The 57,671-nt window shown below is 49.5% G+C and carries 40 protein-coding genes and 1 pseudogene; 23 read left to right on the forward strand and 18 right to left on the reverse strand.

What is annotated here, in order from left to right; translation table 11 throughout:
* Positions 1–601: 601 nt before the first annotated feature.
* From RGU75_RS06435 to RGU75_RS06445, 3 genes are all read left to right on the forward strand, one after another.
* Entirely contained in the window at positions 602–2,797 is a 2,196-nt protein-coding gene (locus tag RGU75_RS06435) for a hypothetical protein (protein ID WP_322234085.1), read from the forward strand.
* Positions 2,798–3,494: 697 nt separating this feature from the next.
* Entirely contained in the window at positions 3,495–5,435 is a 1,941-nt protein-coding gene (locus RGU75_RS06440; protein ID WP_322234088.1) for a hypothetical protein, read from the forward strand.
* Positions 5,436–6,406: 971 nt separating this feature from the next.
* A complete protein-coding gene (locus tag RGU75_RS06445) occupies positions 6,407–8,593 on the forward strand; it encodes a hypothetical protein (protein ID WP_322234092.1) in 2,187 nt (728 codons plus the stop codon).
* Positions 8,594–9,223: 630 nt separating this feature from the next.
* Here the strand turns inward: RGU75_RS06445 and RGU75_RS06450 are convergent.
* The 4 genes from RGU75_RS06450 to RGU75_RS06465 all read right to left on the reverse strand — a co-directional run bounded on the left by RGU75_RS06450 (position 9,224) and on the right by RGU75_RS06465 (position 13,883).
* Entirely contained in the window at positions 9,224–10,000 is a 777-nt protein-coding gene (locus RGU75_RS06450; RefSeq protein WP_322234095.1) for a hypothetical protein, read from the reverse strand.
* A 107-nt stretch (positions 10,001–10,107) separates the two neighbouring features.
* Entirely contained in the window at positions 10,108–10,698 is a 591-nt protein-coding gene (locus tag RGU75_RS06455) for a hypothetical protein (protein ID WP_322234098.1), read from the reverse strand.
* A 1-nt stretch (position 10,699) separates the two neighbouring features.
* Positions 10,700–13,150, reverse strand: a complete 2,451-nt coding sequence (locus RGU75_RS06460; protein WP_322234101.1) for a fimbria/pilus outer membrane usher protein — start codon at positions 13,148–13,150, stop codon at positions 10,700–10,702.
* 13 nt (positions 13,151–13,163) lie between these two features.
* The gene (locus RGU75_RS06465) at positions 13,164–13,883 is read right to left on the reverse strand and encodes a fimbria/pilus periplasmic chaperone (protein ID WP_322234103.1); all 720 of its coding nucleotides are present in this window, start codon (positions 13,881–13,883) and stop codon (positions 13,164–13,166) included.
* A gap of 446 nt (positions 13,884–14,329) precedes the next feature.
* Here RGU75_RS06465 and RGU75_RS06470 point away from each other — a divergent pair, with 446 nt between their 5' ends.
* A complete protein-coding gene (locus tag RGU75_RS06470) occupies positions 14,330–14,794 on the forward strand; it encodes an RDD family protein (protein WP_322234105.1) in 465 nt (154 codons plus the stop codon).
* A gap of 211 nt (positions 14,795–15,005) precedes the next feature.
* On the opposite strand, the gene RGU75_RS06475 is transcribed toward RGU75_RS06470, so the two are convergent.
* Both RGU75_RS06475 and RGU75_RS06480 read right to left on the reverse strand, forming a co-directional pair.
* Positions 15,006–15,374, reverse strand: a complete 369-nt coding sequence (locus RGU75_RS06475; protein ID WP_322234108.1) for a PXPV repeat protein — start codon at positions 15,372–15,374, stop codon at positions 15,006–15,008.
* 186 nt (positions 15,375–15,560) lie between these two features.
* Positions 15,561–15,902, reverse strand: coding sequence for a hypothetical protein (locus RGU75_RS06480; protein ID WP_322234110.1), 342 nt, complete (start codon positions 15,900–15,902; stop codon positions 15,561–15,563).
* Between the two features lie 346 nt (positions 15,903–16,248).
* Here RGU75_RS06480 and RGU75_RS06485 point away from each other — a divergent pair, with 346 nt between their 5' ends.
* Positions 16,249–17,346, forward strand: a complete 1,098-nt coding sequence (locus tag RGU75_RS06485) for a tartrate dehydrogenase (RefSeq protein ID WP_322234113.1) — start codon at positions 16,249–16,251, stop codon at positions 17,344–17,346.
* A 98-nt stretch (positions 17,347–17,444) separates the two neighbouring features.
* On the opposite strand, the gene RGU75_RS06490 is transcribed toward RGU75_RS06485, so the two are convergent.
* Positions 17,445–20,081, reverse strand: a complete 2,637-nt coding sequence (locus RGU75_RS06490) for an EAL domain-containing protein (RefSeq protein WP_322234116.1) — start codon at positions 20,079–20,081, stop codon at positions 17,445–17,447.
* A gap of 590 nt (positions 20,082–20,671) precedes the next feature.
* Between RGU75_RS06490 and RGU75_RS06495 the strand changes: the two genes are divergently transcribed.
* The 4 genes from RGU75_RS06495 (at position 20,672) to RGU75_RS06510 (ending at position 26,848) form a co-directional block, all read left to right on the forward strand.
* Positions 20,672–21,151, forward strand: coding sequence for a DUF2946 domain-containing protein (locus tag RGU75_RS06495; RefSeq protein WP_322234118.1), 480 nt, complete (start codon positions 20,672–20,674; stop codon positions 21,149–21,151).
* Between the two features lie 122 nt (positions 21,152–21,273).
* Positions 21,274–23,670: a TonB-dependent receptor gene (locus tag RGU75_RS06500; protein ID WP_322234122.1), complete on the forward strand. Its 2,397-nt coding sequence runs from the start codon at positions 21,274–21,276 to the stop codon at positions 23,668–23,670.
* 178 nt (positions 23,671–23,848) lie between these two features.
* On the forward strand, positions 23,849–25,288 hold the full coding sequence (locus tag RGU75_RS06505) for a PepSY domain-containing protein (RefSeq protein ID WP_322234125.1): 1,440 nt from the start codon (positions 23,849–23,851) through the stop codon (positions 25,286–25,288).
* Positions 25,289–25,486: 198 nt separating this feature from the next.
* Complete coding sequence (locus tag RGU75_RS06510; RefSeq protein ID WP_322234127.1) at positions 25,487–26,848, forward strand: carbohydrate porin; 1,362 nt, start codon at positions 25,487–25,489, stop codon at positions 26,846–26,848.
* Between the two features lie 352 nt (positions 26,849–27,200).
* Here RGU75_RS06510 and RGU75_RS06515 read toward each other — a convergent pair whose 3' ends face one another.
* The 5 genes from RGU75_RS06515 to RGU75_RS06535 form a co-directional block, all read right to left on the reverse strand.
* The gene (locus RGU75_RS06515) at positions 27,201–32,234 is read right to left on the reverse strand and encodes a calcium-binding protein (RefSeq protein ID WP_322234130.1); all 5,034 of its coding nucleotides are present in this window, start codon (positions 32,232–32,234) and stop codon (positions 27,201–27,203) included.
* A 17-nt stretch (positions 32,235–32,251) separates the two neighbouring features.
* The gene (locus RGU75_RS06520; RefSeq protein WP_322234133.1) at positions 32,252–32,722 is read right to left on the reverse strand and encodes a hypothetical protein; all 471 of its coding nucleotides are present in this window, start codon (positions 32,720–32,722) and stop codon (positions 32,252–32,254) included.
* A gap of 46 nt (positions 32,723–32,768) precedes the next feature.
* Positions 32,769–34,652 (reverse strand): hypothetical protein, encoded by a 1,884-nt coding sequence (locus RGU75_RS06525; RefSeq protein WP_322234136.1) that lies wholly within the window; start codon positions 34,650–34,652, stop codon positions 32,769–32,771.
* A 3-nt stretch (positions 34,653–34,655) separates the two neighbouring features.
* Positions 34,656–35,297 (reverse strand): hypothetical protein, encoded by a 642-nt coding sequence (locus RGU75_RS06530; protein ID WP_322234138.1) that lies wholly within the window; start codon positions 35,295–35,297, stop codon positions 34,656–34,658.
* A 188-nt stretch (positions 35,298–35,485) separates the two neighbouring features.
* The gene (locus RGU75_RS06535; RefSeq protein WP_322234140.1) at positions 35,486–36,031 is read right to left on the reverse strand and encodes a hypothetical protein; all 546 of its coding nucleotides are present in this window, start codon (positions 36,029–36,031) and stop codon (positions 35,486–35,488) included.
* 848 nt (positions 36,032–36,879) lie between these two features.
* Between RGU75_RS06535 and RGU75_RS06540 the strand changes: the two genes are divergently transcribed.
* Positions 36,880–37,125: a hypothetical protein gene (locus tag RGU75_RS06540; RefSeq protein ID WP_322234141.1), complete on the forward strand. Its 246-nt coding sequence runs from the start codon at positions 36,880–36,882 to the stop codon at positions 37,123–37,125.
* A gap of 139 nt (positions 37,126–37,264) precedes the next feature.
* On the opposite strand, the gene RGU75_RS06545 is transcribed toward RGU75_RS06540, so the two are convergent.
* Positions 37,265–37,588: a hypothetical protein gene (locus RGU75_RS06545; RefSeq protein WP_322234143.1), complete on the reverse strand. Its 324-nt coding sequence runs from the start codon at positions 37,586–37,588 to the stop codon at positions 37,265–37,267.
* Between the two features lie 137 nt (positions 37,589–37,725).
* Here RGU75_RS06545 and msrB point away from each other — a divergent pair, with 137 nt between their 5' ends.
* The 7 genes from msrB (at position 37,726) to RGU75_RS06580 (ending at position 45,197) form a co-directional block, all read left to right on the forward strand.
* Positions 37,726–38,328: a peptide-methionine (R)-S-oxide reductase MsrB gene (gene msrB, locus RGU75_RS06550; RefSeq protein WP_322234144.1), complete on the forward strand. Its 603-nt coding sequence runs from the start codon at positions 37,726–37,728 to the stop codon at positions 38,326–38,328.
* A gap of 41 nt (positions 38,329–38,369) precedes the next feature.
* The gene (gene msrA / locus RGU75_RS06555; protein WP_416186789.1) at positions 38,370–39,095 is read left to right on the forward strand and encodes a peptide-methionine (S)-S-oxide reductase MsrA; all 726 of its coding nucleotides are present in this window, start codon (positions 38,370–38,372) and stop codon (positions 39,093–39,095) included.
* A gap of 215 nt (positions 39,096–39,310) precedes the next feature.
* Positions 39,311–39,724 carry a VOC family protein gene (locus RGU75_RS06560; RefSeq protein ID WP_322234145.1) on the forward strand — a complete coding sequence of 138 codons (414 nt, stop codon included), beginning with the start codon at positions 39,311–39,313 and terminating at the stop codon, positions 39,722–39,724.
* 413 nt (positions 39,725–40,137) lie between these two features.
* Entirely contained in the window at positions 40,138–41,445 is a 1,308-nt protein-coding gene (locus tag RGU75_RS06565; protein ID WP_322234147.1) for a DEAD/DEAH box helicase, read from the forward strand.
* Positions 41,446–41,533: 88 nt separating this feature from the next.
* Positions 41,534–42,553, forward strand: a complete 1,020-nt coding sequence (locus RGU75_RS06570) for a polysaccharide deacetylase family protein (RefSeq protein WP_322234150.1) — start codon at positions 41,534–41,536, stop codon at positions 42,551–42,553.
* A 410-nt stretch (positions 42,554–42,963) separates the two neighbouring features.
* Positions 42,964–44,625 carry a gamma-glutamyltransferase gene (ggt, locus tag RGU75_RS06575; RefSeq protein ID WP_322240301.1) on the forward strand — a complete coding sequence of 554 codons (1,662 nt, stop codon included), beginning with the start codon at positions 42,964–42,966 and terminating at the stop codon, positions 44,623–44,625.
* Between the two features lie 245 nt (positions 44,626–44,870).
* The gene (locus RGU75_RS06580; RefSeq protein WP_322234152.1) at positions 44,871–45,197 is read left to right on the forward strand and encodes a barstar family protein; all 327 of its coding nucleotides are present in this window, start codon (positions 44,871–44,873) and stop codon (positions 45,195–45,197) included.
* A 127-nt stretch (positions 45,198–45,324) separates the two neighbouring features.
* On the opposite strand, the gene RGU75_RS06585 is transcribed toward RGU75_RS06580, so the two are convergent.
* The gene (locus tag RGU75_RS06585; protein ID WP_322234154.1) at positions 45,325–46,578 is read right to left on the reverse strand and encodes a 6-phosphofructokinase; all 1,254 of its coding nucleotides are present in this window, start codon (positions 46,576–46,578) and stop codon (positions 45,325–45,327) included.
* 225 nt (positions 46,579–46,803) lie between these two features.
* Entirely contained in the window at positions 46,804–48,009 is a 1,206-nt protein-coding gene (locus RGU75_RS06590; RefSeq protein WP_322234157.1) for a glycerophosphodiester phosphodiesterase family protein, read from the reverse strand.
* Between the two features lie 410 nt (positions 48,010–48,419).
* Between RGU75_RS06590 and tnpA the strand changes: the two genes are divergently transcribed.
* The 3 genes and pseudogenes from tnpA to tnpC all read left to right on the forward strand — a co-directional run bounded on the left by tnpA (position 48,420) and on the right by tnpC (position 50,752).
* Positions 48,420–48,812, forward strand: a complete 393-nt coding sequence (tnpA, locus tag RGU75_RS23945; protein WP_416186790.1) for an IS66-like element accessory protein TnpA — start codon at positions 48,420–48,422, stop codon at positions 48,810–48,812.
* Positions 48,809–49,228, forward strand: a complete 420-nt coding sequence (tnpB, locus tag RGU75_RS06600) for an IS66 family insertion sequence element accessory protein TnpB (protein ID WP_416186791.1) — start codon at positions 48,809–48,811, stop codon at positions 49,226–49,228. The genes tnpA and tnpB overlap by 4 nt, the downstream gene beginning before the upstream one ends.
* Positions 49,186–50,752, forward strand: a pseudogene (gene tnpC / locus RGU75_RS06605) (IS66 family transposase). The gene tnpB and the pseudogene tnpC overlap by 43 nt, the downstream one beginning before the upstream one ends.
* A 366-nt stretch (positions 50,753–51,118) precedes the next feature.
* Here tnpC and RGU75_RS06610 read toward each other — a convergent pair.
* Both RGU75_RS06610 and RGU75_RS06615 read right to left on the reverse strand, forming a co-directional pair.
* Positions 51,119–53,104 carry an eCIS core domain-containing protein gene (locus RGU75_RS06610; RefSeq protein ID WP_322234159.1) on the reverse strand — a complete coding sequence of 662 codons (1,986 nt, stop codon included), beginning with the start codon at positions 53,102–53,104 and terminating at the stop codon, positions 51,119–51,121.
* A gap of 233 nt (positions 53,105–53,337) precedes the next feature.
* Complete coding sequence (locus RGU75_RS06615) at positions 53,338–54,165, reverse strand: AraC family transcriptional regulator (protein WP_322234162.1); 828 nt, start codon at positions 54,163–54,165, stop codon at positions 53,338–53,340.
* A gap of 120 nt (positions 54,166–54,285) precedes the next feature.
* Between RGU75_RS06615 and trxA the strand changes: the two genes are divergently transcribed.
* From trxA to gorA, 3 genes are all read left to right on the forward strand, one after another.
* Positions 54,286–54,633, forward strand: coding sequence for a thioredoxin (gene trxA / locus RGU75_RS06620; protein ID WP_322234164.1), 348 nt, complete (start codon positions 54,286–54,288; stop codon positions 54,631–54,633).
* Positions 54,634–54,822: 189 nt separating this feature from the next.
* Complete coding sequence (locus RGU75_RS06625) at positions 54,823–55,224, forward strand: DUF4148 domain-containing protein (protein WP_322234167.1); 402 nt, start codon at positions 54,823–54,825, stop codon at positions 55,222–55,224.
* 264 nt (positions 55,225–55,488) lie between these two features.
* Entirely contained in the window at positions 55,489–56,850 is a 1,362-nt protein-coding gene (gorA, locus tag RGU75_RS06630; protein ID WP_322234169.1) for a glutathione-disulfide reductase, read from the forward strand.
* A 234-nt stretch (positions 56,851–57,084) separates the two neighbouring features.
* Here gorA and RGU75_RS06635 read toward each other — a convergent pair whose 3' ends face one another.
* The gene (locus RGU75_RS06635; RefSeq protein WP_322234172.1) at positions 57,085–57,603 is read right to left on the reverse strand and encodes a hypothetical protein; all 519 of its coding nucleotides are present in this window, start codon (positions 57,601–57,603) and stop codon (positions 57,085–57,087) included.
* Between the last annotated feature and the right edge of the window lie 68 nt (positions 57,604–57,671).

Here is a 57,671-nt window from a genome sequence, read left to right on the forward strand (position 1 = left end):
TCGTAGTTGTTGAAATAACTATCAAACACTTCAGACCCTGATAGCGCTAGCCTGGGTCATCGATTTTCTACGCATTGCGTTAGACGACAAAATAAACCTATTTCTTCAAGTCACTCATAGCCGGTCATGTTAAGACGATGGCTTAACGTTACATATCCCCGTGCAGAATGCGGAAGGTAAAGGAATTTTATGTCAATTACAGAATACTCTTACCTAGAAAGAGATAGTTCCCATATTAATCCTTCCGTGTAATTTGTAAAATTCGGCTGCGTATTTGATGTGAGCCAGTGCAAATATTTCCTGCATAAGGTCTTGAGTAATACCAACTGAAATACGCCTTATTAATCAGGGGCTGTTGACCTATGTTTTGGGAAATTTCATTAAAACCAAAATGAACTACCAGCGTCACATGCCATTGTTGCAGCTCCTTGCCGGTGCAATACGACGCCGCTCCAATCTGCATCGACATGCAACGCCTGCCGCGTGGGAAAACACAAATAATATGTCAAGAGGCCTTATCGACAGGTTTAATTACAGAAGGTACTTTTACCTTCGCGACTTGATGCCAAATATTTAGCTATAAATGAAGAGAAAGAAAACAATGCAACAAACAAAGTGGTTAAAGAAAATGTCCTATACAGTGGCTGCGTTTGGGTTACTGACTATTGCACAAACGGCTGTTTCCAGCCCAGCTCTTTATGATGCAAGAGGTCAATCCAAGGCTGGTCAGAACACGGATGCAGAAAAAGTAACGCCAAACAGAAAACTAAAATCTAATCATACCAAGTCGACGCAGGACTACCTGGACGGGATGAAACTAGATTTCACTCAGGTTAAGTTGGCGGACGGTAGCATACGCGTAACCGCTAATGCCAACAATCCAAAAATGCCAATTCCACCGACGCAAATCGAATATTACTGGTCGGCACCCTCTAATTCAGTTGATCATTATCCTGCATCAGACTCAGAACAGGGCGAGTCCTCGACGCTTACATTTACAATGCCCCCAACACAGCTTGAACAATACGAATTTGGTATGACGGGCTACGAAAAGGCGAACCAAAGCGTCTACGCTATTATCAATACTGTCATTGTTCCCATCGAATCCACGCAAGCTTACGTGAACGGGCTAGAAACTAATATCACGCAAACGAAGTTAGCAAATGGCGCAATACAGGTTGTCGCCAAAACCACCAATCCAACTGTTCAAATATCGCCAAAACCGGTGGAATTCTATTGGCAGGGGCCGCCTGATTCAGTTGATCATCATCCCGCTACTGAGTCCGAGCGAAGCAAGTCTTCAACGGCTACGTTCACCATGCCAGCGACACAAACCGAAAAATACGATTTCCACATAGAGGCAGCTGAAAAAGGAAACGCTAAAGTTTTTGCCATTGTCAGTACTCCCATTGTCCCTATTGGGTCGACGCAAGCCTACCTGAACGGACTAAAGCTTAATGTTACACAATCAAAATTGCCGAATGGCGCAATAGAAGTCGTCGCAAAAGTCAGCAACCCTGATATACAAACCTCGCCAACGCCAGTAGAATATTTTTGGGAAGAACCATCGGGTTCAACTGATTATCGTCCTGAATCAGAAGCTGAACGGAGCGAATCTTCGACAGTAACATTTACGATGCCTGCTGCACAAACTGAAAAATACGATTTTAATGTAATCGGTACCGACAAGAAAAACTATAACGTTTACACCTACATTAATGCCCCAATTACGCCTCTTAGGTCGCATCAGTCGTTTCTAAACGTCTTTCAGGCGCGCGATGCGCGATCTACATTGAAAAGCAGCGACACAGGAGCATCGACTCAGTCGATTCAAGATTTCGTAGCTGGCTTAAAGCTTGATGTCACACAAGATAAATTAGCCAATGGCGAAACTAAAGTGGTTGTCAAAGCCATTAATCCTGATGTCCCAACTCCGCCAACACCATTGAGCTACTTCTGGCTAGGACCCAAAGGTGCAACCGAACATAATCCGATACGGGGCGAGAGGACTGAGTTGTCTACGTTTTCCTATATGATGCCGGCGGCACAAACTGAAACCTATCAGTTCATGATCTCAGCATATGACAAGAACACTGACAAATTCATCGATTTTGTAAAGACGAAAATTACACCAGCGGAGTCGACGCAAGCCTTTCTGAACGGATTGACGCTTGATACTACCCAAACCAAGTTAGAAAACGGTGCAACCCGAGTAGTAGTGAAGACTAACAACCTGCATACCCCTACATCGCCGACACCAGTCGACTATTTCTGGAGAGGGCCAAAGGGTTCTACCGATCATCACCCAGTCAGTGGTGAACGCACTGAGCTTTCAACATTTGAATTTACGATGCCTGCGGAACAAAATGAAAAATATAATTTCTATGTCACAGGGTATGAAGAGGGCAATAATAATGTAAGCGCTATGCATACGACTTCTATTGTTCCAATCGGGTCGACGCAAGCCTTTCTGAATGGCTTGACGCTTCATACCACACAAACCAAGTTAGAAAGTGGCGCAACCAGAGTCGTTGTTTATGCCAGCAATCCGCATGAGGCGACCCCTCCAATGCCAGTAGACTACTTCTGGAGGGCCCCAACGGGCTCAACAGAACATTATCCAGTCAGTGGAAAGCGCACTAAGCTTTCAACATTTGAATTTACGATGCCAGCGGAAAAAATTGAAAAATACAATTTTTATGTCACAGGATACGAAGAGGGGAATGATAAAGTTAGCGCTATGCATACAACTTCCATTGTCCCGGTCGGGTCGACGCAAGCCCCTTCAAAGAATTGATGATTGAACGCACGCAAACCATGTTAGAAAGTGACTCGACCAAAGCACTGCTAATAGTGCGGTAATAATTTAGTCAAAATCTTCTTTACAATCCTCGCTTTGCGCTCTCTATGATAGCAAAGCGAGGAACCTTAATTTGACAATTCTAAGATTGGTGTAGGACTGACCCTCGCAGTTTCCACATCCGTCACCCCCTTCAAGCCACGCAAGAATCGCTCAGCGCCTTGCCACCAACATTTCCTCTGCCGATGGCTTCTTTTTATTGAGTTAGACGGCACAAAAGGATAACGGCATCAGGTCACTTATCACTGCTCCGTTTATGCTTTTATAGAACGCCACACAAGACTGTTCGACATTAAGCAACTACAGAAATCTTACCGAAATTATAGAATTTTCTTGCTACGTTAGAGATTGCTCTCATATCTATCTTTCTGTGTAATTTGTAAAATTGGATTGCGTATTTAATGTGGTCAGAGAAATATTTTATGGATGCGGTATCTATTAGTGAAAACTGAAATAAGTCTGTTTAATCAGAGCCTGTTGACATACGATTTAAGAACTACGTTCAATACCTACACGCATCTAGGGCAAAGTGGTGCGTGGCACAGTTGCAACCGCTTCCTGCCTTCCTATCTTATCGCGACACCTTCGCACCCATAAAATCATATATCAACAAGCCTTATCAATAGGATTAATTATGGAGGCGTTTTTCACCTTCGTGAATTGCTACAAAAAATCTTACAATCAATCCAGAGAAAGAAAGAAAGAAATGAAACAAACAAAGTGGCTAAAGAAGATGTCCTATACTGTTGCCGCGTTCGGACTGCTGAGTGTTGCTCAAACCGCCGTTTCCGCCCCGGTTCTTTATGATAAGACAGGTAAAGTGAAGGCAAGTCAAAGCGCGGGTATAGCAGAAGTGGCACCAGACAATAAACTGAAGTCTCATGTCAGCACCGCCGAGTCGACGCAAACCTACCTTGACGGGATGAAGCTAGACTTAAGCCAGGTTAAATTAGCAGATGGTAGAATCCGCGTGACCGCTCATGCCAGCAATCCGAAAACGCCAATTCCGCCGAAGCAAATCGAATACTACTGGTCGGCTCCCTCTAATTCAGTTGATCATTATCCGGCATCAGAATCAGAACAAGGCGAGTCCTCGACGTTCACATTTACGATGCCCGCAACACAGATTGAAAAATACAAATTTGGTATGATGGGTTCCGAAAAGACAAACGATGGCGTCTACGCGATTATCAATACTTTCATTGTCCCCATTGAATCGACGCAAGCTTATCTGAACGGACTAGAACTTAATGTCACGCAAACCAAGTTAGCAAATGGCGCAATACAAGTAATCGCCAACGCCAGCAATCCGGATATGCAAACTTCACCAACACCAGTGGGATACTTCTGGAAGGCCCCATCGAATTCAACTGATCATCATCCTGAATCTGAATCAGAAGAAAACGAATCTTCGACGTTCACATTTACTATGCCCGTAGCACAGACTGAAAATTACAGACTTAATCTGCTAGGCTACGAAAAAGAGAACACCAAGAATGACACTTATCTTAATGCATCAATTACGCCTCTTAAGGCCCAGCAAGCGCTTCTGAACAGCTTGCAACCTCGCGATGCGCAAGCTACATTAAAAGGCAGTGTCACCGAGGCATCGATTCAGTCGATCGAAGATTACGTAGACGGGTTAGAGTTTGATGTCACGCAAGATAAATTAGCCAGTGGCGAGACGAAAGTGGTCGTCAAAGCCATTAATGCGGATATGCCAACCCAGCCAACATCGTTGAGCTACTTTTGGAGAGGCCCCAAAGGTGCGTCCAACCATGATCCGATAGCGGGCGAGACTACGTCGTCTACATTCACATTTACGATGCCGGCTGCACAAACTGAAACCTACCAGTTCATGATGACAGCATATGATGCAAACAATGAAGGTTACAGCGGCATTGTAAAGACACTGATCACCCCCGCAGAGTCAACGCAAGCCTTCCTCAACGGATTGACACTTGATACCACACAAACCAAGTTAGAAAGCGGAGCAACCCGAGTAATAGTCAAGGCTAACAATCCGCACATGCCTACATCGCCAACACCGGTTGAATATTTCTGGACAGGGTCAAGGGGTTCAACGGAGCATCAACCGGCCATTGGCCAGCTCACCCATTCTTCAACATTTGAATTCACGATGCCTGCGACACAAGATCAAAAATACACTTTTGTTGTCACAGGATACGAAGAGGGGCGTGATAAAGTTAGCGCTACTCATATCACTTCGATTATTCCAGTTGGGACGACGCAATCCTTCCTAAACGGATTGAAGCTTCATGCCACACAAACCAAGTTAGAAAGTGGTGCAACCCGAGTCGTTGTTCAGGCCAGCAATCCGCATGAAGCGGCTCCTCCAATGCCGGTAGAATATTTATGGAAAAAACCAAGTGGCTCAACGGAGCAGCATCCGGACCATCCGCTCACGGATTCTTCAACATTTGAATTTACAATGCCTGCCGGACAAACTGAAAAATACAGCACCAACGTGACAGGATATCAAAAGGATAAACATTCTGTTTCTTCTTTTTTCAAAATTTCTATCGAGCCGGTTTTAGAGGTTAACCCACTCTAAGTGGCACAGTAATAATTTAATCGACTCTTCTTAACAATCCTCGCTTTGCTCTCTTCATAAGAGCAAAGCGAGGAAACTCATAGTGGCACCCTGAAGTCCGATAGCCAGCAGGCGCTCACAATTTCCCATAGCTATCAACGCTTTTCAAACTACTCAAAGACAGCGCGACATACGATCATTGCAGCATTCCTTCAAAGGGTGATGTCGTAAAATATCAATTTCAAAATTTGGCGTTACTACGCTGCGATTACGCGCACATATTCCTCTAATCCCTTATTCTAAATTCGATGTTCTTGTCGCAAAAATTCTGCCAACGATGTCCCGCGCACCAAATACCAAGCACACTTTTAGCACCTTGCCATTTCCATTTTCTCGGTTAATCGACTCTCCACACATTGCGTCAGACCACAAAAAAACTATCACTTTAGGTCACTTATAACTTATCGGGTTATGGCTATCCAAAGACGCGACATAATGTTGTGCAGATTTAGGCAACTACAGGAATCTTATACACATTAGAGAATCCTCTTACGTCGTTAGAGATTGTTCTGGTATCAATCCCTCTTTATAATTTGTAATATTAGCCTGCGTATTTGACATGGTCAGAGAAGTACTTCATGCATCCGATCATTGATTAATACCAACTGAAATGGGCCTGATTACGCAAGGCCTGTTGACATATGATTTTGGAAATTGCGTTAAATTCAAAATGTGTACAGCAAAGCGCCTGGCAAAGTTGGGAACCGCTCCGACAAACCATGCAGAACCAGCACACGTTAGGTTTGAGCTTGCCGCTACATTCTATCGTACCGCTACGTCGCCTCGCTCCACATTCATTCGTAGCGCCGGCCGCAACCTCGTACCCCCCAATCATAAGTCAACAGGCCTGATAAACATGCTTAGTTACGGGGGTGCTTTACCTTCGCGAACTAATACCAATAATCCTACAATCAATCCAGTGAAAGAAAGCGATGAAACAAACAAAGTGGTTAAAGAAAGTATCCTATACAGTGGCTGCATTAGGGGTGCTGAGTGTTGCGCAGGCGGCCGTTTCAAGCCCGATTCTTTATGACGGTATAGGTAAAGTGAAGGCAGGTCAAAACGCGCGTGCAGCAGAAGCCGCTCCAAACAACAAACTGAGAGCTAACGCAAATAACGCCAAGTCGACGCAAGATTTTTTGAACGGGATGGATCTAGATGTAACCCAGGTTAAGTTGGCAGACGGCAGGATCCGTGTGACTGTTGTTGCCAATAATCCCAAAATGCCAATGCCACCGACGCCGATGGAGTACTACTGGATAACGCCGTCGAATTCTGAAGATCATCAACCAGAATCAGAACTAACCGAGTCGTCGACTTTTACATTTACAATGCCCGCAGCACAAACTGAAAAATACATTATCGATTTGATGGGAATCGAAATGGGGAGCAGTAACATCGCCGGTCATGTCAGTACTTCCGTGGTACCAATTGAGTCGACGCAAGCCTACCTGAACGGGCTGAAGCTTGACTTTACACAATCGAAATTGGCGAATGGCGCAATACGGGTAGTCGTAAAAACCAGCAATCCGAATGTCCAGACGTCACCAAAGCCGGTAGAATTCCATTGGGGAGCCCCGTATGATTCAGTTAATCATGAGCCTGCCTCTGAATATGAACAAAGTAAGTCTTCGACGTTCGCATTTACGATGCCAGCAGCGCACACTGAAAATTACAACCTGGGCGTAACAGGAATGGAAAAGGGGAACACTAACGTTTCCGCTACCGTCAATGCCTCCGTTGTACCCCTTGGATCGACGCAGGCATACCTGAACGCATTAGAGCTTAATATAACGCAATCAAAGTTAGCGAATGGCGAAATACAGGTGGTTGCTAAAACCAGCAATCCGACTGTACCAACGTCGCCAAAACTGATGGATTACGCGTGGATACCGCCATCGAATTCCGTTGATCATCATCCTGAATCTGAATTAGAACAGCTCGAGTCTTCGACGTTCACATTTACGATGCCTGCCGCACAAACTGAAAAATACGATCTTAGTATGATGGTAGCCGAAAGGGCGCATACTACCGTTCATGCTTTTATTCATGCCTCAATTCAGCCTCTTAAAGCGCATCAGGCGTTTCTGAACCGCTTGCAGCCTGGTGACACGCAATCTAATTTGAAAGGCAGTCGCACCGCTCCATCGAGTCAGTCGATCACAGGCTTCGTAAACGGATTAAAACTTGATGTCACGCAAGATAAATTAGCCAGCGGCGAGACCAGAGTCGTCGTCAAAGCCATTAATCGGGATGCGCCAACGCCTCCAACACCGTTGACCTACGGATGGAGAGGCCCCACAGGTTCGACCGAACATCATCCGGCAAATGGAAAGAGGTCTGAGTTGACTACGTTTGCATATACGATGCCAGCAGCACAAACTGAAAACTATTATCTCTACGTCCCTACGTATGACAAGGTCAATAATAAATTAATCCGCATATTAGAGACGCGAATTACGCCTGCGGAGTCGACACAAGCGTTCCTCAATGGATTGACGCTTGAAACTACCCAAACCAAGTTAGAAGTAGGCGGCACCAAAGTAGTAGTCAAGGCTATCAATACGCACATGTCGGCATCGCCGACACCGGTGGAATACTACTGGATAGCGCCACAGGGCTCAACCGAACATCATCCTAAAAGTGGCTCGCGCACCAAGTTTTCTACATTTGAATTTACAATGCCTGCGACACAAATTGAAGAATATAATTTTAATATCGAAGGATTCGAAGAGGGAAATAATAAAGTAAGAGCTCCACATATGACTTCAATTATGCCAATCGGGACGACGCAAGCCTTTCTGAATGGATTGACGTTTCACTCCACTCAAACCAGGTTGGAAAGTGGCGCAACCAGAGTCGTTGTTCAAGCCAGTAATCCACATGAAGCGACGCCTCCGATGCCGATCGAATATCGATGGGGAAGACCAGTTAGATCCACGGAACATAATCCGACAGAGAGACTCACTGATTCTTCAACATTCGAATTTACAATGCCAGCGGGACAAGTTGAGGAATATAGTATTATTGTAAAAGGGTATCAAAAAGATACACATACTATTTCTTCTTCTACTACCGTCTCTTTTCAGCCGATTAAAGATGAGATTAACCCGTTCTAGGTAGCGCTGTAAGAATATAATTAAAATCTTCTTCAAAGTCCTCGTTTTGCTCTCTTCATAAGAGCAAAGCGAGGAAAATCACATTGCCAATTTAAAGACTTGTATCGGACTGACGCTCGTCGGTTTTCGAAACCGTCAACGCTTTTTAAATCACGCAAAAACTGCTCAAAACCGCTCAACGGTCCATCAATGCCGCATGTCACAAAAGGGAGAGAATTCTGCTCCAATCTGGTTTTCAACCGATGTACCAATGATGCTTTTATTCAGGTTGAAATTTTCCATCGTTTATTCGACGGTCCTGCGGTTACATGGAACAATTCAGTTGTGACTCGCCTGCGTGGTTGCGCCATTCAGTGTGAAAGCCGATAACCGACTACCAATCTGGTCATGTCGAAGCCCCCAAACTGTAGAGTGACAATATTTCCACAATTTTGCAACACTGTTTTAGCAAAAAAACAGTGCCCTAGGATTTACATGGCTCTCAATATATCTAGGAAAAACTCTCTGAATAATTGTGCGGTTTGTAGGCGAAAAACCTTACATTAAATCTAAATAAAAAAAACACAGCATTTTTAGATGCTGTGTTTTTCATTAACTAGCACGCAGTTTTATTACCTGCGCGGCGGCTACTTACCAAGAACCATAATTTACAGTGAATGTAGCGACACCAGTGATGTCGACTTCTTCTTCAGTTTTCACGCCCGCTGCAATCAATTTATCTAGCGAAGCGATGGCTGGCTGAACATTTATCTCACCGGTATAGTAGCTACCGATAGCTTTGTAAAGGTTCAAAACTGAAAGCGGGTCAGCCAAATGTATCTTACTGCCACCAGGAGTCAGATACTCTTTAGTCCCAGTAAGACTCGCGATATCAGCAATTGGTATGGTAGGCAGGCCAACATTGTCTGAGCCCTCGATCGCCAGACGGATCGGATGTGCTGTCTTCAACGCTTTGGTCTTCGCACCGTACTTGATATTGTCAAGCTGGGCACCCCAGATACCGACATTGACCGGTTTTGCATCAACTAATGTGGTCATGTTGTAGAAGTAAGCAGGCGCGATGGAGCCCAGTATCGAAGTAATTCCCAGATCCGCCAGAGGAATATCGGTACCAACTTTGTCGCCGTTCTCAAAATTAGTATCATTCATACTTAGCGCAATTGGTGTGTCTGCGCCGTTACAATCTACTGTAAAAGTCTTTGTCTTTTTAGAAAGTGCTTTACCCAGCGCTGAAGCAGACTGTGTACCATATTCAAACGTAGCGTCACCATTACCAATCGATACGACGCACGCGCCAGGAGTCAGTTTTACGTTCAACGTAACGGTCGCAGTGTCTGCCGCCATTGCGCCAGCAGAAAATACCGTCGCAATAGATGCTGCTAATAAGTGTTTAGAAATTTGTTTCATTGTTGTAAAACCTCATAAATTAAAAATAATGCACGTTATGTCGCGCGAAGATTTCTCCCTAACGGGAGAAATTTTTTTGGATAAAACTCACTTCCAATTTTTTCCTACTACAACTCAATAATAGAAATACGAATATTGCTGCTCATAATGGCTTGCGCGGAACCCGACTTTCCTTGTAGATTGAGTTGTGGTGAGAGTGCTAATTTGGCCTGCAATGTGCTGACCAATATTTCTGTTCCATCAGATGCCAGAGGAACAACCGTCTCATCTGCCTGCAACTGCAAGTCCGCTTTTTGTATGTCGTTCTGTTTGTTGGCCTGCAACACACGCCATTGCTGGATGGGCCGCTCGTTGACGATAGCTGGGCCTAGAGTAGCGATAACATGGCCTTCATCTGCAGTACCAAACTGGATCGTCTTCTCAGTTTCTGCACCCATCCCGGTAATTCTCAAGCCTAGGCGGACAGGTCGTTGACAACTAACCTGCACGGATAGCTCCTGCCGTCCAGCAGATGCAGACTTGCCATCCACGCTGGTCGCTTGCAAATATTCATGCGTGAAATTGCCATAATCAATTTGCGTTTGAGATAGCGCCAGAGAGCAGTTTTCGCCTGTCTGCGCAAAGGCCGCGGATGCGCAACTGCCTCCCATTAAAGCCGCGATGGCAAAATACTTTGCCCATTTTGTGTAATGTTTCATCTCAAGATTTCTTTTCACTATTAATTGATTGCTGGCACACCGCCGTGGCTGTTTCATAGATCTGGTCGCTTGCCTGCTTTTTCGGTAAGGCGACCTCGCATAGAATCGTCTTGCCAACGCGTACCTGGACTGCGTCCAAATCTGTAACATTTGGGATGAAAGCGCCACCATCGCGACCGACTATCGTGGTGATGTATGTGCCTTCAACGTCCGAAACGATCGCACCGGCTTTAATTGGATGGCCATCTCCATCCTGCATGTTCAAAAACATTCTGCGTACCTGTGTGACCTCAAACGGAATGTTGGTCACGGAGCCGCGCGCCATTCTTACTTCTTTGACGCCGTTTTTAATATCTGCATTACGTGGCAGCGTTGAAGGGACAAGCTGAATACGTTCAGCACTGAAGGGGCGTAAATTTGGAATAACTGCATAGCCACGCCAATCACTCCACGCTGGTCCCGATGGCGTCATCATTTTGACGCCACTGAACTCACCAACTGAAGCGACACCAAAGGTGTCATCGACCCGGTGCGGCGTGAGTGTCACTCCACCGCCATGCGCCACCGCACCGCCTTTGATGCTGAAGCTACTGCTGCCAGTACCATCAGAGCCAGTTGAAACTGAGGCACTCATTGCTGCCACCCGCGATAGGTACGATACTGAGCCGGAAGCACTCGGTCCACCGTAAGCAGATTGTGCTGATCCCAAAGAATAGGCGAACTGGTCGTTAACGCTCTGGCTATAAGTCTCGGCGAGTGATGTATGACCACCAGATCTCTGCGCTGAGGCCCCAAAATTACCTTTGCCCAACGGCATACTCAAACTGGCATAAATGCGCCAGTCACTGGCTTGTCGGGTAGTGCGCTCGGCATTTACACTAAACGACATTCGTTTGAGCGTTTTGCGCCAGCTCGCGCGGAATTGCCCAGTCTCACCATGATGTGCCAACACATGATGGTAGTAAGACGCACTCACACTACCCAACGTGCGGTGGGAATAATTCACTCCCATGCTATAGGAATTCCTACGCTCATCCAGATCGTCCAGCGCATTTACCGTGTTCTGCTCATCGGCATTTAGCTGACGGAAACGCGAACCAAATTCCCGATATTTTGCAGTCTGCGTCGACGCGCCAAAACTAGCGCCAAAACCGGAGCGAAGTTGATGACTACTACCAATATTGACTATTGCCCCGGTGCTGTCGGAACTTTGATCTGTGGCCGTGCGCAAGCCCAGATTAAGGCTGTGCGAACCAATGCGGTTCCTGACGGAGCCGAACGAACGTTGCGCAGTAGCGCCGACGCCATAATATCGGTCAGCCAATAAAAATCCCGCCATTCCACTGCTGGCCTCTCCAAGCGGCATTTGAACTGAACCGTAGGAAAGCCAGCTGGAACGATCCTTGTTGCCTGTATTAAGAACGCCGGTTTGTCCCATCCCGACAAAAAAAGCAGGACGTGATTGTCCGGCACCGCCTGCGAAATCCCAAGCCGGTACAGAGAACGTCTGGTGCTGACCGTTCGACTCAATCACTGTAACAATTGCGTCTGATGTACGACTTAGGAGAGGCACTTTTTTCAACGAAAAAGCACCTGCCGGTACCACCGTTGAGTACACCAGCGTGGCTTGCTGACGCACTTCAATACGCGCCACGGTCTCCGCCATTCCAGACACTGTGGTCGTCACACCATCCAGGGAGTTTGCAGCAAAATCAGGGATAAATTGCGCGCCGACGTAGGAAGGAACAGAAAAGAGAGAGCCGTCCCCGTTCAATTGCCCAACACGTAAAATCGTACGCGACTTCATCACCGAACGCTGCGCGTAAGCGTACTGGTGTTGAAGATCCAAACGACCGGTGTCATCTTGCGTGAACGTTTGTCGACTCCGTAGCGCCCAATTATCGACATTCAAACCAAGCTCTGTGAAACCAGAAAAGGAATCAAACCCGCCACCTGCATAACGCCCCTGAAAGTAGGACACGTCGTAATTAAACATTCCAGCCGCACCACCTCGTTGAAGAGCGAGCTCTGGCTCGCTTGATGCTCGCATCACTTCAGCGGGAACATATAAATCCATCGCTTGACGTTGCGGATAGAAATGTGCGGTAGCTAGCGGCACAAGCTCGGTCAAAGGTCGACATGCTTCTCCGATGGAAAGCATTTGCTCCGGTGCTGGCGCGATACCAAGTATTTGCAAATTGTCTGCGCTAAAACAAGGCACTCCCTCATCATCAAAGCGGATGGTCGCTGTGATAGTTTTGACTCGGTTAATCCGCACATCAACGCGCTGGTTGCCCATCGGAAATTTGCCACCTTTAGCAAAGTGGGTCGCCATTTCTTGCGGCAAAGATCGTGCTCGCAAAATATCCGTATCGAAATTTACCATTGCCAATTCTGAGGCGTGCGCTATCCCTACGGCCAAGCTTAAAGCTGCCGGTATTAATTTCTTCATGTCAGTTTTTTTCTTAGGTTGGTGCTTTGGTCATCAGATCGGTGACGGAAGAAACAATCTCTTTCGTGGTGTGCCCATAATCATTTACAGGCAACAGACTTAGCGAAGAAAAGGCAGATGTTGCATCACTCAAACCCGCAACGCGCTGTTGGCCAGGCAATAAATATCCGCCCGATAAAACTGCCTGTTCTTTTGACGGCAATAATGTCAGTTGCGGCATAAACATAACGACCTGATTGCTGTTGTTGACCACGTTAAGTTGCTTACCATCACGCGTCCACTGAAGTTTTTTGTAGGTGTCTTCGGCATTTTCTTGCTCGGCGGCATTGACGTGAACAAAAAGCGGAACAGCTTGCTGGAGTACGAATTTGATGCCGGTTGATTCCGGTGGAATAGCTTCAAACACAGCACGCTTCAGCGTGTCTTTTTTTGACTTCTGATCGCCGTTGAGCATAAATCGTACCATTTGTGTTTCGCCAGGTTCGATACGTACGACTGGTGGCGATACGATTATTTTAGTCGTCGTATCTTCAGGAATATCTTCAATAAAAGAGTGCAGCAATATAGGATAGGGAAACGTATTTTTGACATTATTTACGCCTTCACCAGTTTTGCTATCGACAATCACTGCCAGGCGTTCCAGCGTGACTGAGGCTTTTGCAATACTCGCAAAAAAGGGTAATGCACAAGCTAGCGTGAGCGCAAAAAGACACGCTTTTTTTTGAAAAAACATTTCATTGATCCCTTCGTATTATTGACAGACGCCTGTCATATCCAAGCTAAAACATAGTGGAAGAATTATAGAAAATACTGGCGTCGAAAAATACTGGAGAACCCTTTTAATACGTGAGAAGTATCTATAAATTACCGACAAATTAGACATATCTGTAATGAAAAAAGAATTCCCTAAAGGGCGTAGGGAAAAGCAGAAATTTATTTATTGAGGGGTCAGCTGAACAAAGCATTTTGCAGGTGGTTTCTACCTTGCAATGGGAATGGAGCGCCCTCTGCTTTAAACGGTACCAGAACCGGATTATTTGAATAAAATGGTATCAAGAATAGACTATCGAAAAATTAAATGTGGCACAATCCAAAGAACCAATTTGCTAAGTATTGGATTCTCCCTTACAGCCTTGATCCCCCCGATCATCACCAACTTGCACTATCTGGAGCTAACCGATGTTTATATCCACCGAGCTTGAATATGTAGGATTTTGGGCGCGCGTCTGGGCCAGTCTGATTGACACCATTTTGATGATGATGGTGATTTTTCCGATATTGTTCGCCATTTATGGGCGTGTGGAAATGGCATCCGGCGTCACGTTGACGGGTGCGTCTAATATTTTGATTTCGTATATTTTGCCGGCCGTCGTCGTAATTATATTTTGGACTACCAAGAATGCAACGCCGGGAAAAATGGTGATAGGTGCCACTATCGTTGATGCAGAAACCGGCGAACCACCAAGCCTGAAGCAGCATGTAATCCGCTATATCGGCTATTACCTTTCAGCGATTATCTTTTGCCTTGGTTTTATCTGGGTTGGATTCGATAGAAAAAAACAGGGGTGGCATGACAAACTGGCGGGAACGGTGGTTGTGCGGAAGAAAAACAAAGGAACAGAGCCTGTCAAGTTCGGCATTTAAAAAATCGAGAAATAGTCGCTTTATAAAATTGGTGGTCATACGCTTACGACATATGCTTTCCTTAGCCAGCTATCTTAGCCAGCATTCCCAATACGCACGTGCATAGTTTTTAAACCATTCGGGCCGCCTATTTTGTTCAATAGGCGGCCCGAGGCTGGAAGATAAGTACATTGTGGTCTGGCAGCTAAAAGCCGCTTTAACGCGACAAATATTAATGGTTATCGCGATGTTCTTCTTGACGCTCATCACGGCGGCCATCACGGTGGTCATCGTGATTATCTTCGCGGTAATGATTTTCTCGCCATTGACGTTCACGCCATTCACGCGCACGCATACGGCGTTCATGCCACTCTGACTCACGATCCTGCTCTATATAAACAGGGCGAGGTTGAACATATATCGGACGCGGCTGAACATACACCGGTTCTGGACGAACATAGACGGGTTCAGGGGCAACATATATGCCCGGAAGGCCAATATTTACACCCACATCCACGTGCGCCATAGCGGGACTTGCCGCCATCACTAATACCGCGCTGGTGATCAGCCCGGCTATGATGCTAATCGTTTTTTTCATCATTTTTTCCTTCTGTTTAAACCATTTTTAATACCGATTCGGCTTGCGCCACTACCATGAATTGGCAGTTATCGTTCAAAGAAATTTATTAACCCAGACGTAATACAAGAACTTGTTGAACGTAGTCAGTCAAATACTGAAATATAAAAGACAGGACAAGCCTGTCTCTTTTTTTACACGCTAACTTGATTACTTAGCAGATGCAGATGCACCTGCTTTTGCGTTCACACCAACACCAGCGGGGTGCACTTTGACTTTACTGTTAAGCGAAGTGTGGTGCGCTTTCGTTGCAGTATTCATCGCATCACTTTTAGCATCTACGACACCAGCATGTGCTTTTGCGTTGACATCTTCTGCGCCAGCTTTTGCTTTAGTGTCTGCAGCAACGAGAGCACTTGGTGCTTTCACATCAGGATTTGCAGATACTGAGGTAGATGTTGCGGCATTAACTGCTGCGGTTGGCATTGCAGCTTGAGCGAAACCAGCAGTGATTAACAAACCGGTGATCAAAGCAGCGTGGAATTTGTTCATGTGTGTCCCTTAGGTATCTTAGTAGCCTCAAGATGATTCTCGAGGAGTTGAGATATAAACGACTTGGGAAAGATAACGTTGACGCACATTACAACCCGTTACAACTCTGCTCCTTAACGTTGGCGTGATATAGACGGGCAGACTACCTTACTTATCGGCGACGGCTGAGCAGCGCGATTTTTGAACCACTGCAACAAATACGCGCAAGTTAAATACGCCTACATTTTTGGATGCCAGCGGTTTTTCACACCATCTGCAATGCGTTAACTAAAGTCATAATTATAAGATCAAGCAGAATGACTATAATGACAACTGCCCGCGTCCACGACGCTCTAGGAGAACACCAATGAACACCACATACAAAATCGCCGTACTCGCAGGTGATGGCATCGGCAAGGAAGTCATGCCCGAAGGCCTGCGCGTCGTCAACGCTGCCGCCAAACGTTTTGGCATTAATCTGGAACTCACCGAATTCGACTGGGCCAGTTGCGACTATTATGCGCAAACCGGCAATATGATGCCAGCCGACTGGAAGGCGCAGTTGTCGGGAATGGACGCGATCTATTTTGGCGCAGTCGGCTGGCCTGACATCGTGCCCGATCACATTTCGCTATGGGGCTCGTTATTAAAGTTTCGTCGCGAGTTTGACCAATACATCAACTTGCGCCCGGCGCAAACCTTCGAAGGCGTGCGCAGCCCGCTGGCAGATCGTGGCGCTGGCGATATCGACATGATGATCGTACGCGAAAACACTGAAGGCGAATACTCGTCCGTCGGTGGCATTATGTACGAGGGAACGCCTAACGAAATCGTGATGCAACAGTCGATATTTTCACGTCGCGGCAGTGATCGGGTTCTCAAGTTCGCATTTGAACTGGCCAAAAAGCGTGCACGCAAGCACGTCACGGTAGCAACCAAAAGTAATGGCATTTCGATCTCTATGCCTTGGTGGGATGCGCGCGCAGCCGAGATGGCAAGCCAATATCCGGACATTACGTGGGACAAACAACACATCGATATCTTGTGCGCGCGGTTTGTCCTGCAACCGCAACGCTTCGACGTCGTGGTTGCCTCCAACCTCTTCGGCGACATCCTCTCAGACCTCGGACCAGCATGCACCGGCACTATCGGTCTGGCACCATCGGCGAACATGAATCCGGAACGCCATTTTCCTTCCTTATTCGAACCGGTCCACGGCTCGGCCCCGGATATCTACGGCAAGAACATCGCCAATCCAATTGCCATGATCTGGTCGGGTGCGATGATGCTCGACTTTCTCGGCGGTGGCAGTAGCGATAGCAAGGGCCGTCAGGCGCATGACGCAATATTGGCTGCAATCAAATCTACGCTCGCATCTGGGCCGCATACCGCTGATATGGGCGGAAATACGTCCACCACTGCGATGGGTGAAGCGATCGCCCGACTGGTGTCTGAAGCGATCTAAAGAAGGCTTGTAGTGTTGGGAATGGCCCGCGATAGTTGATACTCGATGCTTGACCCGGCCTATTCCAAAATAATGCCTTTTGCTTACGGCGATACATCTCACTGCTCAAGAATGAATGCCTCTAGCGCAAGCTTCGGTAGCGGTTTGCTGTACAGGTAACCCTGGTAAGCTTTGCATCCCTCTTCTACGACGAATGCATATTGTTCGGCCGTTTCTACTCCCTCAGCCACAACGTCCAGATTAAAAGCTTTACCCAAAGCGACGACCATACGGATAATGATCGCGCCTTGTTGTTCATCGGCAAAATCCTGGATAAAGACTTTATCAATTTTCAACTCATCCAGAGGCAGGCGCTGTAGATAGGAAAGTGAAGAGTAACCCGTTCCAAAGTCGTCTAGAGAGAATCCAATGCCCATGGCCTTGAGGGCATGCATTTTGCGAATCGTGCCTTCAACATCTTTAATCAACAGGCTTTCGGTCAATTCAAGCTTGAGTCTGGCGGGATTCGCACCTGTATCAATAAGGATCTTCACAACTTGATCTACAAAATCCAGATGATGAAACTGGGAAGCGCTGACGTTTACCGACATACTAAACATCTCGGTCTCTGGCGATTTAGCCCATCGAGCCAATTGGACGCAAGCCGTGCTCAATACCCACAGCCCAAGTGGCATAATTAAACCGGTTTCTTCTGCGATGGAAATAAACTCTGCTGGCATCACCAATCCCCGCACCGGGTGGTTCCAGCGCACAAGCGCTTCAGCCCCGGTCATTCGGCCCTGCACATCAGACTGCGGTTGAAAGTAGAGAAGAAACTCATTCCTGGTCAACGCATGACGAAGATCGGTGACCATAGCAACACGGGCGGTGACTAGTGCCTGCATTTCGGGGAGGAAAAACGACATGGCATTGCGCCCGGACGCTTTTGCCTGATACATTGCAAGATCAGCTTGTTTCAAAACGTCTTCGGAAGTAATCGATGGACCGCCGAAAATGGCGATGCCGATGCTGGCACTACTATAGTGCTCCTGATAGATGATCTCGAAAGGCTTGCCAAAGGAGTTAAGTATTTTTTCACCAACTCCCCCGGCATTGTCCGCTGCCTCTTTCTCGGCATCCGCTAAATCTTCTAACAAGACAACAAATTCGTCGCCACCGAGCCGCGCCACCGTATCGCTGACCCGCACAGATTCTTTCAGCCGGTTAGCAACTAACTTTAGTAACATATCGCCTTCGTCATGCCCGCGAGTGTCATTAATACCCTTGAAGTTATCCAGATCAATGAATAGCACAGCGCCAAAACGTCCTGTACGCCGGCTTAACGCCACCGCCTTCTCGATCCGGTCGAGCAGCAACTGACGATTGGGAAGAGTAGTCAGCGCATCGTAGAATGCAAGTGCGTGTAATTCGCCCTCCATTGCCTTACGCTGGCTGATATCCAGAAAGTAGATAGCCAGGCCCTCTTCGGAAGGATATGCCCGTATCTCCATCCATATTTTCAGTTTCCCGTCATATTCCTCGAAAGCCACTGAACAGTTTTGTGCAATCGCCCGATGATATTCCCTGGCATATTGGCCACCGACCGCTTCAGAAAATATATCCCACAAACTGGTGCCAAGAACCTGCCCACTCGAAATTTGCAATAGCCGCTCAGCTTCGTGGTTGAGATACTTAAAATGCCATTGTCGATCGACCATCACAAACGCGTCGGTAATACTTTCCAGAGTGGCCGTCAACAGCGCCGCCTGCCGTACCGCGTTCGCCTCGGAACGCTTCCTCTCGGAAATATCCTGGATTCCTCCCCTTATCTGTATGACCAGTCCGGTTGTATCGCGCACGGCTTCGCCAGTGATACGTACCCACCCCTGGCGCTTGCTGGCCGTTAAAATTTCCACCTCTTGGTCGTAGGGCGTGCCGTCGCGGACGCAAGTATTAAAGAGATGTGTCAGTGATACGCGCCCTTTGTCCACGTAAAACTGACTTGCATCTGCAATCGTCGGAGTGGTGCCGTGTGATACGGCATAGATGTCACACACTTCTTCCGACCAGGAAACCTGATCGGTCTCTAAATCAGCCATCCAACCGCCAAAATGGGCGATACGACTCGCGATTTGAATCAGTGCTTCACTGCGCAACATTCTTGCCTGATATTGGTTTCGCGTTTCAAGTTCGTCGCGGGACCGTCGCAGCACCTCAATCGCTTGTTCTTGCGCCCCCAAATCCCGAACGATACGCCTTGCCAACAGCAATAAAACCAGTGTAAGTGAGACGCCCAGCAAAATGAAACTAGCGTGAGCTAAGCGCAGACTCTTCGATTCTTTTGCATTGCGGGCCGTCAGCAACCCATTTTCCTCGTCTATCATGTTCTTGGTCACGTGCTGCAACCTGTTAGATATATCGGCGCCCTCAACAAAATAGTGCGCTGCAGGAATGCTCCCCAAGGTGTCACTAATTGCCTGCGTTTTGATGAACATCGCGACTCTCTGCGCAAACAAGTCTTGAAGCGTCTTCAGGTAATGTATTTGTTTATTGTTATCTAACGTGAGCGCTTCTATTTCGCGTATATTCACGCGCGCCAAATCGACTGCATTTTCACGATCGTTTAAAAAACGCGCCGCCCGGAGGACAAAATACCCGCGTTGTGCCGATTCGGCGCGTATCAGATTATTTTGAAATTTTTCAATCGTACTCAGGACCTGATGGGTATGGTCGACCCATTTCGTGGCACTGTTCAATTTCGTTTCCATGTATACAGACAAGCTGGCTAATAGAACGAGTACGAACACTACGACGACGAGGGAAATGATGACTAAAGATTTAATACTTTTTTTAATCATTTTTATATCTCGGGAACATGCATTGAGACCGAGAATGCCGAACTCCGGATGGTTGACGGTGCGCAAGCCAACGGATTAATTACGTCCGAGAAGAATAATTCTCAAAAACAATAATAACCCCGAACTCGATGCCGGAAAGTATTAGTTTCCGATAAAGAATGCACTGGTTTAAGACACCCCGGATTTAGCACGCCAGCCCAGCAACCCCAGTCCAGGCATATTTGGATAATACAGTGATTTGTAATTTAGATAACTATATCAACGGATGCGCCGGGATAGTCTACGAGGTGGCCGCAGTTCGATATTATTATATTGACCGCTTAGGCGTCACTGCAGCTTGTATTTCTCACACCTTCACAATAGAATGCCGAAGCATTATCGCGGCTCGGATCATTATCATTTTTAGTCCCGAATTTGCATCATGTCAGCCATGCCACACCTAGTGTCACGGCCTCACTTATAGTTGACACCCTCTCCGTCAGTACCGCATGTCACTTACCCGTTTTCAAAAACGCATCGTCTGGACGTGCCTCATAGCCCTCTGGCTAAGCATGTTCATGCCTGCGATTTCACAAACGATGAAGGCGATGACGGCGACGCGGACGGCGCAGATAGTCAATGACCTCTGCACATCCTCGGGATTAGTTCATCTTGACACGAATAAGGGCGACAACTACTCGCTCCTGGTCAACGAGAATGGAGATCACCAAGATCACCCGAATCAGGATGGTCACGATGGTCACGATAGGCACGATGGTCACGACAGTCACGCCGACCATGGCGATGCCTGCGGCTACTGCACGCTGCTAGCGCATAGCCCGCTCGTCACCAGTTATTTCCACATCATGGTCGTCACGGCGGTCACGACGTCGCATGCGGTGCCGTTGTTATACGATTACTATCCACCACGCCCATTTCGCGGGCAGACCAATCCGCTCGATCCTCCCTCGCCCCTGAAGCAGTCCTGATTTTCTGATTAGTCATGTGCTGACACGATAGTGTCGCCGCCGCTGCATTGCTTATGCCGTGCGGAGGTGCTTATTCATTTGCTTAGCCAATTAAAGCGCTAGGTGAAATCCAGGGGAAGTTTATGCTTAATTTGCGTTCGCAAACTAAGGGAGTCGTGCGTGCTAATGCACGTGCCATCGGGTGTTCAATTGCGCTTGTTGCATCACAACGCACTTCATCATCCAGCCAGTCATCCTACTTAACAGCGGCATTGTTACCGCTTTCTTTTTTTGTCCTGCCTATCCTTTTTCAACCTGCGTTTGCCGCTGAAGAAGAAAGTCATGTTCCAGAAGTCGTCGTCACGGGGGTGAGAGAAAAACAAGTGTTTGATGTCAATTTGCCAGCTACGAGTGAACGTATCACCGCCCAACAGGTAGAAAATATGAACGTCATCAACACCGAAGATGCATTGAAATACATGCCTAATATGGCGATTCGCAAGCGCTTTATCGGTGATGAAAACGCCACCATTTCCGTCCGTGGCAATGGGAACTCACAGACCGCACGCGGATTGGTGTACGCGGATGGTCTTTTGTTGAGCAATTTCCTAGGCAATACATTCAGCTTTCCACCGCATTGGTCGATGGTTTTTCCCGAAGATATTGCGCAGGTTGACGTCATGTACGGTCCTTTTTCGGCCTTATACCCGGGCAATTCAATGGGAGCAACCGTGGCGATCACAACCAAAATACCGACCAAACTTGAGGCCATGCTGAAGACGCAAGTATTCCGTCAGCAATTCAATCTGTTCGGTGTGGATAGCCATTTTGATGGCAATAAAACCACCGCGTTGATTGGCAACAAGGTTGGAAATCTGTCCTTCCTGTTGGGGATTGATCATCTCAGCAATGCCGGGCAACCTTTCGTCTATGGCAACCAACTACGGTCTACCATACCGGCGACTGGCGCGGCTGTTCCGGTCACTGGCGCTTATCAATATACCAATCCCAACGGTGCACCTTCGACGCTATTTGGCGTGAACTCCGAAGGTGCTGAACGCGTCGTGCAAGATCAGTTCAAGTTCAAAGCAACTTACGACATCACGCCGACATTGCAGGCGGGATTGACGTTCGGCTACTGGCGTCAACAGGTGAATAACAACACTGCAACATTCTTGCGCGACGCTAATGGTAATCCTGTGGTCGCCGGTCTGGTCAATATTGGTGGCTATCAATACAACCTCCCAAAAGGGTTCTTTGCCCCCGCGGCCAGCGAAAGCGAGAATCAGCTTTATGGCCTGACACTCAAAACCCAACACCCGAACGGCTGGAACTATTCGGCGATTGCTTCCTATTTCGACATTTCAAAGAGCATTTCGCGATCCGCCAACAGCGGACTGCCAAATGATCTGACCGGCGTGGCCACCTTCGGCGATGGTTCCGGCTGGAAAACGCTCGATCTTGTGACCGACTACAAACCGGTTACCGTCAGCGCAGGGACGCATTGGCCCACCTTCGGCTATCACTACGACAATTACTTCCTGGAAAATAAGACCAAAAATCTAAGCAACTGGCGAGATGGTGATGGTAGTGGTGGCGGCGGATTCAATAATGCCTTTGCCGGCAAAACCGAAACACAGGCGCTGTTTGCCCAAGACGCATGGCAACTATCCTCACGCTGGAAGTTAACCACCGGATTGCGCTATGAAGACTGGCGCGCCTATGATGGCATGCGCGCAGTGGTTGGTTCGTCGCAAGCCTATAGCAATCGCACCGAATCTTATTGGTCGCCAAAGGCGGCATTGTCGTATCAGGCCACGCCCGATCTGACTTTCCGCTTTTCTACCGGACGCGCGTATCGCTTCCCAACGGTGAGCGAACTATTTCAAGGCAGCCTGACCGGATCAACGTTAGTGAATAACGATCCCAATTTGAAGCCCGAAAACGATCTGGCAAAAGAATTGAGTGCCGAGTGGTCACAATCGAACGGTCTGCTGCGCATGTCGCTATTTGAAGATGATGTAAAAAACACCTTGTTTAGCCAAACCAATACGGCGGTGTTTCCTAACGTGACGAATATCCAGAATATTGATCGCGTGCGCTCGCGCGGCGTCGAGCTGCGTTATTCCGGTGAAAATGTCATCCTGCGCGGCCTTGATCTCAGTGCCAGCGTTGGTTATACACGCTCAATCATTGTGGAAAATAGCAAAAATCCGGCGACGGTTGGAAAGAATTTTTACCGCATTCCATTGTGGCGCGCAAATCTGGTCAGCACCTATCGCCTCAATGAGCAAGCCAGCGTGATGCTTGGCGGGCGCTTCTCCGGGCGACAGTTCAACACGCTCACAAATACCGATATCAATCCCAATACTTTTGGCGGCACCAGTTCATTTTTGGTATTCGACACCAAGCTGACGTTTAAGCCGACGAAACATACTGAGCTTGGATTCGGCATCGACAATCTGACCGACCGACGCTACTACGTGTACTACCCGTATCCTGGCAGAACTTTCTATATGGAAGCAAAAGTCAGCATGTAGAAGATAGATGCGTGACAGATAGGCACCGTATACCGTATAGACAGCGCCTGTTCACTCTCTATCACACTCTTAAGATCAGCTCGGCTGTACACCGCCAATTATTGGTTGACGCAAAAGGGGCAGCGACTAGCCATTAGTCACCGCCCCGTAAAAACACATTTAGTACCGAAAACAAACTATGCAAACCACCCTTCAAGCGCCATCGCCCACCGACTCAGCACTTTCTGCCTCGCGCAATTACCGTATTTTATGGCGATGGCATTTCTATGCCGGACTGTTCGTGATGCCTTTTTTGATCGCACTGGCAATTACCGGCGCGATCTATGTCTTTAAGCCGCAGATCGATACCGCGCTGTATGGCGACAAGTTATTCGTCGCCGCCAGCACGCAACACCCAATTAGCTACGACAAGCAGTTAGCGATTGCCGCCCGCGCGGTTCCCAATGAGGCCGTCGCCACCTCGTTAAGCGTCAGCGCCAATCCGCAACGCAGCACCGAAGCGGTATTCCGTTTAACCTCGGGCGAAAGCACCAGCGTGTACGTCAATCCAACCACCGGCAGTGTTCTAGGCACGCTCAGCGTAGAACATCGCATCATGAATCAGGTACGACAGATTCATCGCGATCTAATGCTGGGCAAATGGGGTGGATGGTTAATGGAACTGGCGGCTTGCTGGACATTGATCATGCTGGGAACCGGAATCGCTTTGTGGTGGCCCAGAACAGCATTTTCTGTATGGGGAACGTTACTTCCACGCGGCGGTTTACGCGGACGCGCCATCTGGCGAGAACTGCATCTGGTCGTCGGTATCTGGGTGGCAATCGGTGCATTGTTTTTTATCTTGAGCGGATTACCGTGGTCGAGTTTCTGGGGCAAGAATTTTCAATCTATCGTCACATGGGCGAATGTCGATCATTCTGCACCGGCGTCTAAAACCGAACATATTCATGGATCGACAGCGCCGTTAAACCTTTCCACGCCAGCGATGCCCTCACCACCAATGAAGATGCGCGATCTCCCATTGGCCGAGATTCCCTGGGCGGTGGGCGCGACCACCGTGCCGATGTCACATGTCCACGTGATGCCACCGCAAAGACTCTCCATCGATCAAGTCGCGGCGATAGCGGCGACCAGCGGCATGCTGACCTATCAACTCGCGCTGCCTACAAAAAAATCCGGTGTATTTACCGTATCGTATGCTCCCGGCAATTCGATATTTTTACGCTCCGATCTTGACCAACAACGCACGCTGCATATTGATCAATATAGCGGAAAAATGTTGAAAGATATGCGTTTTTCCGACTACAACCCCGTGTCCAAAGCAGTCTCGCTAGGTGTTGCCTTGCACATGGGCGAATATTTTGGCTTGGCGAATCAACTGATTTGCGCAGCGATTTCATTAGCGCTGCTAGGAATAGCAATTACTGGCTTTGTGATCTGGTGGAAACGCCGTCCAGTAAAAGCATTGGGCGCGCCAAAGCGGGTGCTGCAACCACCATCCTCCATCAAGCGATGGAAAGGATATCTGGCGATTATGGGGTTTTTATTCCCATTGATGGGCGTGTCGATGCTTATTGTGTGGTTAGGCGACACCCTATTTTTTAGAAAGAAACCTTGATGCTTTTTTAGGTCATTAATCACAAATGACGTCACCAGAATCAAATTGAGATTCAGTAACATCTAGCATAAATATGCTACTGTATTATGTCATTGTCTCCACGTAGCAACGTAGCGAGCGCAAGCTAATTTTATTTCCGCCATTGTTCTTGACTAAAAAAATGGCGGCCAATAGACTCTCGCTGTTCTCGGAGCCCCTATGTTTACAAGTAAAAAAAATATCCTTATCGGCTGCCTGATGGCGTCGGCCTACCTTAGCAGTATCACCATGGCCAATGCCCAGGAAGAACCGACGCCAGTTTCTCGGGAAGCAGAAAAAATCATTGCTCCCGAGACATGGAACGCAAAATTTCAGTCAACCTACATCTGGCAGCGCAAACAGTCGTTCGATGCGCCTTATAGCGGCACTAACAGCTTGTCGCCAGAACGCGAAAAAGCATATTCCCTGACAGCGACCGGTTATTTCGGCCTTCGGCTCTGGGGTGGAGCAGAACTGTATTTCAATCCGGAAATGGTCCAGGCAGTACCGCTTTCAGGTTTGCATGGTTTGGGCGGCATGACCAATAGTGAACAACAAAAAACGAGTGGACCCAACCCAAAGTTTTATCGTGCACGACTATTTTTACGGCAAACCTTCGACTTTGGCGGCGCGCGTGATGCCGTCGAATCCGGGCCAAATCAGTTGGCTGGCATGGTCGATAAGCGACGGCTGGTCGTTACACTGGGGAACGTCAGCGTCACCGATATTTTCGATAACAACGCCTACGCGCACGATGCCCGCACACAATTCGTTAACTGGTCCTTTTTGACTTACGGCGCATATGATTATGCTGGTGACGCCCGTGGTTATACATGGGGCGGTGCGGCAGAATATTACTATGACGATTGGGCGATACGTTACGGTCGGTTCATGGTCCCGATTATGTCCAACGGACAGCCGCTGGAAACTCGTCTGGCCAAGTATTACGGCGATCAAATTGAAATTGAACGCGGCTACGCCCTCGGCAATCAAGTCGGCAAAGTAAGATTTCTAGTCTTCCGCAACAAAGAAAACATGGGCAGTTTCAGCGATGCTATCGCCGCTGACAACGGCGGCATTCCTTCAGTCGCTGCCGTGCGCAAAGACAGTTTCAAGGTTGGCTATGGCTTCAGTCTGGAACATGCACTGCGCTCTGACATTGGCCTCTTCGCCCGGGCCAGCAGAAACGATGGCAAGACCGAGACGTATTCTTTCACCGAGATCGAACGCTCTGTCACCGCTGGCGTAGCAATAAAAGGCGAGCAGTGGGGACGCTCCAAAGACACGATTGGTGTTGCCGTCGCGCAAAATGGCTTAAGCAAAGCGCATCAGGACTATTTATCGCTAGGTGGCCTTGGTGCGTTTATTGGCGATGGAAAATTGCATTACAAACCGGAAAAAATTCTGGAGGCGTATTACAACATCCACCTATACAAAGATACTTACTTGATGTTTGACGCTCAACGTATTACCAATCCCGCCTATAACGCAGATCGCGGTCCGGTCAATGTCGGGACTATTCGGCTTCACGCAGAATTTTAAGTGTTTGCCCGACCCTGATTGGGCAAGCGATTAGCCCTAGAGCGTGCTGATATATAGACCTTGTAGACGAGGTTAGCGCACACCGAATCTCGCCAATTACGAAGGCTGCTGCTAATGACTTACCCCGTCATTGGCCCTGCCAGTATTTTAGTCATCCGGCGGGAATTGTTGGGAAACATGTTTGAGCCAAAGGCGAGTTAGTGATAGCGAGATTAACAACACCGTCAACTAAGGGCATTTACCAACGGTCAGGCAAATAATCCCACCGAACCGATTTTGGGTAACGCCTTAGCGTAGGATGAAATATCGGCAAGATTAAACATTCCCTGCCGATACGTTGATTACAAAATGACTATCGCCGCCCGTGCAAATCAGTCGCACCGAAATGCGGCGGTGCCAACATTGCCTGCGCCGAATTGACTGCACTACCGACGTCATGGCCATTCTTTGCATATTGCCCGACCAGATCACAACCAAGACCTGCCGCATTACTCTTCTTGAGATGCAAATCGAGCAACGCAGCCGACTCCGCCCACAAATTGACCGCAGGAGGCCTGGCGGGCAGTTGTTCAAACTGCGCAACAACGGCATCAAAATTAAACTGCGGAATCTTCTGATTGGGCGCGGTATCAGTAGAACCGGCAGCATCAACGGTCGAATTGTCAGTCACCGTCTGCAAAGATGACGCGCGACGACCATCCACTTTCGTGAACCAATTATCAATAATTGCCTGCTGTTTCCGAGCCTTAGCCAACACCCGATCGCCCGCTTGTCCAAACAGCAAAGCAGCAGCGGCGATTCCCTCGCTAACATGCACAGCAACCACCTGCTTGCCAATGCTATCTGTTATCACTTTGTCGTCGTTATCTGCTTCGCTCTTAACGTCATCATTGTCAGCTTGACCGTTATCATCACTAACGTCAGCATGACTATACTGATCTGCGTTCATAACGCCCATGCTATCGGCAGCTTCGGGCGGCGCAATTGGATATGCCGAAAGTAATTCTGTTCCGGTCAATGTCTTGCCATCGGCAAACTGGAATTGATTGATTTGATAACTAGCGCCATTAAAATAATTAGCCACCGTGATGCTGTCGCAGTTGCCGTAGTCTATGATTAAGTCATTCTTGACGCGTCGCAAACCGTTTAAAGCATCAGAATTGACGTCTGTGAATCGGATCACGTCCGTGCGACCACCGCCCGAGTAATCAGTACCATAATCATAATTGTTGATCGTGTCGTGGCCGTCACCGCGACTTAACATATAGGTGTCATTACCAAAGCCGCCATTGAGCATATCGTCACCCTTTCCACCGGTCAGAATGTCATTACCAGCGCCGCCGCTTAACGTATCTTCGCCGCTACCGCTGGTCAGAATATCATTCCCATCGCCACCGCTTAACGTATCCTTGCCAGCGCCGGTGGTCAGCGTATCGTTACCACTTCCACCGTCTAATTGATTATTACCTTCCCCCCCTTCCAGCACGTCATCGCCCGATTCGCCAATCAATGTATCGTTGCCGTCGCCTGCGAATAACCGGTCATTGCCGCTGCCACCATTCAGATAATTATTTCCAGTACCGCCGTCGATGACGTCATCACCGCCAAAGCTATAAATCGTGTCATTACCGCCGCCTGCATAAATCGTCTCGCCACTATCAGAAAATCGCAGATTGTCATTATTGTCGGTCAGCATCACCGGATGCGTAGCCAGTATTTGTGCGCCGGTCCACACCTGACCATCAGCAAACCGGAACTGGTTGATTTGATAGTTCACGCCATCAAAATAGTTGCTGATCGTGAGACTGTCACCGCTTCCAAATTCGATAATCAGATCTGTATTGACAGTACGCAGACCCTGAATATCGCTGGCATTCATATCAGTAAAAATCACGACATCCGTGCGACCACCGCCCGAGTAATCAGTACCATAATCATAATTGTTGATCGTGTCGTGGCCGTCACCACGACTTAACACATACGTATCATTGCCAGCGCCACCCTGCAGTTTGTCGTCGCCCTTGCCACCGGTCAGGATGTCATTGCCATCGCCACCAGTTAACGTATCGTTGCCAGCACCAGTGATCAGCGTGTCGTTGCCACTTCCACCGTCCAAGCGGTTATTACCTTCCCCGCCGTCCAGTACATCGTCGCCCGCTTCGCCATCCAACGTATCGTCGCCCGCGCACCCGGATAACCGGTCATTGCCGCTACCGCCATTCAGATAATTATTCCCGGTCCCGCCATCGATCACATCATCACCACCATATCCGTAAATAGTGTCATCACCGGCACCGGCATAAATTGTCTCGCCACTATTGGAAAATCCCAGATGGTCATTCTTGTCAGTCAGCACAATCGGATAAGCACCCAGTATTTGTGCGCCGGTCCACACCTGCCCATCAGCAAACCGGAACTGGTCAATTTGATAGCTTGCGTTATTAAAATAGTTGCTGATCGTGAGACTGTCACCGTTTCCAAATTCGATGATCAGATCTGTATTGACAGTACGCAGACCGCGGATATCGCTGGCATTCATATCGGTAAAAATTACGACATCCGTGCGACCGCCGCCCGAGTAATCAGTACCATAATCATAATTGTTGATCGTGTCGTGGCCGTCACCACGACTTAACACATACGTATCATTGCCAGCGCCACCCTGCAGTTTGTCGTCGCCCTTACCACCGGTCAGGATGTCATTGCCATCGCCACCAGTTAACGTATCGTTGCCAGCACCAGTGATCAGCGTGTCGTTGCCACTTCCACCGTCCAAGCGGTTATTACCTTCCCCGCCGTCCAGTACATCGTCGCCCGCTTCGCCATCCAACGTATCGTCGCCCGCGCACCCGGATAACCGGTCATTGCCGCTACCGCCATTCAGATAATTATTCCCGGTCCCGCCATCGATCACATCATCACCACCATATCCGTAAATAGTGTCATCACCGGCACCGGCATAAATTGTCTCGCCACTATTGGAAAATCCCAGATGGTCATTCTTGTCAGTCAGCACAATCGGATAAGCACCCAGTATTTGTGCGCCGGTCCACACCTGCCCATCAGCAAACCGGAACTGGTCAATTTGATAGCTTGCGTTATTAAAATAGTTGCTGATCGTGAGACTGTCACCGCTTCCAAATTCGATAATCAGATCTGTATTGACAGTACGCAGACCCTGAATATCGCTGGCATTCATATCAGTAAAAATCACGACATCCGTGCGACCGCCGCCCGAGTAATCAGTACCATAATCATAATTGTTGATCGTGTCGTGGCCGTCACCACGACTTAACACATACGTATCATTGCCAGCGCCACCCTGCAGTTTGTCGTCGCCCTTGCCACCGGTCAGAATGTCATTACCAGCGCCGCCGCTTAACGTATCTTCGCCAGCGCCACCTAGTAAAGTGTCATTACCTTCCCCACCGTTGAGACGATCGTCACCAGCATTACCACTTAGCGTGTCATCGCCCTCACCCCCATCTAACGAATCATCGCCCCTCCCTCCCAGCATGACATCGTTACCTGCGTAGCCATTCAAAGTATCATTTCCATTCCCACCGACAATCAAATCCTTTTTCTTCGTACCATTCTTGTTCATAACGCTGCTCAGTTCAGCAAATAACTTTTGTATTTCAGGCGATGCATCCAGTGTAGAGAGACCCAAGGCGATCAACTCAGCTCCAATCCAGCTAAAATCCTGCATCGCACTTCCCGCTGCACGATTAAAGTCGATCAAATCGTACAACCCTTTTATGCCATCCGCCGCAATCGCTGCCTTGAAGTGTTTTTCCAGCGCACCATAATCCAGATGCATCCCATCGGTATCTATCTTTAATTCAATCTGATCAATCAACGACTTAAACCGTGTCTGCAACAATAACGAACCGTAGATCGATTCCTGCAATGCGTCATAAGCTTGATTGAGGCTGTTTACCTGTTCGGCATATAAACTAATCGTGATAGTCCCAGGCTGACCATTTTTGCCTTCGACCATCTTGAAGCCGTTGTAACCCATGCCGGTCAGGTTATGCATCGCAAAATAATATTGCCCGTTAAACGCTTCCAGAATATGCAGTTTCTTTTCCCACGCAGCAACGATGGCCCGACCGGCGGCGTCGTCAGTAATAACCTGACCGCCCAGCGATCGCCAGATCACCGTATAAGCACTGCCAGCGCGTTCTTGCAGGGTTTTAGTCATGCCGGATGTGTCGGCCCAATCGGACAGCAGTTGATCCAGCAAACCGCGTTGCTCTTCACGTGTGGTGGCCGCGCTGTAGTGTGCCAAAACGTCTTGCAGTGATGTCGACAAGCTGGCGGCTTCGCGCAGGTCGCGCACTTTGCCTGCGCCTTGCATATCGGGCAGATCTTTGACGTTATCGGCAATCACGACTTCATCAGTAAATTCCCGATGGAAGGCGTCTTCCTCAAAATTCACGTCACCCATATTGCCGCTGCTGCCATCCGTTTTTGTATACGTGCCGTGGTCGGCTAACTGGTTGCCATTGGCGAGTGTCTGGTTGTGTGATTTTTTGTTGACGTTGAGGCTGGCGATGCCGAGTTGGTCGAGTGTGAATAATTCATTGGCTTGAGAAATACCATCCTGATTAAGATCACGCCAGACTTTGAGCTGATTCCAGTTGGCGTCGTTTTTATCGATCTTGCCATCGTGGTTGGAATCCAGATCAGCCAGCGCACCGAAACCATCGCTGGCGGTGTGGCCGTTGTCGAGGTGGGTGGAGTTGCCGAAGAGTTCCGTACCGTTGTCGATCACGCCGTTACCGTTGCGGTCCATGACGAGTAAGCCATCGTCAGCGCCGACCCAACCTGTCGCGGTTTTAATGCCGTCGTTGTTGTTGTCGAAGTAGATGTTGTTTTTGCTGCCCACGGTTTCGATGCCGTCTCCGTCGAGGTCGAGGACTAAGGGATCGTAGCGGTAGGTGCGGGAGCGGGTGAAACGGTCATTAATTTCTTGGCCTAGTTTATTGAATTTGTCGAATGCCTCTTCGTAATATTTTGATCCCCAATAACCTCCAGCCACACCTGCTGCGACTCCTAAGGGTATTGCAATCACTCCTAAACCCACCACAGTTGCAAGCGCCCCTAGTCCAATAGCTGCTGCCTCGCCAATTGCAACACCAGCGCCCAAAGAACCGACAAGTTTTACTTGGCTTGTTAAATCGCCACCAATAGAATTTCTTAATGTGTCCAAAACGGTATCAGAAACAGTTTTGGCATCGTCGCCTGTTTGGACAATTTGTCCTAAATGCTCAACTACAGGAAGGGAGTCCTTTCCCATTCCCTTGGCAATGGCTTTGATCGCCGCAGGCGAACCGTCAATAATCAGAATACCGGATTTAGTAACAATGTACGCAATACTCATTTCACACCTCAGCTAATTTATTTTGATTGATAATCGATTTTTTTTATGTATCCGATACATATCGCGACTGTAGAAACCCAGAAAGCAGATAAGAAAAGAACTTCACAAAAAAGGTAAAAAATATTACTTTCAGTCAATAACTGTAATCTGCTTGGATTAAGACTTTGCTTTCCGGGTATATTCATAACAAGTAATAGAAAAATAAATATCCAAGTCCATATGGCATTACTAAAATATCCTTTTTCGTGAATTTTTTTTCTTAACTCATTAAATCTTGACAAGCTTATGTAATTTTTTTTATAAATGAAAAAAATCGGGAAAATAGCCCCTAAAAATACAAGTAATACTGAATAAAGTATTTCTATAGGAAACCATGATTCTGGACCTCGAATAAAAAATGCAATATAAAAAACGTTGCAAAATGCCAGAAAAATGCATAGTCCTCCTATTAATAAAAGTGCTCTGGACATGATATTTTTTATGTCCATAAAATCGCCTCCTGACATTCCATATTTACTTCATTACTAGGCCTAATCACGCTGCAACCTTGTTTATTTCGGCTCTTTGGTTTTGTCCACCTCGCGGTTCAATTAACAGGCGCTCATTAAACAATTTGCTTAACACCAGAACTCGTTGCGCGCTTCGTTCGTATTGATGCAGCGTGTTTCGAATAGCGTCAAAACTATCCAGATGCATTCCATCCACATCTATCTTTAATTCAATCTGATCAATCAACGACTTAAACCGTGTCTGCAACAATAACGAACCGTAGATCGATTCCTGCAATGCGTCATAAGCTTGATTGAGGCTGTTTACCTGTTCGGCATATAAACTAATCGTGATAGTCCCCGGCTGACCATTTTTGCCTTCGACCATCTTGAAGCCGGTGTAACCCATGCCGGTCAGGTTATGCATCGCAAAATAATATTGCCCGTTAAACGCTTCCAGAATATGCAGCTTCTTTTCCCACGCGGCAACGATGGCGCGACCGGCGGCGTCGTCGGTGATGACCTGACCGCCCAGCGATTGCCAGATCACCGTATAAGCACTGCCAGCGCGTTCTTGCAGGGTTTTGGTCATGCCGGATGTGTCGGCCCAATCGGACAGCAGTTGATCCAGCAAGCCGCGCTGTTCTTCTCGTGTGGTGGCGGCGCTGTAGTGTGCTAATACACTTTGTAGTGACGCGGACAAGCTGGCGGCTTCGCGCAGGTCGCGCACTTTGCCTGCGCCTTGCATATCGGGCAGGTCTTTGACGTTATCGGCAATCACGACTTCATCAGTAAACTCCCGATGGAAGGCGTCTTCTTCAAAATTCACGTCACCCATGTTGCCGGTGCTGCCATCGGTTTTTGTGTACGTACCTTGGTCGGCTAACTGGTTACCATTGGCGAGTGTTTGGTTATGTGATTTTTTGTTGACGTTGAGGCTGGCGATGCCGAGTTGATCCAGCGTGAATAATTCATTGGCTTGAGATATGCCATCCTGATTGAGATCACGCCAGACTTTGAGCTGGTTCCAGTTGGCGTCGTTTTTATCGATCTTGCCATCGTGGTTGGAATCCAGATCAGCCAGCGCACCGAAACCATCGCTGGCGGTGTGGCCGTTATCAAGTTGGGTGGAATTGCCGAAGAGTTCCGTTCCGTTATCGATCACGCCGTTGCCGTTGCGGTCCATGACGAGCAAGCCATCGTCAGCACCGACCCAACCGGTCGCGGTTTTAATACCGTCGTTGTTGTTGTCGAAGTAGATGTTGTTTTTGCTGCTGACGGTTTCGATGCCGTCTCCGTCTAGGTCGAGGACCAAGGGATCGCAGCGGTAGGTTCGTGAACGGTTGAAGAAATCCTTGATGGCGTCGCCACCCAACATGCGCCACGCGCCAGCCGCGTTTGCGGCGGCGGCTTTGCCGAACGCTTCGCCGTATTCTCGTGCATCTCCGTCAGGTAGCTGGACGTAATCGTTGCCTAATCCACCGAAGACGGTTGGGACGATATCGCCCATGGTGCCGGCCCATGCCCATTCGGGTAGCTTGAAACCTTTGACTGCGGCCTCTACATCGTCTCCAATTATATCTGCGACATCGGGAATGCCTTTTCCCTCGAGAACTCGCTTGATGACAGATTCTGCAAGTTCGTTAGATACCCTTTGGAAATCAGCCTCAGTTATTGGCTTACCCAATTGCTCCCCAATCGACTCCGTCGCCCCGCGGACAAACTCGCTGGACCTGGAACCATCATTGGCGTTAATACTAGCGGCACGATCCAGCCAGGTTTCCAGACGATTGCGCTCATCGGTGTAATTATTCTTTTGCATCTCTCCGACGAGATCGCGCAGATAGCGATACGCGTCCGCATACTGATGATTAGCTCCCATTTCTTGCAAGGCCAGAACTTCATGAATCGATAATTCAATAGCAGACATAATTTACTCCGTGGGTGGTGATTGGAAGGTTGTATTTTGGTTAAGCAGTGCAGTAACCACTTCATCGATTTTGAAGAAATCTTTGCCTATCGGCTTGGCAATTGTGTATTGCACATCGAACTGGTAATCCATAGTGCGAAGCACCTTATAAAGGAACATAAAATTAACTGGGTCCTTGACCCAGACGCGCTGCCCGTCCGCTGCTTGAAAAACATAATACGTACTTAACGAATCGGGTTTATCGGGATCACCTTCCTGATACATCCGGTAAATACCGAATTGTCCAATGCGGTATTCCAATCCAGGACGATTGGAATTAAATTGATCTATCGCATTTTTCTCCAGATTTTTTGCAGCGTTTGCACGAGAACGATCAGGTGCTATTGTGGGACTCAAATATATTTCGACCTCGTCGTTTTCAGGCGCTTTTCCCGGTCTTATTGGTTCCATACTCGGATAATGAAAAGCAAAAATAATTTTACCTTCGCGTGCAGTGCTTGGTATGTATTTGACCGGTAAAGTAAACGTCGCTTTCCCATCCTTAGAATGCAGTTGTTTCACCGAATCGTCCTTCGTGTTAGAAACGATCAAATAGAACACCACCACCGACAAAAAAATACAGAATATAAAAATTGCTATCGTCATCAAAACGATCCAAAAAATACGGAGCCATGACCGCTTACGTTTGATCATGCAGCGACCTTTTTTCTCATTTTGTCTCCTTAGTTTTGTCCACTTCGCACCTCAATAAATAGGTGGTCGCTAACCACCCGCCTTAAACTCAACACTTCACCAAGACACAATTCAATTGCAGTCATGCTTGATTACTCTAATCAAGGGTGAATGGTTATATTTTTGTGAATCAGTTCGGCGACGATTTTGTCGATTTCGAAGAAGTCTTTGCCTAGCGATTTGGCAATCGTGTATTGCACATCGAAGTACGAATCGACAGTTCTATGAACTTTAAAAACGCACATCCAGCGCGCGGGGTCGTTCACCCATACTTGTTGCTTATCGGCTGCCTGAAAGATGTAATAGATGCTTACCAAATCCGGCTTGTCTGGTTTGCCTAGTTGATACTTCCGGTATATACCTTCCCGGCCGGTGCGATATTTGGTTTCGCTCCGCATCGGATCAAAGTAATCTATGGCGTTTTCTTCCAGATTTTTTGCATAGCTGGTATTAAGGCGATCAGTTGCGAATGCAGGGCTCAAATATATTTTTATCTCATCTTTTTCAGGTGCGTTTCCCTGCGCTATCGGCGTCATATCCGGATAATGAAAAGCAAAGGTAATGCGGTCTTTGTTGGGATTGTCACGCTGGTGTTCGGCAGGCAAAGTAAAAGTCGCTTTGCGGTCTTTGGAGTGTATTTGTTTCAATGTGTCGTCTCGCTAAAGAAACTAACTAGAACCGATTTCATCATCAGAAAAAATATTAAGTAAAATGGTATGCGTATCGTCATGCAAAATGCGTTCCTCATGCTCACTGTTCCTTGGTTGATTCTGTCTATAACTCTGTCAGTATTTGTCGGTTAAAAACTTTTCTTTACTTTTAGGACTGACGCAAAATTGTCCAACTCCGTTGTACTTTCCTAGCCGCCGACAAGGCCAGACCTTGACGGCTCAGCACTAGCGCACTGTCACCGTCAGCAAGGTTGGCAACCCCATTGCTGGGACAGTTTTGCGTAAGTTCTCACTTTGTTTAAATATCGAGGAGCGTTGCGCGCCTGGAGTACTGATCAATCATGTTTGGATCGGAACGACTTCATTCCGTTATTTATATTTTCATCGACCGTTATTCGATCTGGTGTCAAGATGTGGTGGCGTAACTGCAATCGCGGTGAGCGCTCTCGTGACCTATTCTCGTTATTCTTTTATTTTTAATTGGCTTCAATTCTACAAATGAAATTTCCAGATTGATACGAGACTATTCTCGAATTAACAGAGAAAATTCTACAAAATACACTTCCCCTCATGCTGGATCAGTTGATCACACTATTAAAATGCCAAAGGTGATCGTGATTTGACTCATTTCTACTTCTTTGAAAATTTTGTTAGCAAGATTGTCAGAGCGTTTTTTGCGCTATCGATGTATTTTTTTGTCAGGCTTAATGTTGGGCTTGATGTTGATCATGTCGGGGATGAGCGACAATTTGATTTCTTTGTAGATCGTCGCTTCAGACGTAAAAAAGCCAGCACGAAGCTGGCTAAAAGAAATTGAAGAGTAAATGAAAGTAGCGTTAAATGCGTTTCTGATTTACGCAAACCATCACGTAGGTCAGAATGCTGCTGGTCTCATTAGCTGGTGTGAGATTAAAGATGTCACCTATCGAGAGGGCGCTGTCGCAAGCTCGGCCGCGGGGAAAGTTCTCGCGCGTCCGGGCGCAAGTGATGCGGCAGTTTCAGCCTTGACCGGAACCGACATTTTGCAGATTTTGGCGACTTGTGCAGCCGTTGCCGCACCGCCATGGTGAGCGCCGATGGAGCTGTCCTGGTCGCTGGTAACGCACTGCCTGACAATACAATATTAATTGCGGAGGTTGGATCAGCGGTTTGCAGCAAGGCATTGCCAGCCAGCGCAGGAAAAGCTTTGCTATAACCGTTACCGTCCGATCAATGACAGCAAGCGCAGCGGTCGAGATAAATCTGCGCGCCAGTTGTACTTACCACGCCGTTAAATAAAGCCGTTGCGACTTTGCTGTCTGCCTTAAATGGCACTGCCTGTAGATTTTTGGGCGCTAGTGACTTCAGATATACGGCAATGCTACCCAGATCGGCATCGGTCATATGTTGCATGGAGTGCGATACCACGTCATTCATGGCATCGAACGATGCAGTATGGTTGTTGCGACCAGTCTTTAGAAAAGCGGCTAAGCACCACGCAATAGTTGCGCGCTGGCCCGGTCCGCAGCTATGCCGGCGGCAAACAAATTTCATTTCGGGTGTAAGGTTTTGCTCAAATTGACGACTTAATAGACATTAGTGACGTGTACATCGGTCGATGTTGTGGCAGCGAAATTACACGACTCAGCACGACGCAACATCAAACATTCATCTTTCGGTAAGGATGCATCATGAACGCAACAGATAAAAAATGTGCATTTATCATTGGCGAAACAAAGTTCGGACGGCGCATGCTGCTTAAGTATGGCGTGAGCGCCGTTGTCGCCAGTAATCTGCTTGGTAAGGCAATGGCGGCGACGCTATTCACACCAGCCAAAAGTCACGAAGTCACCATTGAATATTTTTCGGCATCGGGCAAGAGTCTGAAAGTGGCCTCCATACAAAAACTTGTCAGAACTGATGATGAATGGCGACATTTGCTTTCTGCTGATTCGTATCAAGTCACGCGCAAGGCGGGAACCGAGACCCCATTTACAGGGAAATACGCGGATAACCATGCAGATGGACTTTATCGCTGTATTTGTTGCGATACGGCACTGTTCGACTCAAAAACAAAATTCGAATCCGGTACGGGCTGGCCAAGTTTTTGGCAACCTATATCGACACACAATGTCGTCAAAGATGCTGACAATAGTTTAGGGTTGCAACGTGATGCGATTTCGTGCCATCTTTGCGACGCGCATCTGGGCCACGTTTTCAATGACGGTCCCAAGCCAACCGGTTTACGTTATTGCATGAACTCTGTTGCGCTACGTTTCGTCGCGCGCGGCTAATCTACGGTCGCTGTAGAATGAATAATCATCAGGAGGACACAATGAAATCTCTTAAACCACGCCATACAAAAATCGTTATGCGGACTATTTTTACGCTATTAATGGGCATCACAAGCGCCACCTGCATTGCCTGGACAACCGCGTCATACGCTGCCGAGGCGCCCGTCATCATCGCGCCACCCGAGGCCAACATCGCAAAAACTAAAGGCCCGCTTCAAACGGCCGTATTCGCTGGAGGATGTTTCTGGGGCGTACAAGGCGTGTACGAACACGTTCGTGGCGTACACAAGGTTGTTTCTGGCTACAGCGGTGGCGATAAGAACAGCGCCCAATATGAGACAGTCAGTTCAGGAAAAACCGGGCACGCCGAGTCGGTTCAGATCACCTTCGATCCGGCAGTCGTCTCCTATGGCGAATTACTCCAGGTTTTCTTCTCGGTGACACAGGATCCGACCCAACTTAACCGGCAAGGGCCTGATACCGGCACGCAATATCGCTCCAATATTTTCTATGCAGATGACACGCAAAAAAACATCGCCCAAGCCTACATTGCGCAACTGACAAAAGCGCATGCATTTCCGGCCAGCATCGTGACACGTGTCGATCCATTACAAGGATTTTACCCGGCGGAGGCATATCATCAGGATTTCTTGCTCCACAATCCTACGTATCCTTACATCGTGTTCAATGACTTACCTAAAATCGACAATCTGAAACGTGTCTTCCCAAAACTTTATACCAATGTACCGGTTGCCAGTGGTTATTAGTAGTGATGGTGTCTGACTTAAGACGCGTTTGATGACAAAGCAAGGTCAATTCTTGACATTTTTTTCAAGAAAAATATTATGTGAATTAGCCGATATGATGGGGGAACATTAAAAGTTTGTATCGGTCCTATGGGAGATCATGTCGCTTTAGCCATATTGGGGCGAAGTAATTCCAATGGCTCAAAACAGTTTGAACCCATTTTAAGGAGCCGACCATGCAAATGAATCCGTATCTCAACTTTAATGGACAATGTGAGGAAGCATTTACCTTTTATGCCGCCTGTCTGGACGGTGAAATCGTCGCGATGATGACGCACGGCGATACGCCTATAGCAGAGCAGACGCCACCGGAGTGGCGCGATAAGATTATCCATGCACGCCTGATGGTGGGCGATAAACTATTAATGGGTGCGGATAGTCCGCCTGAACGCTATGAGGCAGCAAAAGGTTTTCATGTGATGCTGGGTATTGATGAACCGGAAGAAGCCGAACGCGCATTTGCAGCATTGGCGAAAAACGGCACGATACAGATGCCGATTGCGGAGACTTTCTGGGCTAAACGTTTTGGGATGCTCACCGACCAGTTCGGTATTCCATGGATGATTAATTGTGAGAAGAGACCGGAGTGACGTGTTGCTTGAGGTCCGGGTCCCGATTTCCCCAATCGACCTGACGTTTAGCGATATGTCGAGTTGATATTACCTGCGCCAATAAACGGCGCGGGAGGCAGATCGCTCAGATGAACGTCTCTTGCGTTCTTAATACGTGCCAAGCCACCATTACGGTTCCACCATCAAATAAGTCCCAGACCGCGCATCAAAGAAGTTGGTTAGTAATCAACTTCTTTGATGCGCTCTCGGATCCACGCACTTCGATGCCGGTGGTAAAAGAAGCCATTTCAAGCGACAATCCACCATCGCGTGCCAAATAGCCATGCAAGGGCACACATGGCCAGGTATTCAGCCACTTGTCAGGCACGAATTCAGCCACCTAATTAGTGCCATTTCTCAGTCTCATTAAATCGAAATTCGACCATTCCCTTATGCCATTTTCTTCATTGGGTTTGCTTCCCTCCCTTCTGCGCGCCGTCAATGACCTGGGTTATCTTGCCCCCACCGCGATTCAGGAAGCTGCTATTCCCGCCATTTTGCAGGGCCACGATGTCGTGGGTTCGGCCCAAACCGGCTCCGGTAAGACCGCCGCGTTTTGTTTGCCGTTGTTACAATTATTAAATCAAACACCCAGCGAAAAGTCTCGGGACCGGTCAGTGCGTGCCCTGATTTTAGTGCCAACGCGAGAACTGGCTGTGCAGGTCGGTGAGTCACTACAACTACTTGCACAGCACAATGCGCAAACATTAAAGATCGTAACGATATTTGGTGGCGTGTCGATCAATCCACAGATGATGACGTTGCGTGGCGGTGCAGATATCGTCGTCGCCACACCGGGACGTCTGCTCGACTTGCTTGACCATCACGCACTGACGATTTCGACCGTATCGATGTTGGTACTCGACGAGGCAGATCGCCTGCTGGATTTGGGTTTTGCGGAAGAAATTGGACGGATTCTGGCACTCTTACCGATGACCCGACAAAGTGTATTCTTTTCGGCAACATTTCCTCCCGCAGTGGAAGCGCTATCCAGGAAAATATTACGCAATCCCACGCGCATCGCAGTGGCGGCCGAGCCAGACAATCAGCCGGACATTGTGCAACGCGCTATTGCGGTGGATCCAAAACGCCGCACGCAATTGCTCGTGCATCTGTTGAAAGAACATAAATGGGATCGCGTACTGGCCTTTGTCGCGACCAAATATGCCGCCGATTACGTGACTGAAAAATTGCACCGCTCAGGCGTTAAGGCCGCGGCATTTCACGGCGAGTTCAGCCAAGGTGCGCGCACCCGGATATTGGCAGAATTTAAAGCCGGCGAGTTGCAGGTGCTGGTCGCCACCGATGTGGCCGCGCGCGGTATTGATATCCCGCAATTGCCGGTCGTGTTGAACTATGACCTGCCACGGTCGGCTGTTGACTATACGCACCGGATCGGTCGTACCGGTCGTGCGGGCGAGACCGGCATCGCTGTCAGCTTTATCAGTGCTGATACCGAAGCCCATTTTCGGCTGATAGAAAAACGCCATAATGTGCGCTGCCCCCGTGAACAAATCGCAGGCTTTGAACCGGTCGAGACATTGCATTCCAACACAGGTCTTCCCTTTGCTATGAATAGTTCAGTCGATACAACATCGGAAAACTCACCGGATAATCCGGCTAATGGCGGTATAAAAGGCAAACGTAAGAGCAAAAAAGACAAACTACGTGAAGCGACAGCGTCCGATCCGATAGAGTAGAAGAACGCGTTGAAGCACTCTCAGCCGAGTTAACAAAGTTGCGTCTCGTTTGTAACAGTTGGCTGATCCACCTTTAGGCGGACGTATCATGAGGTCCGCCTTTACCACGGGCAAGTTCCTCTTTTTGTGTCTGCTGCGTATGACTACTACTCTTCTTTTTTCACCGAGCTACCGCGGTATTATTTATACCGTCATTGCAACCACATCAAACCGTTTCAAAAAAATCGCTTCCAACTTGATAATCATGTTGGTGGCGCTCAGTGCCGCGGGCTGCGCGATTGAGCCAGTCCCGATGTCACCGCGCACTGCAGCGGCGTTGCAATCTCAACCGCCGATCCGATTTTTGCTCACCTTCGACGATGGCCCCGCCAGACCGAAGACTGATAACTCGACGCTTTCCATCCTGAACACGCTGTTGGTGAATCCCGTACAGCCCGGCATAAAAGCGCTCTTTTTTGTGCAAACCCGGTCATCAGGCGCGGGAGAAACCGATTTTGGGCGCAATATATTACGCCGTGAAGTGGAAGAAGGTCACTTGCTGGGCTTTCATACCGCTACGCCGCGCCACGCCAATCATCGCTTTCTTAGTCCGGAAAAATTCGACGAGTCGCTCAATGAGGGAATTGGCGACATTGTTGCCATTCAGGGAAGTGCGCCCAAACTGGTTCGGCCGCCGTTCTGGAATTACGACAAGCGCACTTTTGGCGTCTATCAACAGCACGGCATGCATATTTTGCTCACTGATTTGAGCGCAAATGACGGCAAGATCTACGGCTTCAAAGCGAGCTTGCGGCGACGCTCGAACATGTTGCATTTGTTGACCGATGTACGCGAAAGAATCGCAGCGGGCGAGTTGCCGGTGGTCGACGGAAATATTCCGGTGGTCGTCACCTTCCACGACATTAACGGCTATACCGCCGATCACATGGCCGAATATTTACAGATTCTGCTGGATTGTGCGCGGGCAGTGCACTTGCCAACCGCCGCCAAACCTTTTTACGAGAACAAAGAGGCGGTGGAGCGCGCCGCCTTGGCCAGAAGTGTGCGTGATGGTGAGCAAACCACTCACTTACCCGGTTTCTGGAATTTTTTATGGGCATGGATGTAGCCTCTCGTTGTGCAGAAACAACGTAAACCATTACACAACAATAGCGCAGCTAGCTACAATGGCATAGCTGTCAGCCTAATTACTTATTCATTAAGAATCATCTGAAACCACTGGCATCTGCCGATTCCACCGATCTGAACGATGCGGTCCTTGCCACCTCCGTTAGCCTTTGCCTTAGCAGGCGAACACCATATCAGTTCGCTACGGGTTTCAGTCATTTTTAATTTGCAAATGAGTAATAAGCCTTAAGTCGCAAGCTTGAATGATCTTCAAGTTTTAGTTAGTCCATAAAAGGGGAATGTATGCATCTCAAAAATTGGTTAAAACCGTTGGTTGCGTCGGTGTTCGCACTGGCCTTAATTGGGAATGTTAATGCGGTCGGCGTGCCGGCGGTCGAGGCAAAAAACGGCATGGTCGTCACCTCGCAGCATTTAGCCTCACAAGTTGGTGTAGATATCCTGAAAATGGGCGGCAACGCCGTTGATGCTGCCGTCGCAGTCGGTTATGCGCAAGCGGTCGTCAATCCGTGCTGCGGCAATATCGGTGGGGGCGGATTCATGACCATTCACCTAGCCGATGGACGCGATACTTTTATTAATTTCCGCGAAAAAGCACCCGCTGCGGCAAGCGCCAATATGTATCTGGATGCTGACGGTAAAGTCATCGGCGATGCCAGTTTGTATGGCTATCTGGCGGTCGGCGTACCGGGCACCGTGCTTGGTCTGGACACTGCACAGCGTAAATACGGCAAGTTGACGCGCGCGCAAGTCATGCTGCCGGCGATCAAGCTGGCGCGTGACGGATTCATCCTTAATCGTGGCGATACCGATATTCTCGATACAACGATTAAGTACTTCAAAAAAGATCCTGAAGCCAGTAGAATTTTCTTGCGCCGCGATGGCTCGCCGTTACAACCTGGCGACCGACTAGTGCAAAAGGATCTGGCCAAGACGCTTGAGGCTATTTCCCGCCGCGGTCCTGACGCCTTTTATAAAGGCGCTATTCCAGAGGCAGTTGAGCGGGCATCCAAGAGCGGTAAAGGCATCATTACTGCCGCCGATTTTGCTGATTACAAGATTACCGAAACTGCGCCGGTGACCTGCGATTACCGCGGCTACGTATTTGTATCCGCACCACCGCCAAGCTCGGGCGGCGCGACAATGTGCCAGATCCTCAACACGCTTGAAGGGTATGACCTGAAGTCGATGGGATTTAATTCCGCAGCGGCAGTCCACGTGATGACAGAGTCCATGCGCCACGCTTACATGGATCGCAACACATTCTTGGGCGATCCCGAATTTGTGAAAAATCCGCTAGAGCGTCTGTTGAGCAAGCCTTACGCCGCATCGATTCGTGAGAAGATCAGCGCCGATAAAGCCACTCCGTCCGCAGAGGTACAACCCGGTATGGCGCCGCACGAAAAACCTGAAACGACGCACTATTCTATCGTTGATAAGGAAGGCAATGCGGTATCGACCACCTACACCATTAACGGTCGCTTTGGTGCGGTAGTGATTGCGCCGGGCACGGGCTTCTTCCTCAATGATGAAATGGATGATTTCACCGTCAAAATCGGTGTAAAGAATCTGTACGGTCTGGTGCAAGGTGCAACCAATTCGATTGCGCCGGGCAAACGTCCACTGTCGTCGATGTCACCAACTTTGGTTACCAAAGACGGCAAAACTTTTATGGTGATTGGTTCTCCGGGCGGTTCGCGCATCATCACTATCACATTGGAAACCGCACTCAATGTGATCGACTTTGGCATGAGTCCGCAAGAAGCAGTTGACGCACCACGCTTCCACCATCAATGGCTGCCGGACGAGGTGTATTACGAAACGCGCGGTATGTCAGCGGATACCCTGAAGGTCTTGCGTGGAATGGGTTACAAAATGACCGAACAAACGCCATGGGGTGCGGCTGAAATGGTCATGATGGGCGTGCCGGGTGCAGCGGGTGTTTCTGCGACTAGTTCCGGTAACGACGCTGGCGTTTCAGGCAAGGTTTTGCCTGGATACTATTACGGCGCAAATGATGGTCGTCGTCCTGCCGGTGCCGCGATCGGTTACTAACTTCTGCCAAAGTTGCAGCATTGACTTGAAAAAGGTATAAAAGAGGAAGCGCATGCGCTTCCTCTTTTCTATTCTGCGGCGACAAAACCGTTGAGCCGCCCCTAATTTGGATACGTTGACCCAAGCAAGTCAATCAGAGACCGATCAGCGTCAATGATTTACTCACAGCATCAATCCATTACATGGGTAAAATTAGTCTGTCCATCAAATCGAACACTGCACCTTTTACCTAGCGAGATAACATCATGCCAACAGTCCGTTTAGACGGTAGCCTTATCACCGATTGGGATGCCTTTCACACCGAATCCCAAAAAATATTCGGTTTCCCCGACTTTTACGGACGCAATATGAGCGCCTGGATTGACTGTCTGAGCTATTTGCGCGACGACGAGAGCATGAGTAAATTCAAATTGAAGCCCGATGAAACTTTGATCATCGAACTCCACGACAGCGCACTATTGCAACAAAAGTCACCCGACATCGTCGAGGAATTGTCATTTTGCGTCAGCGCTATCAATGAGCGTTATGACGACTATGGCGAAAAATTGGCATTGGTATTGCGGTTGTGCTGAGTTGTAGTGATAACTTGGACGCAGTGCAGGTGGACAATAGCGCCGATATCTCAAGGTGCAAGATTAAGCGTCATGGATGCTTAATCTTGCAAAAGATAACAACACTAATTCAATTAGACTAAGTCCACTACACTTTAAAAGCGGCTAACTTCTTCGCTACAGCAACATTCTTAAGCGTGACGTATTGCGGCAAACCGTTTTCATATTGCGGATAATCCTCGCCCTGAATCAGGGGCAACAGATAGCGCTTACATTTCTCGGTAATCCCGAACCCATCGCGGCTGATAAAGTCTTTTGGCATAAACTTCTCCACGTTCGCCACGTCTTTCAGGTCCGCCACGCCAATCCGATACTTATACGGCACGTCAGACAAGCGCTGAATCGTCGGCATCACGGCATTGCGTCCCTTCACCGCCAGCTCAACCGCCGCCTGACCCAGTTGATAAGCTTGCTTGACATCGGTCTTAGAGGCGATGTGACGGGCTGAGCGCTGCAAATAATCCGCTACCGCCCAATGAAATTTATAGCCAAGCGCATCCTTGATAAGGTTCGCCACGACTGGCGCCGCGCCACCCAACTGGGCATGACCGAATGCATCAGTAGTGCCTTGTTCGGCCAAGAATCTGCCGTCCGCGTAATGACATCCTTCTGACACGACGATGGTGCAATAACCAAATTTTTTAACGTTTGCATCGACTCGGGCCAGAAATTTCTTCTGATCGAATACGACTTCCGGAAACAAAATCACCACTGGAATATTGTGATCAATCAACAGTCCGCCCGCTGCCGCAATCCATCCGGCGTGACGCCCCATCACCTCAAGGACAAAAATTTTGGTGGAAGTCTTGGCCATCGATTTGACATCGAACGAGGCTTCCAGCGTTGATACCGCAACGTACTTGGCGACCGATCCAAAACCGGGACAACAGTCGGTAATCGGGAGATCGTTATCGATCGTCTTTGGCACGTGGATGGCTTGCACCGGATAGCCCAATGCTTCCGATAACTGCGAGACTTTAAAACAGGTATCAGCCGAATCACCGCCACCGTTGTAGAAAAAATACCCGATGTTATGCGCCTTAAACACGGCGATCAGGCGTTCGTATTCACGCTTATTGGCTTCCAGGCTTTTCAATTTATAGCGGCAGGAACCGAATGCACCCGACGGCGTATAGCGCAGGGCTGCGATGTCGGCGACCGATTCTTTGGTGGTGTCGATCAAGTCTTCAGTGAGCGCACCGATGATGCCGTTACGACCAGCGTAGACCTTACCGATAGTGTCTTTATGCTTGCGCGCGGTTTCGATTAATCCGCAGGCGGAAGCATTGATGACAGCGGTGACGCCACCGGATTGCGCGTAAAAGGCGTTCTTTTTAGCCATGGATTTATTCTCCGAGTTGTCGATACATTCACATTGGCTAGTATTGCCAGTTGCGACGCAGATTGCAATCGTTTCTACTCGACGGCCGTTGATCAACAAAACTGCCGAAGCTGATACGTCGGGCCGAACGGACGGTGAGACGCATAGCAAAAAATGGCGCAAACACCTTGACACCCGTTCGGCGCATCAATTCAGCGACGGCTTGAATAGCACTGCATGGCTTGCTTACTTAGCCGCGTTAGCCTTCATCCACTCGGTCAGCGCCACGCGGCCGGTCGTCGAGAAGTCGGTAAAAACACCGTCTGTACCCAAGTCAAAATACGCCTTGTATTCCGCTTTAGGATCGCCGTTATAGGTCTTGGTCAGGCGCACACCTTCATCACGAAACGTGAACGGATGCACGAACAAACCCGCCTTGTGCGCATCAGCGACCAAACTTGTCGGCGCCATATTTGAGGCCTGATCTAACGATTTCACCGCATTGCCGGATGCATCAACGCCCTGCGGTGGCAAAATATATAACTTCCATGGCCCAATACCATCTGCGTAAGTCTTAATTTCTGCCAGACCGGCTGGCGTGACCATTGCCGCGAAAGTCCGCGGGTCATTAGCTTGCAGCCATGAGTAAGGTTTAGCAGTGTCGGGCGAACCGTAGGTCATTGCACCGGTTTTAAAATTGGTGCCGTCGCCGTCGATCAATTGCACGACCTTGGTTTTCAACCCCATCTTGCGCATTAACTTCAAACTAGTCGGCTCAAACGACTGCACAAAAACGGGCGAGTCTGGCGTATTCCAACCTTCTTTAATCAGCATTGCCAACAATTTATCTTCCAGCGGCACGCCTAACTGGCGTTGATAAATCGGATTTTTGGTTTCCGGATAAATAAACATTTTGCGTTGCGGATGGGCGGCCATAGTCGCCTTGGCAAGATCAATCACTTCCTGAAACGTCGCCAGCGGATACAAACCGTCATATTGCTTGCTACGCGTAGCGATTGGCTGCTTGACACGCAAAGTCTTCAGCTCGGCAGCCGTGAAATCACTGAAATACCACTCTGGACCGGTAGCAACCCCATCCACCATGCGCGATTTTTTGCGTGGGGCGAATTCGGGGTGACTAGCAACATCGGTTGTGTCGCTCAAAAAAACGTTATGACAGGCAAACAAAACACCGTCGCTAGAAGATTGCAAATCCAGTTCGAGCGCATCAGTACCGGCGGCAATCGCAGCCTGATAACCAGCGATGACTTCTTCAGGATAAAGACCAGGCAACCCACGATGCCCAACAATCAAAGGCGGATTGCCATCCAATGTTTTAAAGACACCGCCACTACGTCCGGCAGTTTGCAAATTGCCATTATTGCCAGCACACCCTGCGATCAATAACGTAGCGGTGATGAGTGAGGCGGTAACAGTCAGTGATCGTTTCATAAGTCCTTTGAGATGCGTTTAGGGAAGTCACCAGCAGCATTTTGGCACGGTTAAAAAATGCCGAAAATTGATAGCTTATTAGATAACGTAGTAAACACCATTTTGGTGACCGCTTCATGACCTGAAACTCACCTAAAAAATTGTCAGCCAATAACCGTGGACTGTCGCAAATTCGGCCCGGCAAGGCGTGCCGACGCAGACAGTACGATTAGTACGATTAGTACGGCAAGGACAGCACAACGCAGCTATCATTTTGTCACGGTTAAAAACCACCGAAAATTGACAACTTATTAGATAACGTAGCAAACCCGATTTTGGCGTAAGCGTCTTCCTAGTGCCGTCTGGACTGCCTGAGCGCGGTTATTCATGATCAAATTTTGGCACAGTATTTGTGCCCACAAATTCTGATTATGGACACAAATTTTCAACCGACCATTTCAAAGAACGCACGCGGCCACTATCGCCAGCATCCGCTGGAGTTCAAGCGCGCCTTGGTTGCGCTATCGCTCAAACCGGGCGCCTCGGTCGCGCGCATCGCGCGCGAACACGGTGTCAACGCCAACCAGGTGTTCAACTGGCGCCGGCTGTATCAACAAGGGCGCCTCGGTGTGCCGGCGTTGATGCGCACCGATGGCTTGTTGCCGGTGGTGCTGGCGCCCTCGGCGCCCGCGCCGAACAACGCCGATGCCGATGGCGACGCCGGCGGCACCATCGTGCTGGAGCTGGGCGAAGTCCGTGTACGCATCGAAGGCCAGCCCAACGCAGCCACGCTGGCCCAAGTATTGGATCGGGTGCTACGATGATCGGGCTGCCCGCCGGTACCAAGGTGTGGCTTGCCGCCGGCACTACCGACATGCGCTCCGGCTTCAATGGCTTGGCTGCCAAAGTGCAGACGGCGCTTGAGGAAGACCCGTTCAGCGGCCACGTGTTCGTGTTCCGTGGCCGGCGCGGCGACCTCGTCAAATTACTGTGGTGGAGCGGCGATGGCCTGTGCCTGTTGGCCAAGCGGCTTGAACGCGGTCGCTTCATCTGGCCGCAGGCTACCAGCGGTTCGGTGGCGCTGACGCAAGCGCAGCTGTCGATGCTGCTCGAAGGCATAGACTGGCGGCGGCCGGAACGGACCTGGAAACCAACGTCGGCCTTGAAAACGACACAAGCCTCGCGTAAACTTGGCGCATGCTCAGCACAGCCGACCTGCCCAACGACATCGCCGCCTTGAAGGCGCTGCTGCTCGCCCAAGACGAGGTGGTGGAGGGTCGCCCAAGACGAGGTGGTGGAAGGGCTGCGCGAACAACTGAACACGCGCGCCGTCGAGATCGAGCACCTCAAGCTGCAGATCGCTAAATTGCGGCGCATGCAGTTCGGTCGCAAGTCGGAAAAGCTCGACCACCAGATCGAGCAGCTGGAGTTGCAGCTGGAAGACTTGCAGGCCGACGAGGCGGAGGCGGCGCGCGAGATGCCGGCGGCCGACCAGGCACCGCGCAAGAAATCGGTGCGCCGGCCGTTGCCCGATCATTTGCCGCGAGACGAGAAGGTCTATGCACCGACGACCGATGCCTGCCCGGCCTGCGGTGGCGGCCTGCGGCCTCTGGGCGAGGACGTGGCCGAGCAACTGGAATTCGTGCCGGCCAGCTTCCGCGTGATTCGTCATGTGCCCCCCAAGCTGGCATGCGCCTGCTGCGACGCCATCGTCCAGGCGCCGGCGCCGAGCCGGCCAATCGAGCGCGGCATCGCCGGCCCAGGTTTGCTGGCGCACATCCTGGTGGCCAAGTTCGCCGATCATCTGCCGCTGTATCGCCAGTCCGTCATCTACGCGCGCGAGGGCGTCGACTTGGATCGTGCGCTGCTGGCGAGCTGGGTCGGCGCAGCCAGTGCGTTGCTGCGCCCGTTGGTCGACGCCATTCGCCGCCACGTACTGGCGGCATCGAAGTTGCATGCCGACGATACGCCGATCCCGGTGCTGGCCCCCGGCAACGGCAAAACCAAGACGGCGCGCCTGTGGACTTATGTGCGCGACGACAGGTCTTCCGGCGACACCACGCCGCCAGCGGTCTGGTTTGCCTACACACCCGACCGCAAGGGCATCCATCCGCAGACCCACCTAGCCAAGTTTGAAGGCGTGCTGCAAGCGGACGCCTATGCCGGCTTCAACGCCTTGTTCGAGGACGGCACGATCCGCGAAGCGGCATGTTGGGCGCACGCGCGGCGCAAATTCCACGATCTGCACGCCGCCCGCGCGACGCCGCTGACCACCGAGGCGCTGCGCCGGATCGCCGAGCTCTATGTGATCGAGGCTGAGGTCCGGAGCAAGCCGCCCGACGAACGACGACAAGTTCGGCAAGCCCGTTCGCGCCCGCTGCTCGACGACCTGGAGCGCGGGCTGCGCGCCACGCTCGATACTTTATCGCGCAAATCTGACACGGCGGCGGCGATCCTGTACGCGCTCAAGCTGTGGCCGGCACTGCTGCGCTACCGCGACGACGGCGCAATCGAGATTGATAACTCGGCAGCCGAACGCGCATTGCGTGGTGTCGCCATCGGCCGCCGCAACTACCTGTTCGCCGGCGCCGACAGCGGCGGCGAGCGCGCCGCCGCGATCTACTCGCTGATCGGCACGGCTAGGCTGAACGGTGTCGACCCCGAAGCCTGGTTGCGTCACGTGCTGACGCATATCGCCGATCATCCCGTGAACCGGGTTGATGATTTCTTGCCTTGGAACTGCAACCTGCCAGCAGCCCTTTGAGATCACGCCGCTTCCCAGCGGTGTGACGCCATCATCGATCAAATCCCTCCTGCACTCAAGATGGCGCTGAGCGGACGCTTACCTAGGCCTCACGGTGCTTTGTGACTTAAAACAATAAAGTTGGTCGGACTGACGCGAGGTAAGTGACTGTTTTTGCTGGACCCGAACGATTGAGAAAAGTTGACCGTTTGAACCCAAGACAGAAACCCGCTCACCAGAAAAGCGACTGCGCAGAGTTGTATTGAAGAGAGCCGGTCCTACGGGGCCGGTTTTTTTTCGTCGGTACTGTTGATGGCGTTATCGGTGAGCCCGCTGTCAGTGCACGCGACAGACCCACGGTCAAGAAGCATTGAACCGGCTGATGCGTTATTCGATAAAGCCGAAGCCTCGCGACAAGAAGTTGCTGCCGTCCACACGATGGCAATTGCCATGACTATCGAAGAGCATCTCAATCAGCTGGTGTACACTGAAGTTTTTTGCAGCATCGGCACCCACGCCCTGATAGCGAAGCGCGCGTTCGTCCGGTGTGAACAGTGCAAGTTTCTGGTCTCGCGCGATGCCATAATCCGCTTCGTTGTCAAACAGGTTTTCCGCTGCCCAGTCAAAATTGTTAAAAAGGATGCCCATCATTTTTTCCCTTAGCACCTCCGGCATGTCAGCAATGCTTACCGCTGCTTCAGGCGCGTCCGCCGTCGCCGTGATGATTGCATCCCGCGCTGTACCAACAGCTGCATAGTCTTCAATTTCAAACACATTTTTGTTGGCGCGCTGCCTTGCCTGATCGCCGCTGCTCAGGATGGGCTCTGCCTTGGGGACGAGCTGCTGAATACGCAGGACCATGGCAGAGAGTTGGATGTGGCTGGGATTCAACTCGCCAAGGCCCAGGAATTCCTTCAAAGCACCGATCACGTTGTAGACAAACACTGGCTTCTCGGCTTCATTGAGCCTGGTGACCAGGGCTTCGTGATCGGCGCCGTTAAAAATTTCAATGGCATTGATTTCAAAGCTGTCCTTATCGGCGAACTGCGCATCCATTCCGGCACCCACATCGCCGGCCCCCAAGCCGCGGATGACACCGTTGGTTTTCAGAAGAGCCAAAATGGGCTGGTAGCGAGCTGCTTGCGCCGCATCGGTCACCTTGTGAATGAGTACCTGGTCAATATAGTTATCGAATCGCTCAGCGACTTCCCGAATGTGCGCATCAAGCCCCGCGGGAGGTGTGCGATCGACCTTGTAGATGATGTTAAATTCGCCTCGCGTTCTTCCACCCGCGACCGCATCGTCAATCGCCGTCGCCAGACTCAAAATCGTCCCGTCGTAAGAATCGGCGCCGTCAAATGTTGTATAGCCCTCCGCAATCGCAAGTCTTATCTCCTCAAGGCTGCGTCCCGACAGTCCAAAAATAACATTGCCCGCCTCACCAATTTTGCGTTGCACTATCGGCTGGGCCGCTACAGTGGACGAGCGTTTCTGAACCGGATTTTCACGCCCGCGTGCGAACGCTTCCACGCTGGCCTGTGGTGAGTCGTGCGCATTTTTGCCAGGGCTTTCGCCAAGCGCCAGGTCGCCCATGATGTCGGCCTCATGCTCGAGACCGGCATCATCATTCACGTTCACGCCGCCTTTCATCTGCCGCGTCGGTGCCACCCTGCCCTGCGCCTGTTGGACGACGTGCCAGGCCTCATGCGGCAGGTGCCTTTCCTGCCCGGGCGCCACATGAATGTCACTGTCCTGCGCATAGGCGTGGGCCTGCAAAAGGGCCGGCTTATGCGAGTTGAAATGCACCTTCACATGATCCATGCTCATGCCAGAGAGCGACTCTATTCCTGATTTCAATCGATTGGGTAGGCCGGTATTGTTTGTTTTTTCTTTGCGCTGCGCCGGCGACGCCTCCGCTCGAATTGCACCATCTCCTTGCGGTTTGACCGCCTCGCCAAAGAGCGCATTCATTTGATGACGCTGCGCCACCATCCGCGGACTGTTGTGAATGACGTCGCTTAGCGCCCGCTGCTGCAACACACGCGGGCTGTTATTCATCATCTCGGCCAGTTTACGTTGCGCCGGCGCCTCGGGCCGGTTGTCCGCAAGTACCCCAGTCCGTGCAACTTTCGTGGCAGTGTCCGTTTGGGCGGCATCAGAGCCATTTTTTGCTTGAAGTGGTGCTTGCATGGGGTGGCCTTCGACGATGAGCGGCGTTAACGATATGACTGTTTGATCATAACCACAATTTTCTGCGGTAGGCTGATTTTTCCTGACACTCCACTCCGTCAGCCGGGTCGATGGCTTTCTGCCCTGGAACTGTGCCACCAAACTGGCCTGCTCAACTCCGCTTACCAGCGGTGTGACAAGCATAATCTCGCTTTAACCCAGGAACCTCAACACGGTACTGGGCAGACGCTTACATTTTGGCGAGAGAAACATGAGCTCAAAGTCACCTAAAAACTAAACCCAGAAACTTTTCAACCAGTTTGACAGGGCGGACTGTCGCAAATTCGTCCCAGCAAGGCGTGCCGACGCAGACAGTACGATTAGTACGGCAAGGAAAGCACAACGTAGCTGAGGCGGATTTGCGACAGTCCGCAAGTTTAGGTGGCGGGGTTTTGGGCTAACCACTCTGTCGGTGAAGCACCTATCCGCTGATTAAACACGCGCGTAAAAGCGGTTGGACTCAAATAACCAACAGCGGGTGCGACGAGTTTCAAGGACTGACCCGCTCGCAACAAAACCTGCGCAACACCAACGCGCCAGTCGGTCAGATAATCCAGCGGTGTCATCCCGACTGTCTCGCGAAAATGGACAGCAAAACGGGCTCTGGACATACCGGCGGATTCCGCCAATTGCTCTAATGACCAACTTTGTTCGGGGCGCTCGTGCATCGCTGTGATGGCTTTTGCAAGACGCGGGTCGCCCAGACCGGCCAAAATACCACCGCCTATTAATTTGTTGCTCATTGCATGGCGCAGCAACAAGATCATCAAATACTCGGTAAGTCGGTCAACGGCAGCCTGTCGACCGCAATTATCTGAAAACGCCTCGGCAAATAACAACGCTAACATCGGTTGTAAGGTAGGCACCAATTCCAATGGGACAACCATGACTTCTGGGAGTGCCTTCATGACGGGATTTTCCACACCATTGCCGAATTGAATGGTGGCGCAAACCATTTCGGTGTTGTCGCGCTCCTCCACATGCAATCTATGCACGCTGGGTCGTGGGAAAAACAATACGGATGGTTCCGCAATGGTGATGGGCTCCATACGCGGGCGCAATACTGTCAGGCGACCGCTATTGATCAGATGAATATGACCTGTTCCGGCCGATAAATCAGCATCTGCGCTACCGCACAGTGAACCGGAGTGAAATACGCGGGCAGAAGGGGCGAAGCGTGCGAACAACGGTGACAAGCGATCCATTACTTTCCTCACATTGATACTAACTGCGTTATTTAAAAGACTATTGATGACAAATAGTATCACTTTCGGTGGCATGATTCTACTCATGCACTCAGCAGTCAATTTGAAAGGAAACACACTATGTCCGCGTTACCTGATCTTAAAGCCGATGCCGTGTCTGCCTTTACCAATAGTACATCCGGCGTTTCACTGATTGATTTTTGGGCGCCATGGTGCGGCCCATGTATTGCGCAGACACCAACGCTGGACGCACTTTCGTCCGAATTTGAAGGACAGATACGGATGGCAAAAGTCAATATCGATAACGCTGCCGAACTGGCGCAAACGCATAGCATACGCGGCGTACCGACTTTGATCCTGTTTGAAGATGGCAAACCTATTTCGCAAAAAGTAGGCTTGCAGAGCAAGTCCTCGTTGCAAGCGTGGTTAAGTCAAGCGGTGTTGCAGCATCAACAACGATCGGCTTGACCGATCTACACAGTCATCACGCAAACGAACACGCTTAACCTGATTTTAAATATGTGGTCTTGATTTATCCCATCGGGCAATTCTGCCTGACGGGCATTGCACTAACATTGTCTTTAAACCTTGCTCTATTAGTCATTTATAAAGCAGTAATCTCTAAAGCTCCAATGCTCTATTACTGAAAGAAAAAAAATGAACATCCAAAAATTTGCTCTTACTGCAGCTTTTGTTGCTACTACTGCCGCTATTGCGGGTTCTGCTTTTGCTGACGCTCGTTATCCAGTCGACGCACCATTTGTCTCCACCAAAACCCGCGCAGAAGTCGTTGCGCAACTGACGCAAGCTGGCGACCAAGGGCGCTTGAACTATAGCCACACGCTGTATCCGATCACCCCGGTTGTGGCTTCGACCAAAACGCGCGCAGAAGTGATTGCGGAATTGACCCAGGCTAGCGATCAAGGGCGCCTGAACTATAGTCACGCATCCTATCCAGTGACGCCATCGACTGCATCAACTAAAACCCGTGCACAAGTACGTGCAGAGTTAGCCACCGCTGATATCGATACTGATCAACAACTCACCGGCAGCAACTAAGTTAGTAACTAATTAATAAAGTGGTAGTTCAGCAAGCGCCTGCCAAGTTGTCCATCGCAAGATCGAACAACTTAGTAGTGCGAGGCTAAACGAGGCAGCTTGCGATCAACGCAATCTGCCTCGTTTGACATTGGTCGCGTGTAAGTCAATCCGATCAACGGGACTAATTCAAACCAGTTAAGATCGCTTGTGGATCATTTCTGGATCTATCATCGACCCCGTTCTGGGCAAACAACCGGCTGGAAACGGCTGAGGAGAAGCAGTATGTCTTTCGATTTTGACCTGTTCGTCATTGGTGCCGGTTCCGGCGGGGTTCGTGCAGCGCGTTTTGCCGCGAGCTTTGGCGCTCGCGTCGCCGTTGCGGAAAGTCGGTATCTGGGTGGCACGTGTGTCAATGTCGGCTGCGTTCCCAAAAAATTGTTGGTCTATAGCGCGCATTTCAGCGAGGATTTCGGTCAGGCAAGCGGTTTTGGCTGGACCACCGATAAGCCGAAATTCGACTGGACCACACTCATCGCCAATAAAGACCGCGAAATACATCGCCTCAATGATATTTATCGCTCTTTACTGGTCAACAGCGGCGTCACGCTAATGGAAGGCCATGCGCGCCTGATTGATCCCCACACCGTGGAAATCAACGATCAACGGTTTAGCGCGGCCAATATTCTGATCGCGACCGGCGGCTGGCCGCATGTTCCGGAAATTCCCGGTAAAGAGTTAGCGATCACTTCCAACGAAGCCTTTTTCCTCAAGGAACTGCCGCGCCGCGTATTGGTGGTTGGTGGCGGTTATATCGCTGTCGAATTTGCCTCCATCTTCCACGGATTGGGTGCGGAAACACGCCTTGTCTATCGCGGAGAAAAAATATTACGCGGTTTTGACGGAAGCGTGCGGCAACACTTGCATGAGGAATTGGTAAAAAAGGGCCTAAGCCTGGAATACAACGCGGATATCGCGCGCATCGATAAACAGGATGACGACAGCTTGCGCGTGACCCTTAACGATGGCCGTCAAATAATAGCGGATTGCGTGTTTTATGCCACTGGACGTCGCCCGATGCTGGACAATCTGGGGCTTGAAAATACCGGCGTCGCACTCGATGAAAAAGGCTTCATTAAAGTCGATGACGAATATCGCACCACCGAGCCATCAATCCTCGCACTCGGCGATGTCATCGGCCGCGTGCAACTGACCCCCGTGGCGCTAGCCGAAGGCATGGCTGTGGCGCGACGCTTATTTCGCCCGGAAGAATACCGCCGGGTAGATTACAAAATGATTCCTACCGCAGTTTTTAGTCTGCCTAACATCGGCACGGTCGGACTAAGCGAAGAGGAAGCACGGAGCGCGGGCCATAACGTGACCATCTTTGAAAGTCGGTTTCGCCCGATGAAGCTGAGCTTCAGCACGTCTGACGAAAAAACACTCATGAAGCTTATCGTTGATGCCGACACCGACAAAGTCCTCGGCTGCCATATGGTCGGGCCCGAAGCTGGTGAAATCATTCAGGGGATTGCGGTGGCGCTGAAAGCGGGCGCAACCAAGCGTGTATTTGACGACACAATCGGCATTCATCCGACCTCAGCAGAAGAGTTTGTTACTTTGCGGACGCCACTGCCGGCAAAATAATCGGATTGATGGTGGTAACTATCGTAATAGTGGTGATAAAAAATACTCTGTAGAGAAAAATAAAAAGAGACCCGTTTGGGTCTCTTTTTTGTCGACGTTAGTTATTTCGTTGATTATTTTCGTTGATTATGCCGCTAGTTACATAATTAAAAATAAACGCATTTATCAAAATACAAGACTATTCCTAGCTTTGCATCAAACCAACGAATCCATATTAACCACACTTTCAATGCATCAGAAATGCAGTTTAATCACAGCATCAAACGCTTCTTCTGCCGACTGCCCCAATTTCATCAAATCAGTGATTTCAATAGAGTATTCGCCGATGGTCGGCGGCAGCAAATCGCGGTGCGCTTTGAAATAATCGTATTTTTGGGAGTCGATGATGTCCTGAATCTTGACCGTTGGTGCGCGCGTGCCGCCTACGCTACGACTGCGGGTTGCAGTGACTGCCGTTGTACGAGTACCGACACCGGCCATGGCATTTTTAATTTGATCGAGCGTGTAGACCATGCTGCCATTGCTGCCATCAAACTCTTCACCGATAGGGTGCATCAGGTGATTGGTGCTGTTAAATGCCATTTTCTTATCGGAACTATTAATAACCTGATAATACGGTCGTTGACCAGTACCAGTTAGTCCGAACTGCACGCGGTCGCCATAAGCGACCATTTGTCCTACAACGTCGTTTAGGTAGTCAACTGACAGAGTGTTAATCGTGCCGTCCCAGCGCTTGCTTCTTGTCGTCTTCAAAATACAATATTTCCAATAATGATGGCTGAACAGATCGCGGTGAATTCGATGCAGATAGATTTGCACAA

The sequence above is a fragment of the Glaciimonas sp. CA11.2 genome (genome assembly GCF_034314045.1).
In the GTDB taxonomy this organism is placed as follows: domain Bacteria; phylum Pseudomonadota; class Gammaproteobacteria; order Burkholderiales; family Burkholderiaceae_D; genus Glaciimonas.

Coding starts and splice junctions, on each gene's coding strand:
- RGU75_RS06435 (WP_322234085.1), top strand. CDS start 602: ATGCAACAAACAAAGTGGTTAAAGAAAATGTCCTATACAGTGGCTGCG.
- RGU75_RS06440 (WP_322234088.1), top strand. CDS start 3,495: ATGGAGGCGTTTTTCACCTTCGTGAATTGCTACAAAAAATCTTACAAT.
- RGU75_RS06445 (WP_322234092.1), top strand. CDS start 6,407: ATGAAACAAACAAAGTGGTTAAAGAAAGTATCCTATACAGTGGCTGCA.
- RGU75_RS06450 (WP_322234095.1), bottom strand. CDS start 10,000: ATGAAACAAATTTCTAAACACTTATTAGCAGCATCTATTGCGACGGTA.
- RGU75_RS06455 (WP_322234098.1), bottom strand. CDS start 10,698: ATGAAACATTACACAAAATGGGCAAAGTATTTTGCCATCGCGGCTTTA.
- RGU75_RS06460 (WP_322234101.1), bottom strand. CDS start 13,150: ATGAAGAAATTAATACCGGCAGCTTTAAGCTTGGCCGTAGGGATAGCG.
- RGU75_RS06465 (WP_322234103.1), bottom strand. CDS start 13,883: ATGTTTTTTCAAAAAAAAGCGTGTCTTTTTGCGCTCACGCTAGCTTGT.
- RGU75_RS06470 (WP_322234105.1), top strand. CDS start 14,330: ATGTTTATATCCACCGAGCTTGAATATGTAGGATTTTGGGCGCGCGTC.
- RGU75_RS06475 (WP_322234108.1), bottom strand. CDS start 15,374: ATGATGAAAAAAACGATTAGCATCATAGCCGGGCTGATCACCAGCGCG.
- RGU75_RS06480 (WP_322234110.1), bottom strand. CDS start 15,902: ATGAACAAATTCCACGCTGCTTTGATCACCGGTTTGTTAATCACTGCT.
- RGU75_RS06485 (WP_322234113.1), top strand. CDS start 16,249: ATGAACACCACATACAAAATCGCCGTACTCGCAGGTGATGGCATCGGC.
- RGU75_RS06495 (WP_322234118.1), top strand. CDS start 20,672: ATGTCACTTACCCGTTTTCAAAAACGCATCGTCTGGACGTGCCTCATA.
- RGU75_RS06500 (WP_322234122.1), top strand. CDS start 21,274: ATGCTTAATTTGCGTTCGCAAACTAAGGGAGTCGTGCGTGCTAATGCA.
- RGU75_RS06505 (WP_322234125.1), top strand. CDS start 23,849: ATGCAAACCACCCTTCAAGCGCCATCGCCCACCGACTCAGCACTTTCT.
- RGU75_RS06510 (WP_322234127.1), top strand. CDS start 25,487: ATGTTTACAAGTAAAAAAAATATCCTTATCGGCTGCCTGATGGCGTCG.
- RGU75_RS06515 (WP_322234130.1), bottom strand. CDS start 32,234: ATGAGTATTGCGTACATTGTTACTAAATCCGGTATTCTGATTATTGAC.
- RGU75_RS06520 (WP_322234133.1), bottom strand. CDS start 32,722: ATGGACATAAAAAATATCATGTCCAGAGCACTTTTATTAATAGGAGGA.
- RGU75_RS06525 (WP_322234136.1), bottom strand. CDS start 34,652: ATGTCTGCTATTGAATTATCGATTCATGAAGTTCTGGCCTTGCAAGAA.
- RGU75_RS06530 (WP_322234138.1), bottom strand. CDS start 35,297: ATGACGATAGCAATTTTTATATTCTGTATTTTTTTGTCGGTGGTGGTG.
- RGU75_RS06540 (WP_322234141.1), top strand. CDS start 36,880: ATGAAAGTAGCGTTAAATGCGTTTCTGATTTACGCAAACCATCACGTA.
- RGU75_RS06545 (WP_322234143.1), bottom strand. CDS start 37,588: ATGAAATTTGTTTGCCGCCGGCATAGCTGCGGACCGGGCCAGCGCGCA.
- msrB (WP_322234144.1), top strand. CDS start 37,726: ATGAACGCAACAGATAAAAAATGTGCATTTATCATTGGCGAAACAAAG.
- msrA (WP_416186789.1), top strand. CDS start 38,370: ATGAAATCTCTTAAACCACGCCATACAAAAATCGTTATGCGGACTATT.
- RGU75_RS06560 (WP_322234145.1), top strand. CDS start 39,311: ATGCAAATGAATCCGTATCTCAACTTTAATGGACAATGTGAGGAAGCA.
- RGU75_RS06565 (WP_322234147.1), top strand. CDS start 40,138: ATGCCATTTTCTTCATTGGGTTTGCTTCCCTCCCTTCTGCGCGCCGTC.
- RGU75_RS06570 (WP_322234150.1), top strand. CDS start 41,534: ATGAGGTCCGCCTTTACCACGGGCAAGTTCCTCTTTTTGTGTCTGCTG.
- ggt (WP_322240301.1), top strand. CDS start 42,964: ATGGTCGTCACCTCGCAGCATTTAGCCTCACAAGTTGGTGTAGATATC.
- RGU75_RS06580 (WP_322234152.1), top strand. CDS start 44,871: ATGCCAACAGTCCGTTTAGACGGTAGCCTTATCACCGATTGGGATGCC.
- RGU75_RS06585 (WP_322234154.1), bottom strand. CDS start 46,578: ATGGCTAAAAAGAACGCCTTTTACGCGCAATCCGGTGGCGTCACCGCT.
- RGU75_RS06590 (WP_322234157.1), bottom strand. CDS start 48,009: ATGAAACGATCACTGACTGTTACCGCCTCACTCATCACCGCTACGTTA.
- tnpA (WP_416186790.1), top strand. CDS start 48,420: ATGGACACAAATTTTCAACCGACCATTTCAAAGAACGCACGCGGCCAC.
- tnpB (WP_416186791.1), top strand. CDS start 48,809: ATGATCGGGCTGCCCGCCGGTACCAAGGTGTGGCTTGCCGCCGGCACT.
- RGU75_RS06610 (WP_322234159.1), bottom strand. CDS start 53,104: ATGCTTGTCACACCGCTGGTAAGCGGAGTTGAGCAGGCCAGTTTGGTG.
- RGU75_RS06615 (WP_322234162.1), bottom strand. CDS start 54,165: ATGGATCGCTTGTCACCGTTGTTCGCACGCTTCGCCCCTTCTGCCCGC.
- trxA (WP_322234164.1), top strand. CDS start 54,286: ATGTCCGCGTTACCTGATCTTAAAGCCGATGCCGTGTCTGCCTTTACC.
- RGU75_RS06625 (WP_322234167.1), top strand. CDS start 54,823: ATGAACATCCAAAAATTTGCTCTTACTGCAGCTTTTGTTGCTACTACT.
- gorA (WP_322234169.1), top strand. CDS start 55,489: ATGTCTTTCGATTTTGACCTGTTCGTCATTGGTGCCGGTTCCGGCGGG.